Here is a 54,945-nt window from a genome sequence, read left to right on the forward strand (position 1 = left end):
TGAATTCTTTGACGCCCTACCAATCCGCCAGTTCATAAGAGACGGCGATGGCTGGCGCGAGCGTCTGATTGGCTGCGAGGACGAGTCGCTGACCTTTGGACTTGGGCAAACCGCTTCACAGCCTGCCCTCCAATACAGGATGGACGACACGAACGACGGCGACCTTGTCGAACTGTGCTCAGCTTCGACGCCGATCATGGCGACCGTTTCACAAAGAATACGCGACCATGGTGGTGCCGCTCTGATAGTCGATTATGGCGACTGGCGATCTTTGGGGGATACCTTTCAGGCGGTGCATTCGCACAAGGCAACTGATCCTCTGGCCGCCCCCGGAGCATCCGACCTGACAGCGCATGTGGATTTCGAATCCCTTGCCTCTGCCGCCAGGGCGGCGGGCATCTCCCATACGCGTCTTTCGACACAGGGCGTGTTTCTGGAACGATTGGGAATCACCGCCCGGGCGCAATCTCTGGCGAGCTCAGTTGTGGGGGACGAGCTGGAATTGCTTGTCAGTGCACATCGGCGGTTGACGCACCCGGATGAAATGGGAAACCTGTTCAAGGTGCTTGGGCTTTACCCTGCACATGCCGCGCCACCACCCGGACTGGAGCCATGACACTGGAAATTCTGACCTCGGACCTGCTGTCCCCCGTTTCACATGGCTTTTTCAGCCGTCGCGGCGGCGCCTCCTCGGGCATATTTTCAGGGCTCAATTGTGGCCTGGGATCGTCGGACCAGCGCGAGGCAGTCATGCTGAATCGCAGTCGCGTGGCAAGTGCGATGGAAGTAGATCCCGAGGCGCTTATTGGCGTTCATCAGGTTCATTCTCCGAATGTGGTTACTGTGACCGGCCCGATTTCCGGCGAACGGCCAAAAGCCGATGCGATGGTCACCGCGACCCCGAATCTGGCGCTGACCATTCTCACGGCGGATTGCCAGCCGGTCCTGTTTTCCGATCCTGACGCTAAAGTGATCGGCGCCGCCCATGCTGGGTGGCGTGGCGCTTTGGAAGGCGTTCTGGAAGCGACATTGGACGCCATGGAATCACTTGGGGCGAGCCGTTCCAATACAGTTGCCGTCATCGGTCCGACCATTTCGCAGCGCGCCTACGAGGTCGGCCCAGAGTTTTTGGACATTTTCGAGGCAGAGTCACCGGAAAATACCCGGTTTTTCGCCAATGGAAACGGGGACCGCCTGCATTTCGATTTGCCGTCCTACGGCCTGCACCGGCTACGCGCTGCAGGGATCGGAGAAGCCGAATGGACCAGATATTGCACCTATTCTGACGCTGATCGGTTCTTTTCGTATCGCCGCACGACCCATGCAGGAGAAGCCGATTACGGAAGGCTTATTTCTGCTATTCGCATATGAATTGCGGTCGAATTAAGGCAGTTTCGCCCCGATTTTGACGCATTTATTTAGTCTATCTCTCTAAGAATCGAACGGAATTTACCGCGGTGTCTCAGATGGTTACCTGAAGCCTCAGGCCACCAGACGCCGGCATAATTGGGAAAGAGGTACGCCACACCTGCATATTTGTCCTCAATTCTTCTCGGATCAGCCTTATCGGCGCCTCAAATGAGCATGAAGGTCAGGAGAATTGTTGAGGGGGACATCGGTCCCGGCAGTGCAGGTAAAGATAATGAAAACAAAATCTCGCTTTCTCAGTGCCGTCATCGCGGCAACGAAAGATCAAAAGCTTGAAATGCCCTGGAAGCGTGTTTCGAGCGAGTCAGTCAGAATTGCGCGCCGCTTGGCCGCAAGAAGCTGAACGAAAGTCCTGAAAGACCAAGCTGCCCGGTCTTTTGGAAAGACCCACGCTGGAACATGGCCTCGGTCCCGCGTGGAATATCCGCAACAACTGTTGCGACAAAATTCGGGGTCGTGTGTGCGCAGACATTTTGGCTGCGTTTGTTGTGAGTTTGTCTGGGGGGTCAATGTTTTGACCAATAGTAAGCGGATACGGCTTCGCCTTGTGGCGACAAATTATGTATGCGCTCGTGGTAATACATTCATTTCAAGACAAAAAATCAAAATGCCGAACCAGGTAGATCAGAGGGGATGATCGGGAATCGGCATAAATTAGAGGGGACGGAATACATATGACTATTCCACATTCGCTGGCTCGAGCAGCAAAAAACGCGGTCGAGACATCTGTACTGCTGCGCGATGTACAAACGCCAGCCAGCCCGCAACGGGCCCAACTCAGACGCTACGAAGTCAGTTCACTTCTAAAGAACGGTGAGGTGTCTCAGGTGCGCCACATCGCGCCTGCCCTGCCCTTGTTCGAGGACGCCTTCTGTGCATTTTCCCGCGGCTCGCTTGTCGAGACCGATATCGGCCCGATGGCCATCGAGGATCTGATGCCTGGTGACAAGGTGATCACCTTGGACGGTGCGGCAGAAACGGTTCTTTGGAAGGGGTCAGTTACGCTGCTACCTGGCAAAGCCGACGCCCGTGGTCGGACGCATCCGCTGACGCGAATCATGGCCGATACTTTTGGCATGCAAAAACCGATGTCTGGTGTAATTGCCGGCCCGTCGGCCCGTCTGCTGGCCTCGCCCGCGCATCTGCACCATCTCAGCGGTGGTGATCCGATGCTGACACCGGTGCAGGAGTTTCAGGATGGAATGAGCGTAGTCGAAACTATCCCACCAACACCGGTGGAACTGTTTCATATATGCCTGCGCCGGCATTCGGTTATTCGCATCGACGGATTGCAATTCGAAACCTATCATCCGGGGACAAATGCCATCCGGATGCTCAGCCAATCGTTGCGATCCATCTATCTGAATCTGTTCTCACACATCAGTTCTCTGAACGATTTCGGTCCGCTGTTGCTTCCGCGCGCCGGAGATGGTGAGATTGACGCTATCACTGCATGAATCCTGGGGGGGCTATTATGCAATTGTTACTGAGTTGGGTGTTTTCGTTAACCATCGCGGCGTTTTTACCGCCGTGCAACGCAACACCAAAAAACGTCGCTGCTACGCCGACCGGCTCAGCCGTTCTTCCAATACGTCGAACGGCACGCCTGGGGCGTCTTTTGCGCCGCGGATAACCAACGAAGTCTTGACGCTGGCCACGTTCGGCGTGGTCAGCAACTCTCCTGTCAAAAACTGCTGAAAGCTGCTGAGGTCCGGCGCGACACACTTTAGAATGAAATCGACCTCACCGTTCAGCATGTGACATTCCCGAACCAACGGCCATTCACGGCAGCGGTCTTCGAAGGCCCGCAATTCCGTCTCGGCCTGGCTTTCGAGACCAACCATGGCAAACACCTGAACCTCAAATCCCAGTTCCCGTGCGTTCACTTCGGCGTGATAGCCGCGGATCAGGCCCGCTTCTTCCAGTGTCCGCACGCGCCGCAAACAGGGCGGAGCCGAAATTCCCACGCGTTTTGCGAGCTCAACATTGGTCATCCGACCGTCTGCCTGCAATTCCGCCAATATCTTGCGGTCAATTTCATCCAGCCGTGTCGCGACCATGGAATGCTCCTGAATTTTCGGTTCTTATAGCAGCGCACGGATGATGCGCAATAATCTTTCGCGATTAAGCAATATTCTTTATTCTCAATGCTCTTTTTCAGTGCATCCCCGTGGGTGCATGACGGCCCTGCATGGGAAAAGGGGTTTAAGCCCGTTTCACTGACCGCTATATCCAAACGCTGAGGATCGCAGGTCCGCAGAGGCAGTTTCATTGGGGGTACCATGGCCGAGACACGACACACCAAGGTTCTGATTATCGGATCGGGGCCTGCCGGTTACACCGCGGGCGTTTACGCAAGCCGGGCAATGCTGCAGCCGATTCTGGTACAGGGTATCGAACCCGGTGGTCAGTTGACCACAACGACCGAAGTCGAAAACTATCCCGGATTCACCGAAGTTCAGGGCCCGGACCTGATGATCAAGATGCAGGAACACGCTGCCGCCATGGGCTGCGAAGTCATTGGCGATATCGTCAGTGATCTGGACCTCAGCAAGCGCCCTTTCACTGCCAAGGGCGACAACGGAACGACTTACACCGCCGACTCGGTCATTCTGGCGACCGGAGCCCGCGCGAAATGGCTGGGGCTTCCTTCGGAAGACAAGTTCAAGGGATTTGGCGTTTCCGCCTGCGCGACCTGCGATGGTTTTTTCTATCGCGGGCAGGAAATCGTAGTAATCGGCGGCGGCAATACTGCGGTCGAAGAAGCCCTGTTCCTGACCAACTTCGCCAGCAAAGTCACGCTGATCCATCGCCGCGACGAGCTGCGCGCTGAAAAAATCCTGCAGGATCGTCTGTTCAAGAATGAAAAGATCGAACCGCTGTGGTTTCACGAGCTTGACGAAGTGATCGGCACGGATGCCCCGCTTGGCGTTGAAGGCGTTCGCGTAAAGAACGTGAAAACCGGTGAAATCACCGAAATCCCGTGTAAGGGCGTTTTCGTTGCCATTGGTCATGCACCGGCCAACGAACTCGTCAAGGATACGCTGGAAACCCACATGGGTGGCTATGTGGTGACCAAACCGGGCACCACTGAAACTTCGGTCCCGGGCGTCTTTGCTGCTGGTGATCTGACGGATCACGTATATCGTCAGGCCGTGACATCTGCGGGCATGGGATGCATGGCGGCGCTGGATGCCGAACGCTTTCTGGCGGAACACGACGCCTGAGGCATTAATTCCCTATCTCTAAGGAAAGGGCTGGTCCTTACTGCGGATCGGCCCTTTCATTTTGCCTCTCGTAACTGTGCCTTGACCCGGGCTTGCGCGCGGCACAGACTTTGCCTGCCGTTAAAAAGAAACCGGAGAAGATTTTGGCAAGTGCCCTCTGGCGAGGCAGCTGGACCACACGGCTCAGGATCGCGACCGGCCTGATCCTGCTTCTCTATGCGTTTTTTCACTTTATCAATATCGGCCTCGGCCTGATTGACCCCGTCTGGATGAACGCGATGCAGGGCGCCCGCCAGTGGGTGACGCGCAGCGTGCCGGGCACCGTGATCCTGTATGCCTCACTGTTGATCCATGCCGGACTTGCCCTGACCTCGATCGCACAAAGGCGCACCCTGCGTATGCCTTTCAGCGCCGCATTGCAGATGGTTCTGGGCCTGCTGATCCCGCTGCAACTGCTCTCTCATCTTGTTCAGACTCGGTATGCGCACGAGGTTTTCGGTGTAAACGACGCGATGAGCTACATCATGGTTCTGATGTGGCCGAACAACTCGATCTGGTATCAAAGCATCCTGTTGTTGCTGGTCTGGATACATGGCTGTATCGGCCTGCATTTCTGGCTGCGTCTGACGCGATGGTGGCGCACCGCGATCCCCTATCTGATCGGCGTTGCGGTACTGGTCCCCGGATTTGCCTATGTCGGATTGATCACCGAGGGCCGGCGAATGATGGCGGACTTTGCCGACCCGGATCTGCGCGCTCAATATGTCGAGTACTTTAACTGGCCCACCAATCAGGAATTCACAGCACTTTTTGCCGTGAAAGACTGGGGTCACACGGTATTCTGGGCAGCACTTGCCCTGACGGCGGCGGTGTTCCTTGGGCGAAAGATCTGGCGCAAGCGGCATTCAGTCAGGGTGCGGTATGTCGACGGCCCCGAGATCCTGTCGGAACCAGGGATGACCTTGCTTGAGATGTCGCAGGCCAACGGCATCCCCCATACCGCCCTTTGTGGCGGCAAGGGGCGCTGCACAACCTGCCGCGTTGTTGTGGAGCAAGGTGCGGATTTATTGCATCCACCAACCGACATCGAAGCGCGCAGCCTTGCAGCCGTCAATGCACCGCCGGGGACGCGTCTGGCCTGCCAGATCCGGCCGGCGCATCCGTCGACTGTCTTTCGCGTGTTTAAACCCGACGGCGGCCGTACGCGTGCCCATGCCAGTCAGGGGCAGGAACGGATGCTGGCAATTCTGTTTCTGGACATGCGGGGTTTTACGGCGCGAACGGCAGGCCAGTTGCCCTATGATGTCGTGTTTCTTTTGAACCGGTTTTTCGACGCAATCGTACCTGCGATCACAAACGATGGCGGCGTGGTCGACAAATACCTGGGCGACGGGCTGCTTGCCGTCTTCGAAACCCGCGACACCGCCAGTTCGGCGAAAGCCGGGCTAAAAGCGGCTTCGGATGTCAGCCGGGCCTTGGAGAATTTCAACAAGCAGCTTGCCGGTGAAAACAGCCCCGAAATCAAAATCGGCATGGGGCTGCATCTGGGTGATCTGGTACTTGGGGAAATTGGTGCGCAAGGCCACGCCTCGCACACGATCATCGGGGACGCGGTCAATGTCGCAAGCCGACTGGAGGGTGAAACCAAAGGCCTGAGCGTCGAGCTGCTTGTATCCGACGCGGTGCTTGCGGCAGCGGGGATCGATACCACCCGGCTGCCTTTGACAGAGTTCCAGTTACGTGGGGTTGCAGAGCCGATCGCAGCGCTGCCTGTCCAGCGGGCATCTCAGCTCACAGATCAGTTGACAGCATCGGAAAATGTGTCCGAAAACCCTCCCGCAAACTGAATTTTTCGAATTCATTTTCGCGTCAAATGCGCATCCTTGGAACATCCTTCTGTTCTGTGCAAAATCCGCGCATTCCGTTCTTTGTTTTCGCAGCCGTCTGGACTTCTGCTGAATGACAGTGCAAATGGCGCGAAATGCCACTGAAACAGCAGCAATTCAACCGATCTGACAAGAGTATTCCAATGACGATGTTAAGTAATCTGGCCCCGATCCCCGAACTTTATGTGTCCTATGACTCGGCCCAGAAACTGAAAGTCGAAGCCGCAGACCTGACAAGCTGGGACCTGACACCGCGCCAGATCTGTGATCTGGAACTGTTGATGAATGGCGGCTTCAACCCGCTCAAGGGGTTCCTGTCCGAAGAGGACTATAACGGCGTCGTCGAAAACATGCGCCTTGCAGACGGTACCCTCTGGCCCATGCCGATCACGCTGGATGTGGGCGAAGAGTTCGCCGAGAAGATCGAACTGGGGCAGGACATCGCCCTGCGCGATCAGGAAGGCGTGATCCTGGCGACCATGACCGTCACCGACCGCTGGACCCCGAACAAGGCCAACGAGGCGGAAAAGGTTTTTGGTGCTGACGATGACGCGCACCCGGCCGTCAACTATCTGCATAACGAGGCGGGCAAGATCTATCTGGGTGGCCCTGTCACCGGTATCCAGCCGCCGATCCACTATGATTTCAAGGCCCGCCGCGATACGCCGAACGAGTTGCGCGCCTACTTCCGCAAGGTTGGCTGGCGTCGTGTTGTAGCGTTCCAGACCCGCAACCCGCTGCACCGGGCGCATCAGGAACTGACATTCCGTGCCGCCAAGGAAGCACAGGCCAACCTGCTGATCCACCCGGTTGTCGGTCTGACCAAGCCAGGTGATGTGGACCATTTCACCCGCGTGCGCTGCTATGAAGCCGTTCTGGACAAATATCCGGCTTCAACCACCTCGATGTCGCTGCTGAACCTGGCGATGCGTATGGCTGGCCCGCGTGAAGCTGTCTGGCACGGTCTGATCCGCAAAAACCACGGCTGCACCCACTTTATTGTTGGCCGCGACCATGCAGGCCCCGGCAAGAACTCGGCCGGTGAGGATTTTTACGGACCTTACGATGCGCAGGATCTGTTCCGTGAATATCAGGACGAGATCGGCCTTGAGATGGTTGATTTCAAACACATGGTCTATGTGCAGGAACGAGCCCAGTACGAGCCCAATGACGAGATCGCGGACAAGGAAAACGTCACGATCCTGAACATCAGCGGAACCGAACTGCGCCGCCGTCTTCGCGAAGGGCTGGAGATTCCGGAATGGTTCTCGTTCCCCGAGGTTGTTCAGGAGTTGCGCAACCGGTTCCCGCCGCGTTCGCATCAGGGCTTTACGGTGTTCTTCACTGGCTTCTCGGGTTCTGGAAAATCCACTATTGCCAATGCTTTGATGGTCAAACTGATGGAGATGGGCGACCGTCCCGTGACGCTGCTGGACGGCGATATCGTGCGGAAAAACCTGTCGAGCGAACTGGGCTTTTCGAAAGAGCACCGCGACCTGAACATCCGTCGTATCGGCTATGTCGCGTCCGAGATCACCAAGAATGGCGGTATCGCCATCTGTGCCCCCATCGCGCCCTATGCCACAACCCGCCGCGCCGTGCGGGAAGATATCGAAGCCTTTGGTGCCTTCTGCGAGGTGCACGTCTCGACCTCGATCGAGGAATGCGAACGCCGCGATCGCAAGGGTCTTTACAAGCTGGCGCGTGAAGGGAAGATTCAGGAATTCACTGGAATTTCCGACCCTTACGATGTTCCTGAAAACCCGGAATTGCGTGTCGAGACCGAGAATGTCGATGTCGACAACTGCGCCCATCAGGTTCTGCTGAAACTGGAGAGCATGGGTCTGATCGCGGGTTCGTAAAGCAACCCGACCAAATTTTGATAGGCGGCCTCCGATATTTCGGGGGCCGTTTTTTTTGGGCCGTTCCCGGTGGCATTGACAAACCCTCGTGAGATTGCTGCAAATCGGCAACTCTCATCTGATCCGGTCGTTGAATGAATCACGCGTTACCCACGGTTGCCAGCTTTTGGTTTGGGTCTGACCTATCGTGGCTAGAGGCGCTGTGCATTCAGTCGTTTCTGGATCGGGGGCACCGTTTTGTTCTGTTTGTACCAAAAAAAATCGCCAACATTCCGATTTGTACAACTGTCAAACCTGCCTCGGACGTCCTCTGGCCAGCACCGTTTGACATCGAAGACAACGACCGGCTGAAGGTCGCTGTGTTCTCGGACATCTTTCGGCTGCACCTGTTTGAGAAAACCGATTTCATCTGGGTTGATCTGGATGCCTATTGCGTTCGTCCCTTCGATTTTGAAACACCTTATGTCTTCGCCCATTCCGGAGTGGGCGGATTTCCGAATGGCGTGGTGCGGCTGCCAAAGGATTCAGAGACGCTGAAGCTGATGTTGGAGTTCGTCACCGACCCTAACCCAACGCAGCCCTGGCGGGGTGATCGCTTGCGGCGGATCAACCGGCGCCGGGTGTCGAACGGGGAATCCTGGGGGATCGAAACCCTGCCATGGGGATGTTCCGGGCCAAAAGCGTTCGGCCACTTCCTGCGCCAGACCGGCGAAGACAGACACGCGATGCCTGCCGATGCGTTCTATCCGCTGCTGCCGGACCACCTTTGGAAGCTGCACGCCCCCGAGATCGAAACGGCCGATATCGAACGCGAGGGTGTCTATTCGGTTCACATCTACGGGCATCAGAAAAAATATCTGGCCCGCGCCGCGCAGGGTCTTCCGAAACCGGGCAGCTATCTGGCAAGGCTTTGCGATCGGCACGGTATCGATCCGACAGAAAATCCGATACCTCTGCTGGACTGGATGAAGTCGGGGCAACCGACAGGATAGCCAGCCAGCTCGGAAATCGAGCCGGGTTTCAGCCCTTTTGCGGCGCCCCGGTCGTGACCGAATAGTCGCGGGGAATGCCTTTGGTCACCGCGAACCAGCCGGAATTTCTGGTCCGGGTCTGGTGGGCATCGAATGCAGCCTGATTTTCAAAGATTTCGGCCACGATGAAACGCCCGGGATGGTCGTCGGATTCGGTCACATCGAAGGACATGCAGCCCGGTTCCGCCCGCGTCAGATCAATATGTGCGGGCAAGGCGGCCCTGACCGCCTCCAGTCTGTCGGCCGGAACATCCAGATATCCGTTCAGAAAAACCCGGGGCTCGTCATCTGCAGTCATCTGTTTGTCTTTCCCTGAAACTTGGCCGCCATAATCAAAGTTGATCCCTGAGGGCCCGCGCTGCACGGCCTTCGAAATCTCCAAACGTGTCCGCGACGGGTTGAATAGCCTGAAGCGCAGGTAATCGTTGTTCAAAGTCGCTTTCGGAAACGGACGCTATCGCATCCCGGATGTCGGTCTCGGACTCACAGAGGATCATGCCGGACGTGTCCATGAAATCCGCGATGTTCGGGCAACCCCAATAGATCGGCACCGTCGCACACAAAATGGCGTCGACCAGCTTTTCCGAGAAATAGTTCTTTTCGCGCACATTTTCGATCACGGCCGAATAGCGATAGGGGGCCAGACCATCGGATTTCTGGTCGAACGGCATGTAACCGCGCCCCATGATATCAACGTCCTGCTCCGTCTCGCGCACCCAGTCGATCACCGAGTGACGCAGTTGATGCCCGATCAGATCGCGCTTGGCCGAGGCGACCAGCGAACAGGATTTCACCTTGTTCAGCGGCAGGTCCCGCCATTCGGGTACCAGCGTCGCCCCATAAGGCAGGAAAACCGCGTTCGGCAGGCTTTTCAGCAGAACATCGTGAAAGGTGAACACCCGAAAAAACCGTCGCCACGAATAACGCAGCAGACGGTCGTGTTTGGCGTGAATGGCCGAAGGCTCGCCCATCATCAGCGAAATCTGCGCCCGTGTCCCCCTGCGCAGGCGGAAATGCGCCTTGGTGTTGGGATACATGATCAAGTGGTCGGTACGTTCCAGATCGCCTACGGTTTTGCCGGTCAGGCGATCCGGGCAGCCGAGGGGCCAGGAAAGCTCGGACAGTGGCAGTTCGGCCAGTTTCGGGCCAAGTCGGTGACCATAGGGCAGAATCGCAATGGCGGGTTCTGTCATTGCGGCGTTCCATCCGGCAGATCGACCTGCCCGCGCATCAGGACAAAGCCTTTGCCCGCGACCTTGATGCCGGTCATCGCGTCAGGCGTGCCGACACGCGTGACGGTGGCCTGCCCCGGGCGGCCCATGTCATGGCCCTGCTCGGCAATGAAACAGTCCTTACCCATCAGCCCATACTTCCACAGATAGGCAGCCATTGCACCGGTGGCTGAGCCGGTGAAAGGGTCCTCGGGCAGGCTGGGCGGCGCCAAAAGAAGGCGCGAGAACGTGTCACCTGCATCCGTTGCACCCTGAAGCGTCACAAGAAATGGTTCCATCATGTCGGTGCCGGAATATCCCTGACTTTCGGCGAGACGGCGTAGGGCATCCACATTCAGTTTTGCCTGCCTCAGTGTCGCGTGATCACGCAGGATGGTGACGCAGAACGGCAGTCCCGTTGATACAATCTGCGGAGGAGAAATGATTGCGTCGGCATCAAGACCTACGCAATCGGCCACCAGATCGGCGGGGACAACCGCCCTGAATTCAGGGGCTATCTGCGTCATCTCGATCTCTTCGCCATCCAGTCGGATCGAGACAATCCCTGCCCCGGTTTCCAGCGTCAGCGTATCGCCCGTGACCATACCGCGCGACCGCATGGCCGCGACGGTGGCGATAGTGGGGTGACCTGCAAAGGGAATCTCTCGACTGGCAAGGTAGTATCGCACGCGGATATCGGCCACGTCTGATGGTCCGGTGAAGGTGCATTCAGCCAGCGAGGTTTCGCGGACATAGGCGGTGCAGGTCTTTTCGGACAGGCCGGCGCCGTCATAGACAACAGCACACCCGTTGCCACCAAAGGGGCGGTCACTGAAGGCATCCACCCAATCGAATTCGAACCAGCTCATGCGCCCTCTCCCGGTTATGGCGGTCTGTACGGCAGGCATGTTTCGCCGGTCACACGGCAAATGTCACGTATTTTCAGAGAGTGCGTGGCCGTTCAGTGAACAGCCACAGGCGACAGGTCGTGTTCGCGGGCCAGAACAAAGGCCAGCTTGCGGTCGGCGACAAGGGCCAGTTGCTGGCCGTTTGCATCATGGACGGCGTAAAGCTGTTCAAGATCGCCGGCCTGATCGCGCACTTCCTGCGGCAGGTCCGAAACCTCGACCGCCTTTACATAGACGATGCGATCACCTTCGGTATTGATTTCATATGGCGTATTCATGGCTTACCCCTTTCTTATGTTGATCGTCTGCACCACGGTTTCCGGAACGGCCCGAGTCAGATCGACATGCAGCAGACCGTTTTCCATCACGGCCTCGCCCACCTCGACGCCATCGGCCAGCACGAACATGCGCTGGAACTGGCGTGCGGCGATGCCACGGTGCAGGAACACGCGCCCCTCGCTGTCGTCGCGTTGACGGCCCCGGATCACCAACTGGCGATCCTCGATGGTGATTGACAGATCTTCCTCGGCAAATCCGGCCACGGCGAGCGTGATCCGATAGGAAAAATCCGAGGTCTGCTCGATATTATAGGGCGGGTAACCTTCGTTCCCGGCCTTGGCCGAGCGTTCCAGAAGGCGTTCCAGCTGCTCGAACCCCAACAGATGCGGGTAGGAGCCAAGAGTAAGTTTCGACACTTTATCCTCGTCCTTTTTTGTCAAAGCGACGTGTTGGTGCGGCCCCGTAGCGGCAACCGCGCAATGTAGAATATGGGAAGAAAACAGGATGTCCACAAGGTCTAGGCGGATTCACCCGGACACACTATTCTGTGTGTCAATAAACAAGGGAAATACTGAGTCGCCAATGAACGCGCCTACCGATCTTTCAATGAAAACCGATGAAGTTCTGCGGGTTGAACTGGAGGTGTTCCGCCGTCAGCACCGCGATCTTGACGAAGCCATCGAGGCGCTGCAAGCCACCGGTACGGCGGACCAGCTGACAATCAAGCGGTTGAAAAAGCAGAAGCTTCGTCTGAAAGACATCATCCGCATGATCGAGGATCGCCTGACCCCGGACATAATCGCCTGAAACTACCTGTTTTCGGGCGGAATATCCCGGATGCGCGCGACATGCGCGTCGATGTCATCACGCGTGAACTTTGAGTGACGGCGTTTGTCGCTTGCCGGTTGATTGACCAGCCCAAGGTTCAGTTCCGGCCGCCAAGACCGTTTCGGGCGGATCGGACGCGGTGCAAATCCGCCACCGCAGGTGGGGCAGACATTGTGCAACTGATTCTCGACGCAATCAGCGCAATAGGTACATTCGTAGCTGCAAATGCGTGCATCCGGTGCATCGGGTGGCAGGTCACGATCACACAGTTCGCAGTTGGGGCGCAGTTCCAGCATCATCTCATTCCCTGTTTGGGTCAAAGAGTTCCCGAGTTTTCGTCCCGATGCAACATGTTGCCAATTGCGCCAATGTTGCTTTTGGCTATAGTGCGCGCTCTTTCCGCAGGCGGGGACAGCGCGTATGGGCGATATCAGGGTTGGGATCATCATGGGCAGTCAGTCGGACTGGCCGACCATGAAGGAAGCGGCGAACATTCTCGACGAACTGGACGTGGCGTATGAAAAGCGTATCGTTTCGGCGCACAGAACGCCTGACCGGTTGTGGGACTATGGCAAGACAGCCGCCGGGCGCGGTCTGCAGGTGATCATTGCCGGGGCCGGAGGTGCTGCGCATCTGCCGGGCATGATGGCGTCGAAAACCCGCGTGCCGGTGATTGGCGTTCCGATTCAGACGCGGGCGCTGTCGGGTGTCGACTCGCTGTATTCCATCGTGCAGATGCCCAAGGGCTTTCCGGTTGCGACCATGGCCATCGGATCGGCCGGTGGGGCCAATGCGGGCCTGATGGCGGCTGGCATTCTAGCATTGCAGAACGAAGCACTGGCGGAACGTCTGGATGCGTGGCGCGAGGCCTTGTCGGCCTCGATCCCGGAGGAGCCCGAAGGATGAGCCGGATCGGCTTTATCGGGACCGGGCATATCGCGGCCCCGATCGCGCGGTTTCTGGCCGCCAAGGGGCACGTGATTTCAGTCACCGAACGCAATATTCGCGTATCGGCAGAGCTGAAAGAAGAGCTGAACGTCACCATTGCGGCCCCGCAGGCTGTCATCGACGCGTCCGAGATCGTGTTCTTGTGCCTGCGCCCGCATTTGGCAGCCGAGGTTCTGACACCGCTGACCTTTCGTGCGGATCATCGGATCGTTTCCGTCATGGCAGCAGTGTCGGCGGATCAACTGGCCGATTTGTGCGCACCCGCTTCGGATTTCGTTCAGACAATACCGCTGGGGTTCTTACGTGTGGGTGGTTGCCCACTGGCAGCATTCGGCGACGATCGCCTGCTGGCGGAACTGTTCGAGCCGGAAAACCCGGTGGTGAAAGTCGCTGACGAGGCCGCGCTGAACGCGCATTTTGCAATTTGCGCAATGGTTCCGGGCATGCTGGACCTGATGGCAACTGGTGCTGGCTGGCTGGCGGAACAAACCGGCGATACAGACGCGGCAGAGTTCTACACGGCGCAGTTGTTGTCCGGGTTCCTTGCGACAATGGACAAGGGCAAGGCTGGTGCGCTGGCATCGGAACGCGATGCGCTGGCCACGGACGGTACGCTGAGCCTGCAAATGACGGATGCACTGAAAACAGGTCGTGCACATGAAGCGCTGCGTGCGGCGCTGACGGCCATTGGTCAACGGTTGGAGAACGGACGATGACGGACATGCTCGCCCCCGGAGCGGTGATCGGAATTCTTGGTGGCGGCCAGTTGGGCCGGATGCTGTCTGTTGCGGCGTCACGGCTGGGTTTTATCACCCATATCTATGAGCCGGGCGCCAACCCGCCCGCTGGTCAGGTCGCGGATCGCGTGACCACAGCCGCCTATGACGATGCGGCGGCGCTGAAGGCCTTTGCCGACTCGGTCGATGTCATCACCTATGAGTTCGAAAACATCCCGACCGAGGCGCTGGATCTGCTGGAGGCGCACCGCCCGATCCACCCTGGGCGCGAGGCGTTGCGGGTCAGTCAGGACCGGCTGACCGAAAAGACGTTTCTGCAGGGGCTGGGGCTGAACACGGCCCCCTTTGCCGATATCACCGATCTGGACAGCCTGAACGCGGCGATTGCCGATATTGGCACGCCGGCCATTCTGAAAACCCGCCGCTTTGGTTATGACGGCAAGGGGCAGGCACGACTGCACTCTGCCGAAGATGCCGGGGCTGCGCTGGCCGACATGGCCGGGGCGCCTGCCATTCTGGAAGGGTTTGTGAATTTCACCCATGAGGTGTCGATCATTGCCGCGCGCGGACTGGACGGTCAGGTCGCCTGTTTTGATCCCGGTGAGAACGTGCATCGCGATGGTATCCTGCATACAACGACTATACCGGCCCGTTTGTCACAGTCGCAAAAGACGGATGCGGTGCTGCTGGCGGCCAATATCCTAAATGCGCTGGATTATGTCGGTGTCATGGGGGTTGAGCTGTTCGTGACGCCGCAGGGACTGATCGTGAATGAAATTGCGCCACGTGTGCATAATTCGGGCCACTGGACCCAGAACGGATGCGCCGTGGATCAGTTTGAACAGCATATCCGCGCGGTGGCGGGCTGGCCGCTTGGGGATGGTCAGCGTAATGCGGACGTGGTGATGGAAAACCTGATCGGCGATGACGTGGACCGGGTGCCGGAACTGGCGCAGGAGCGCGATGTGGCCATCCATCTTTATGGCAAGGCCGACGTAAAACCGGGCCGCAAGATGGGGCATTTCAACCGCATCATCCGCTGAGGGAGTACGCGCGTATCGCGCGAAGCCTACGCCCGGTGTAATTTTGGCCAGATGAAGACGCGGCGTGCGTCTAACCCAGAAAGCGCGCCGCGATGTCGCCAGACATATGGCTGACCCGGCCACCGGCCAGCGTGGCGGCGACCCGATGCGTTTCCGCGTCGAGAATCACGATGTCGGCGCGTTTACCCAGCGCCAGCGTGCCGCGATCATTCAGCCCCAGAACCCTTGCGGGACCTGAGGATACCAGCGCCCATGCGCCTGCCAGATTCAGCAGGCCGGTTCTGGCGATCATCAGCGCGGCCCGGCGCGGGCTGGGATAGTGATAATCCGAGGCCAGCGCGTCACACAGCCCCATGGTGATCAGGTCCAAGGCGCTGGCGTTACCTTTGTGTGAGCCGCCCCGCACCACATTTGGCGAGCCCAGAATAATCTGATCTCCGGCGGCGCGGGCAGCTTCGGCTGCGTCGAGCGTCTCGGGGAATTCCGCGATGGCCACGCCGCGATCCCGCCATCCAGCGCGAGTCGCCGCCGTCGCATCATCGTGGCTGCCCATGCGCACGCCTTGCCGTGACAGTTCTGCGCAGAGCGCGTCAAGCGCCGCTGGAACCTCGTCCCTGCGGGCGTGCATGGTTTGCAGCATGTCCAGATGCGCCTCGGGGCTGCGCCCGGCCTTGAGCGCCTGCCCGGTCAGGCGCGGAGGCGTCCGGCCCTGTGACAGCCGATCATGCGGCAGGTGATCGTTGAACACGACATATGGCACCTGCCAGTCGGCAATGCGGTCAGGAAGGCTGGTGTAATCCCCGAGCATGTGAGTTTCAAAGCGCAATTGCGGGATCAGGTCCGTCACTACAGTGGCTTTGACCGAAGCGATCGCGGCAAATACCTGCGCAGCAAATTCCGGGCCGCGCACGCCGCCCTCCCAACTGTGAAACTGCGCCATGACGGCGGTGGTGATGCCGTTTGCGGCCAGTTCAGCCTCAGTCGCGATGACGCCTTCGTCCATCTGTTTCATCGCACCGCGACGTGGGGCGAGGTGGCGTTCGAACCCGTCGCCATGCAGGTCGATAATACCGGGGAGGATGAGGTACCCGGACAGATCGATCTGGCGCCCTGCCCGGTCTTGCTGAACCATGCCTTCCGCCAGGCTCAGCTCGCCGCGTGTTATCGTGTTATCCGGCAGCAGGATGTCCGCGCCGGTCAGGGTCAGTTCCAGTGCGCTCATCTTGTGGGCTCCGACTCTGGCTCGGTGCAGTCCCGCCCGATGCAGATCTCGTCGATGACGTCCATTACGCCGTCAAGCCAGGTGATCTCGGGGTCGAAACGGCCGAATTCGATGAAATGCAATGCCTGCGCCATAACCCGGGGGTTGTTCATCATGAAGGTATGCGTCACCGGCAGGACGATGTGGTCGGACATACCGTCAACCTTGGTTGTTTCCACCGAAACCTTGCCGTCATCTGGTCCGTCAATCATCGAAGAAAACACTGGATTTAATGAATTTTCACCCGCGATCACGCCCAGTTCGAAATTGACCGGAGGCAGTTGACCTGGAAACCCATCGGGGCCAGTCGCAAGCGAGAGGCCCGCTGGTCCGTGCAACAGGCCGAACACTTCCCAATCGCCCAGTTCATCCACCAACTGACTGCCCTGATTGGGCGGGCCAAGCATGACGACACGGCCCAGATTGTCCGGCTGGTGATCCTGCAGCCAATAGCGGACCAGAATGCCGCCCATCGAATGCGACACGATGTGCGTTGGCTGATCGCCGCATTCGGCAAAAGCAGCGGGCAGGGTTTGCCGCGCAAGGTCAGGTATCGGCAGGTCGGTCGAGGCATAGCCGGGCCGCACCACCTTGTAATCATGTGCAAGGAACAGCTGCTCCATGATCGAAAACGAGGCTTCGGTACGTGCAAGACCGTGCAACAGCACAACGCAATCGGCGCGCGCCAGCCCCGGGAGCAGGCATAATATGAAGACAAGAAACCTCATATAGGCCAGATAAGGCCAAACGGGATCGGGTGAAACCCCTAAGCCCGCTTCACTTTCAGTACCGCCAGGGCAATTCCCCCAAGCACCAGAAGCGTGCCGACGGCCAGACGCAGGCTGGCAGCTTCGCCCAGCAAGACGATGCCTGCCGCAATGGCGATGACCGGAACACTCAGCTGAACGGTGGCTGCCACCGCTGGCGCCAGTTGCGGCAGAACGCGATACCACAGCGCATATCCAAGCCCCGAGGTCACGCCACCGGACAAAGCGGCCAGAACGATACCCGCAGGCGTCATGGCCCATTCAGTGCCGACCAGCGCAAAGACCAGCGCAGTCACCGGCAGGGCGACCACAAAATTCGCGCCGGTTCCGGATAGCGCGTCCGGCTCGCTCCGTCCCGTCAGCGTATAGGCGCCCCAGCCGATGCCCGCCGCCACCATTAGCGCAGCCCCAGCGGGGTCTACCTGAACCTGTCCCGCAGGCCAGAGGATATAGGCCAGCCCGGCGAACGCTGTCGATGCGCCGATCACCTGCCGCATCTGTGGCGGTGCGCCGGTCACCGACGTGGCGGCAAACATGGTGATCTGCACGACGCCGAACAGGATCAGCGCACCCAGCCCCGCATCCAGTGTCAGATAGGCCATCGAAAACCCGACCATATAGAGCGACAGCGCCCCCGCGCCGACCAATCGCCTCGGGTTCAGCAAGGGCAGCCGCCTGCCCCGCAGCGTAACCAGCACCGCCAGCGTCAGCGCCCCCGCCAGAACGCGCACAACGGCGAACGTACCCGGGTCGCTGGCGCCGCTGTCAATGGCCAGCCGGTTCAGGATCGAGTTTGCCGCAAAGGCGATCATGGTCAGGGATGTCAGCAGAAACAGTTTCATACCAGACGCATAGCGGTTTCGCCGCGTCTTGGACACTCACATTCCCGCTTACTCGCCCTCAAAGGCCGCGGGATAGATCAGCGTTTCTTGCGGAATGTCGTCCCCCGGCGCGGCAAGCATGGTGTATTCCACCGGGTAAGGCGTCGTCAGTTGCGCTGCACGCGCACGGGAAAAGCCGCATTTTTCGTAAAACTCCGGCTGCCCCAGCACAACTATCACTGGAACCTCCGACAACTCCGGTATTTGCGCCGCACCGACAAGCTCACTCACCAATCGCCGTCCGACCTGCCAATGCGTTTTTGATTGCCCTGATGGTGCTAAAGCCCCCCGCTGAAACTCGGGCAACACTGCCACTGGCGCAAGGCATAGCCACCCTGCGGGTGCAAGCATCCGTGACAACGCGGCGTAACCCGCTATCCGCCCCTGCCAAGGCTTTACGATCTCAGACACCATGTCTCCATCTCGGCGTAGCCGGTGAACAAGCTCTACTTCACCCTCACCTTCAAAGGCCGCCCGCAGCAGCGCATCCACTTCGGCTTCTTCGCCGGGGCGCATATCCCGGCTGACATCAGGTCCGATTGCCATTCTTCCTCTTGCTCCCATTATCCCCGCCTGAGGCCTGCCCGTATCACGAGCCTATCAAATGAAAAGGGGCCGCCCGAAGGCGACCCCGATCCATTAGCACAAAGCTCCCCCTTTTGGCAGCTTGGCCTTGCAGCCAAGCGCCTGTTGGGGTCGGCAGAATTTCCTGACGGAAATTCGCCGTTCTTACATCATGCCGCCCATGCCGCCCATGTCGGGCATGCCGCCTGCGGCAGGTGCGTCTTTCTGCGGCTTGTCTGCAACCATCGCTTCGGTGGTGATCAGCAGACCAGCGACCGACGATGCGTCTTCCAGAGCGGTACGCACAACCTTGGCAGGGTCGATCACACCGAATGCGAACATGTCGCCATATTCTTCGGTCTGAGCGTTGAAGCCGAACGCTGCGTCCGAGGATTCGCGAACCTTGCCGGCAACAACCGCACCGTCAACGCCTGCGTTTTCGGCGATCTGGCGCAGCGGCGCTTCGATGGCCTTGCGAACGATGTTGATACCTGCGTCCTGATCGGCGTTCTCGCCTTTCAGTTCGTTCAGAGCTTTGCCGGACTGAACCAGTGCGACACCGCCACCAACGACAACGCCTTCCTGAACAGCAGCGCGGGTTGCGTTCAGAGCATCGTCCACACGGTCCTTACGCTCTTTCACTTCCACTTCGGTCATGCCGCCAACGCGGATCACGGCAACACCGCCTGCCAGTTTGGCAACGCGTTCCTGCAGCTTTTCACGGTCGTAGTCGCTCGAGGTTTCTTCGATCTGGGTACGGATCTGAGCAACGCGTGCTTCGATCTCGGCCTTCTCGCCTGCGCCGTCAACAACGGTGGTCTCGTCTTTGGTGATCGAGACTTTCTTGGCGGTGCCCAGCATGTCCATGGTGACATTCTCAAGCTTCATGCCCAGATCTTCGCTGATGACCTGACCACCGGTCAGGATTGCGATGTCCTGCAGCATGGCCTTGCGGCGGTCGCCGAAGCCCGGTGCTTTGACAGCAGCAATTTTCAGGCCGCCGCGCAGTTTGTTGACAACCAGGGTTGCCAGCGCTTCGCCTTCGACATCCTCGGCGATGATCAGCAGCGGCTTCTGCGACTGGATCACCGACTCGAGCAGCGGAACCATCGGCTGCAGCGAGGACAGTTTCTTTTCGTGCAGCAGGATCATCACGTCGTCGAGCTCGGTGATCATCTTGTCTGCGTTGGTGACGAAGTAGGGCGACAGGTAGCCACGGTCGAACTGCATACCTTCGACAACATCGGTCTCGGTTTCCAGACCTTTGTTTTCTTCGACGGTGATGACGCCTTCGTTGCCAACCTTCTGCATCGCGTCTGCGATCTGCTGGCCGATTTCGGCTTCGCCGTTGGCAGAGATGGTGCCGACCTGAGCAACTTCTGCCGAGTCTTTCACTTCACGCGAAGCATTCTTGATGCCTTCGACAACCTTGGCGGTCGCCAGATCGATGCCGCGCTTCAGGTCCATCGGGTTCAGGCCCGCTGCAACCTGCTTGAGACCTTCGCGAACGATGGCCTGTGCCAGAACGGTTGCGGTGGTGGTGCCGTCGCCTGCTTCGTCATTGGTGCGGCTGGCGACTTCTTTCACCATCTGCGCGCCCATGTTTTCGAACTTGTCTTCCAGTTCGATTTCCTTGGCAACCGAAACACCGTCTTTGGTGATGCGCGGTGCGCCGAAGGATTTGTCCAGAACCACGTTGCGGCCTTTGGGGCCCAGGGTCACTTTCACGGCGTCTGCCAGAGTGTTTACACCGGCCAGCATACGGTTGCGGGCATCGGTTTCGAACTTGACGTCCTTAGCAGCCATGTTCTTTCTCCTTGAGAAAAATGTTTGTAATTAAAGCGGTATGAGATCAGCGGCAGCGCGTGGCTTACGCGATGATCCCCATGATGTCGCTTTCTTTCATCATCAGCAGCTCTTCGCCGTCGACCTGGACCTCGGTGCCGGACCATTTGCCGAACAGGATCTTGTCGCCAGCTTTTACAGCCATCGCGATCAGCTCGCCGCTGTCCTTGCGTGCGCCTTCGCCGGTTGCGACGACTTCACCTTCGCTGGGCTTTTCTTTTGCACTGTCGGGGATGATCAGTCCGCCTGCGGTTTTCTCGTCGCTTTCGGTACGGCGAACCAGCACGCGGTCATGAAGCGGTTTCAATGCCATCTTTGCAGCTCCTTGGGCTCAAAGTTTGTTTATCCTCCCCCCGCTGGTCAGCGGGGCGTTAGCACTCATAGACGGAGAGTGATAACGACGCATAGCTAGGCAGTTGGAAACAGCGAGTCAACAAGGCGTGATGAAATTTTTTGCAGATCGAATTGCGCCGCAGCGGAACTGTTTACTCGCCCCAATGAAGGAATAGGATGCCGTGAGTTCAAGCCCCGTTCGCGGGATTTCGAAGAGGAGGCGCAGATGCAGATAAAAGCCAACGGGATTTCTATGGAAGTAGAAGACCACGGACCATCGAACGGGACGCCTCTGATCCTGATCCGGGGACAGGGCAGTCAGTTGGTGCACTGGCCCGATGAACTGGTTCAGGGCTTTGTGGATGAAGGTTACCGAACAATCGTTTTCGACAACCGTGACGTAGGGCTGTCGCAGCGCTGTCCAGCCCGGGAGGCACCGGGCAACGCCGATGCTGTGCTGAAGATGATTGGTTCAGGCGGCGACCTGCCGCGCCCCTATGGCATCGAGGATATGGAAGCCGATGTAATCGGTCTGATGGACGCGATGGGCCTTGAGGCCGCGCATTTCTTTGGGATTTCCATGGGCGGCGCAATTCTGCAGCAGCTGTGCATCGACCACCCGGGTCGCATTTTGTCCGCCACCATCGTCATGACCGCGTGCCGCCCGTTCGTTGACCGCACCTCGGGCGACCGCGCGGCAATGCTGGCGCTGGCCGAGAGCCTGCTGGTACGGCCCCGCAGTCTGGAAGAATATCAGGATGCGCAGGTTGAGGAACATGCGAACTGGGGAAGTCCCGGTTACCCGATGCCAGAGGTAGATATTCGGGCGATGGCCGCCAAGGCCTATGCGCGCGGTGTGGATGACGAAGGCATGAACCGGCAGGTACTGGCCATAGCAGGCGCCCCCGACCGGCGCCCTGCCCTGCGTCAGGTTTCACTGCCCTGTCTGGTTGTGCACGGAACGGACGACACGCTGATCCCGCTGGAACTGGGACAAGAGATCGCCGCACATATTCCCGAAAGCGAGTTTCAGGCTATCAAGGGGATGGGGCACATCATCACGCCCGACCTGTCGCCCGTCATCGTCGGGATGGTGCAGGAGTTCATTCAGCGGCGCGCCTGAAACGAGAGGTCAGCCAGCCTCTTCCCAGCTGTAGGCCCAATGCTTCAACCCGTCGCTGCCTGTCGGGGACAAGGCATAGACGCCCTTTTCGACCTTGTCGAACCAGCCGTAATGATTGTCCCGCATCATTCGTGTGGCCCCTGCAACCCCGGTTGCCTTGGCCACGACGGCCCCTTTGGCCGATCCATTCTCGGCCAGATAGGCCGCGCATTTCAATACGTCCTGACGGTAGGCCGTGACGATGCCATGCCGTGTCGCCCCGCCTGAATTCGGATCGCCCTGCAGGCGGTCGAACTCACGCAACAGCTTGGCCGTTCGCACCGCAGATTTACGCGGAGCATAGGGGCCGGGGTCACAATGAACCTCGGCCCTTCCATCAGGGCGGACCGTAATCAGGCCCAGCCCCAGACGGCGACAAAGACCCAGGTTATCACGCAGCGCCCGCCGCGCTGATTTCCCACGGGGTTTACACACACCGATATAGACCTGATCGGTCATCCTGAGGCGGGCGATGGCCTGATGAAACAGGGCCAGCGAAAACCTGAGCTTCAGCTCGACAATAACCGGCGGTTCGTCGCCCCGAACGGCCACGACATCCGCCGCGCCGACCTCTCCCTTGACGTCATAGCCCTGTCTTTCCAGCAATTGCTTGACGGGGGCGTAAAGATCCTGCTCGCGTTCCATGGTCACATGCTAGGCGCAATCCTGCGAAATGCAAAAATAACGTTTGCGATCCGGTGCGCGCTCGCGCGACGATAGGGATGAGGCTTGGCATCAGGAGGATTCTCATGTTTCGCGCTACGCTTGCCCTGGTGCTTTGTTTCTGCACGGCAACAGCGGCCTATGCGCGATGTTCGGGAAGCGACCTGCGCGACAGGTTGACGCCTGAGGCAGCGGCACGGCTGGAGCAGGAAATCTCGCGGGTGCCCTTTGCCTATGGCAACCACTGGATTGCCACCGGAAATGGCCAGCGCATTCATGTCATCGGCACACAGCACAGCGGCGATAAACGGATGCGCCGGGTCATGCGAACGCTGCGGCCCGTCATCCGGCAGGCCGACGCGGTTCTGCTTGAGGTCACGAATGCGGAACTGGACCGGCTGGATGATGTGATCCGGCAAAATCCGGCGATCCTGATGATGCCCCGGGGCAGTACCCTGCCGGAACTCATGTCCGCCGAGGACTGGAGCATGCTGCAATTGCGGATGCGCCCGGAGGGTGTGAACAAGGAGGTTCTTGCGCGTCTGCAGCCCTGGTACATCTCGATGGCACTAACGCGCACGGGATGCGGCGGACGCGGTATTGCCTCATATGCCGGTCTTGACGAACGCATCGAGCGGTTGGCGATCCGCAACGGCGTGGCCGTGGGATCGCTTGAGCGTGTGGGGGACGGGATGCGCGCGCTGTCCGACCAGCCGGTGAAGGACCAGTTGCGCCTGCTGGAACTGGATATGAAAAGCGGCCTGAACTATGACGATCAGGTCGTAACGCTGGAAAACGCCTATTTCGAAGAGAGGTTGGCCGAGGCGATGCTGATCCAGAAATGGACGCTGTACCGCGATATCAAGATCGCCCGCCCCGAGGTCAGCCGCCTGCTGCGTCAGTATGACCGGCAGATACTGGATCAGAGAAATCGGGCCTGGGTTCCGGTTATTCTGCGGACCAAGGGACAAGTGCTTGTGGTTGCGGTGGGTGCAGGGCATCTTGCGGGTGAATCGGGCATTCTGAACCTGTTGAAACAACAGGGATATGAGCTGACCCGCGCTGAATTCTGATTTGCCGGGATCGACCTTATGCGACTTTTGATCTGCCTGTTTTTCTGTCTGTTTCCGCTTGGCGCCTTTGCCGCCTGCGAAGGCCGGGATCTGCGCCACGACCTGTCGCCGGATATGCGCAGCGACCTTGATGCCGCACTGAGTGACATTCTGTTTCCTGAGGGCAATCATTGGATCGCCACCAAGGACAACACCACCCTGCACCTGATCGGCACGCTGCACACCAATGACGAGCGCATGGGCGCAGCGGTCGAGCGTCTGGCTCCTGCCCTGACGCAGGCCGATGCGTTTTTCTTTGAGATCACCCAAAAGGATATGAAAGAATTCGAGCGCGATCTGGCAAATGATTTCAGCCCGGTTCTGATTACGTCTGGCCCGACACTGGTCGACCTGATCGACGAGGAAGACTGGACTGAGTTGTCCAAGATACTGGCCGAGCGCGGTTTTCCAAGCTGGATGGCCGCCAAGATGCGACCCTGGTTCCTAAGCATGATGCTGGGCATCCCGCCCTGCCTGATGCAAAGCCCCGAAGCGGATCGCGGCATGGACAAGCGCTTGTCGGAACTTGCCGATGCGCACAACATCCCCCAACACTCGCTGGAGCGGGTCGAGGATCTGATCGCCATGTTCGACAGCCACCCGATCGAGGAACAGGCCCAGTCCATCGTGCGGCTGGCCGGTGCGTTGCAGGCCGGTGACGATCAGATGGTGACCATGGCCAATGCGTATATGGAGGAAAAGCACGCCGAGATCATAGAACTGGCACGCCTTCAGGGGCTTGAAGCCTCTGGACTGTCGCACGAGGAATTCGATGCCGAGTGGCGCAGTTTTGAGGAACAGATGCTGGTCGTGCGCAACGCCAACTGGATGCGCCAGATTCTGGAACTTGAGGATCAGACCGCAGTTATTGCCGTGGGCGCAGGCCACCTGAGTGCAGATCACGGATTGCTCAATCAATTGCAGCAGGCCGGGTACACATTGAGCCGCGCGGATTTCTGATCAGGGGGAAAATCAGACCTTCCGTCGCATCCGGGTTGCCGCTGGGTGACATCCGGTTTCGACCACCCTATAAGGCGCGCAAATTTCCAATCTGCAGGACGCTGACATGACAACCCAAGTATTTGGACACAAATCCCCCGACACCGACTCGACCGGCTCACCTATCGTCTGGGCCTGGTACCTGAACGAGATCAAGGGTGTCGACGCCACCCCCGTCCTGCTGGGCGAGCCCAACACCGAAGCGGCCTTCATGCTGCAGCGCTGGGGTCTGGACAAACCTGCGATCATCGAAGACGTGACCGAAGGCGCGCCGGTTGTCATCGTTGACACCAACAACCCGGCAGAACTTCCGGCCAGCATCAACAGCGCCGACATTCGCGCCATCATCGACCACCACAAACTGGTGGGAGGTCTGGAAACCAAAGGCCCCATCGACATCACCGTGCGCCCGCTGGCCTGCACCGCCACCATCATGCACGACCTGATGGGCGACGATGCCGCCAAGATGCCCGAGGCCATCAAGGGTGCGGCGCTGACCTGCATCCTGTCCGACACGTTGGAATTCCGCTCGCCCACCACCACCGACCATGACCGCGCCGTTGCCGAGAAACTGGCAGCCGATCTGGGTCTGGATATCGCAGCTTACGCCGCCGACATGTTTGCGGCGAAATCGGATGTGTCCTCGTTCTCGGACGCTGAGCTGATCCGCATGGACAGCAAGGAATACGAAGTCGACGGCACCAAGTTCCGTGTATCGGTTCTGGAAACCACCGCACCGGGCATCGTTCTGGACCGCAAGGCCAGCCTGACCAACTCGATGGTGGATGTTGCCAAAGAAGACGGCGTCGATCAGGTCCTGCTGTTTGTGGTCGACATCCTGAACGAAGAAGCCACCCTGCTGGTGCCAAACGATCTGGTCAAAGGCGTTGCCGAAAAGAGCTTTGGCGCGTCAGTAAACGGCGACGCCGTAGTCCTGCCGGGCATCATGAGCCGGAAAAAACAGATCATCCCCAACCTCAAGGTCTGATTGGCCCTGAAGAACAGGAAAGGCGCCCGGAAAGGGCGCCTTTTTTCATGACATCGGCGGCATGCCCTCAAAGCATGGCATCCCGTTGGGGATCAGGTGAAAATCCTGCTTTTCCGCAACAAACAACGCGGCTTTTGCCCCGCGGAATACTGCGGGATCGTCCAGCGTCCCGATTTTGACGATGACGGGATCAAGCCCCGGTCTGTGTGTTGCCACATGCGTCCCGCAGTCCGCACAAAACTCGCGCGTGACAGGATTGTCGCGATCCGTTCGCCGATATTGTTTCGGTTTACCCGCTGTATACTGAAACCCCTCGCGCGGCATCAGCATGAACAGGTTCGGCGCCCCGCCCGATAAGTGCTGGCACGCCCGGCAATGACATTGCCCCTTGAATATCGGCTTGCCCTCGGCCTCGTATCGAAGTGCGCCGCAGAAACATCCACCTTCCAGTTTCATCCATCTTTCTCCTGCTGTTTGGAAAACAATGGACAGGAATTGTGTATTCCGTCAGTGTCCATATTGACACTAAACAAACCAATTTTGACAAATGCACCCGATAAAAACCGTCATTCTGCAACCCGACCCCTGCCAGAAATCAAGCCTGTTCATAGCGAACGAGATGCTGGAAACAGCCAACAGGGTGTCCCGCAGACACAACAGGGACGATGTTTTTGACTTCTGCACGCTGTCACCGGCCAAATACCGGGCTGTTGGCGCAAAACCCGACCTGTTGATCCTTCCGGGGCTTGGCCTGTCAACCGAGCGGGAGTTGCGCAGGGCCATGACCTCGGCCGCCTTTGAAGAGCTGGTCGCCGTTTTGCGCGAGTTGTCCGAAACGCCGACCATCATCTCAGGGGCCTGTTCCGGCTGCTTTGCATTGGGCGCTGCCGGATTGCTGGACAAACGCGAAGTGACCACATCATGGTGGCTTGTCCCGCTGCTTCAGACCATGTTTCCGCGGGCCAAAACCAAATCAAGTCAGATCGTTCTGCGCGACGGCAATCTATTTACCGCAGGGGCCGCCTTTTCCCAGATCGATCTGATGGTGTTTCTGATCGAACATTTCGCAGGATTTGCAGTCGCTGAAGACTGCCGTCGTTTTCTTATGGCGGACAGCCGTCCAAGCCAATTGCCATACATGTCCGTGGCCACGATGATTGCTGGTGATCCGACATTACAAAAGGCGGAATTGCACCTGCGCCGCAATATCACTAGGCAAGTCAGCCTGGACGAACTGGCCGGGGCTGCGGGATTGGGAAGCAGAACATTCGCGCGCCGAATTTCGCGGGCGACCACGATGACGCCCTCAGCCTTCATTCAGACCATTCGCGTAACAGAAGCGATCCGGTTGGCACGTACCAGCGATCTGAACCAAGACGAAATTGCATGTCGCGTCGGATACTCAGACGCAACAGCGTTGCGGCGGGCAATGCGAAAACGGACGGGTCAGACATTGGAGAGTTTTCGGGAATGACGCGACCTGCATTCAGCGGTGTTCGATCAGTCTCCGCTATTTGTACTGAATATCCTCGCCGGAACGGTATCTGCGCAGACTTTTTGCGAGGCTCTGTCTCGCGCTCCGGAGTATTTTCAGCCAGATGAAGGATCCGCCTCTTCATCTGGCCTCAAATACTCCGAGGGACACGCCCGACGGGCGGAGGCAGCGCCCCTCTGGTAAAACGCTGTCACCTCTGCCATAGGCTTGGGCATCCCACCCTTTTGCCTGAAAGAGAACATTGTGACCCAGATCATCACCTCTCTGACCGAGATTTCCGACCGTTACAAAGCGCTGTTCGTCGATCTTTGGGGTTGCGTACACAATGGCGTCACCGCATTCCCCGAGGCTGTTGCAGCATTGAAGGAATACCGGGCGAAGGGTGGATTGGTCGTACTTGTCACCAACTCGCCCAAACCACGCGCCGGAGTTGCCACGCAACTGGCGCAGTTCAATGTTCCGGACGACGCCTATGACACGATTGCGACCAGTGGCGACTCGGCTCGGTCGGCGATGTTTCAAGGCGCAGTTGGTCACAAAGTATACTTCATGGGCGAATGGGAACGGGACGAAGGCTTTTTCGAACCCCTGAAACTTCTGCACCATCCCATTCACATCGAACGTGTTCCGCTGGATCAGGCCGAAGGCATCGTGTGCTGTGGCCCGTTTGATCCCATGGCGGACCCGGATGTGAACCGGCCCGATTTTCTGTATGCCAAGCAGATGGGCCTGAAACTGCTTTGCGCCAACCCGGATATCGTGGTGGATCGCGGCGAAGTGCGCGAATGGTGCGCTGGCGCTCTGGCCCGGCTTTACACCGAGATGGGCGGCGAGAGCCTGTATTTCGGGAAACCGCACCCGCCGATTTACGATCTGGCACGCCGTAGACTGACGGCTTTGGGCGTTGATATTCCGGATTCTGAAATTCTAGTCATCGGCGACGGCCCGCATACCGACATCGCGGGCGGGATGGGCGAAGGGCTTGATTCCCTGTTCATCACCGGTGGTCTGGCTGCATCCGAGACAAAAACATCATACCAGCCGGACCCGGACGCGCTAAGCTTTTATATTGAAAAGGAAAAGGTCAATCCGACCTACTCGATCGGAAGATTACGATAACAATTTTGGGGCTTGATTTTCTGCGCGTGCAAAGTAATAAAGTTGCCAACCTGTGACCGGAAATAATCTATTGTTACTCGGTCGACATCAAGTGAGGGCAACATGTTGGACAATCTGCCGCGCGGAACGATCTGTATCGAAGACATCGAAATGGGCATGTCCCGTTACCTGCGCAAAGTGGTGACGGACGAAGACATCGAAATGTTTGCCCAAGTGTCGACTGACCGGAATCCGGTGCATCTGGATGATGACTATGCCCGTGATACCATCTTCGAGGGCCGCATCGCCCATGGCATGCTGACCGCCGGCCTGATTTCGGCGGTGATCGGAGAGCAGTTGCCGGGTCACGGCACGGTCTATATGGGGCAGTCGCTGAAGTTTCTGGCGCCTGTGCGTCCCGGTGACATGGTGTATGCCGAGGTCAAGGTGATCGACATCGATTTCGCCAAGCGCCGGGTCAAGCTGGATTGTCATTGTTCGGTTGATGGCAAGAAGGTTCTGGTCGGCGAAGCGATGGTTCTGGCACCGTCGCGCAAGTTCGACTGATCCCTGCCTGATCACACCCTGCAAGGCGCCCTTTGGGCGCCTTTTTTTTGTCAGCACCGTCATGCCCTGCGCGTCGGACCGCGCCCTTTGAGAACGCCGGATTCGAGTATGATCTCGGACACCAGGTGCTCGCGCCGGTAGGCCATGACGTGCACACCTGACACGCCTGCGATTTCCCTGATCTGCTGGATCAGTTCAATGCAGATCTTCTTACCTTCGTCAGATGGTTTTTCGGCCTTTTCCATCCGCTCGATGATCTGGTCCGGGATATGGATGCCGGGAACGTTGCTGCGCATCCACCGGGCCGCGCGGGCCGAGGCGACAGGGCCGACACCGGCGATGATGTAGACCTGTTTGTCGAGGCCTTCATCCCGCACCCGCGTCATGAATTTCTCGAACAACGGAATGTCGTAGATGTAATTGGTCTGGATGTATTCAGCACCGGCCTCGACCTTCTTGGCCAGACGGTTTGGGCGCCAGTCATATGGGGGGATGCAGGGGTTTTCCGCCGCACCCAGAAACAGTTGCGGGGGGCGCGTGATTTTACGACCCGACAGGAAAGTTCCCTGATCCCGCATGGTTCGGATGGTGCGCAGCAGGGTCAGCGAATCGAAATCGAATACAGGTTTTGCGCCCGGCTGATCCCCGACCCCGACGCCGTCACCGGTCAGGCACAATACGTTGCTGACCCCCAATGCGGCGGCCCCTAGCACATCGCCCTGAATGGCAATCCGGTTCCGGTCGCGGCAGGAGATCTGGTATACCGGCGAATAGCCCGCGCGCGTCAGCAAGGCGCAGATCCCGATTGAGGACATATGGCAATTCGCGCCGGACGCATCAGTGGCGTTGATTGCATCTGCAACCTCGCCGAGCGGTTGCGCGGCCTGAAACACGTCCTCGGGGTCGGCGCTGTCGGGGGGATTGAGTTCCGCTGTCACCGCAAACCGGCCCGAGCGCAGCACGCGTTCAAGACGACTGTGGGACACGAAACCATCCGGTACGGGGACATAGCCGGTCGGTTCGATTTCACTGTGGTGCGAGCTGTTCATTTCCGAAGCTCCCGGTTGACCGCGTTGGGTGGTTCTGCGGCCAGTGGGGCAGCGGATGGTTCGTTCTTGCGGGCCTCGGGGAATGCCTGCGCCAATGTCTGTCGGGCCGCATTTCGCGCTTCGCGGTTTCGGGCGGCAATCTCGCGGCTGACGCGAAGCCACGAGGATGAGCCCTTTAGTGTATGTTCGACCGGTGGCAGGACCTCTTTGATTTTCGCGCCACCTTCGCGCATTCGGCTGGCCCCGTCCCAGGCCAGGGACCAGACGCATTTCATCTCAGGCTTTACTTCACAGAACCCGCCGGGGCGCACGCCGCCGCAGGGTCCGTTGCGCAATTGTTTGGGGCAGTTCATCGGGCAGGACATGCCGGTCGAGCTGAGCACACATTGACCGCACATCTTGCAGTCGAACAGCAGTGTTTTGACGCCTTTCTCGACCAGTGCAATCGGGCGTTCGACGCGGTTGTAACCAATTTTCGCAAACAGAGGGTCCAGCGCCACCATGCCACCTTCGACACGCTTGTAAATCCACTCGAATGCACGGGCATGGCGGATCGCGAACAGTCGCAGTCGATACATGGCACTGACCCTTCTGGCTTTTTCGCCGATGGCCGGCCCGAAGCTTGACCAGGGTAATCATGGCCTGATCTGGCCGGGCTACCAGTCTACACCCCCGATTATTTGGATCAAGCGATGGTTGGTCCGGAAACAACACCTGCAATTGGTCCGATATTCCGAAGGTGTTGGGGTACAAAATTCGATCTGCGCTTGAACATATGCCGCTGTCCCGCTACGCAAACGCTCATGCGCATCATCCGTGATTTCAAGTATGTCGAGCCAGAAGATCGCGGCGCCAGCGTTGCGATCGGCAATTTTGACGGTGTTCATATCGGGCACCAGTCGGTCATCGAACTGGCGCGAAACGCGGCACCAATGGCGCCGCTGGGCGTCATGACGTTCGAGCCGCATCCGCGCGAGTTTTTTTCGCCCGACACACCGTCGTTCCGCCTTATGCGTGGCAACGCGCGCGCGCACCGGCTGGAAAAGCTGGGCGTCGAAAAGTTGTATGAGCTGCAGTTCAATGCGGCACTGGCCGGGCTGATGCCCGAGGAGTTTGCCCGCAATGTCATCTGTGACGGCCTGGGACTGTCCCATGTCGTCGTCGGGGCCGATTTCTGTTTTGGTAAAGGTCGCAGCGGCAATGCAGATGACATGGTGCGTTTCGGACAGGAGATGGGGTTTGGTGTGACCGTTGCACCGCTGATGGAGCGATCGGAAAACGTTGTATCCTCGACCGCGATCCGTACCGCGCTGAGCGATGGCCGCCCGCGTGATGCGGCCGCGATGCTGGGGCACTGGCACCGCATTGAAGGTGAGGTGATCGGCGGCGAGCAGCGAGGGCGCGAGTTGGGCTTTCCCACGGCGAACATGTCCATCGAGGGGCTGCACCAGCCGAAATTCGGGGTTTACGCGGTTCTGGTCGATGTGCTGGATGGCCCGAACCAGGGCAGCTATCGCGGGGCCGCGTCGGTCGGTACGCGACCCATGTTCAAGGGCGAACAACCCAATATCGAAACTTTCCTGTTCGATTTCTCAGGCGATCTGTACGGGGCCACCTTATCGGTAGGACTGGTCGAGTATCTGCGACCTGAGATGACCTTTGACGGTCTGGATGCCCTCATTGCGCAGATGGATGACGATTGCGCCAAAGCCCGCGAAATTCTGGCAGCAGAATGACCAAGGATCCGATCGACCGCGCGGGGTTGCCCTCGCGTTTCTGGGAGCGCAAACCATTGCGCAAGCTGAACGACCGTGAATGGGAAGCGTTGTGCGACGGTTGCGGCAAATGCTGCCTGAACAAGCTGGAAGACGAGGATACCGGGCGGGTTGAGCTGACCTGTGTCGCCTGCCGTTTGCTGGACGATGAAAGCTGCCGCTGCACGCAGTATGACATCCGCCATCAATTTGTGCCCGAGTGCATCGTACTGAAACCCGACAATATCGACAGCCACGCCTATTGGATGCCCAAAACCTGCGCCTACAGGCTGCTTTGTGAGGGCAAGCCCCTTTACGACTGGCATCCGTTGATATCAGGTACGCCGGACAGCGTTCACAAGGCCGGCGTTTCGGTACAGGGGCGCACCGTGTCTGAGTTTGAGACACCCGAAGAAGACTGGGAAGACTATATAATCGAGGAGCCTATCTGATGTATTTCGCCTCTGACAATTCCGGGCCTGTTCATCCAGAAGTTCTGGCCGCGCTGACCGAGGCCAATCAGGGCTATCAGATGGCCTATGGCGCGGACACGCTGATGAACGAAGTGCGCGATCAGATTCGCGGTATCTTCGAGGCCCCCGGTGCTGCGGTCTATTTGGTGGCGACCGGAACGGCGGCGAATTCGCTGGCGCTGGCAACGCTGACAAAGCCGTGGGAAACCGTGTTCTGCTCGCCCGTGTCCCATATTCACGAGGATGAATGCAACGCGCCTGAATTCTATAGCGGAGCAAAGCTGACGCTGGTGCCGGGTGATGACAAGATGACCGCCGAAGCCTTGCGCAAGTCGATCCTGGCAGAAGAAACCCGCGGGGTGCATGGACCGCAACGCGGGCCGGTGTCGATCACGCAGGTGACCGAGCGCGGGTCTGTCTATTCTCTGGAAGAGTTGCAGAGCCTGTGCGGTGTCGCCAAGGAATACGGCCTGCCGGTGCATCTGGACGGCGCACGCTTTGCCAATGCGCTGGTGGCGCTGAATTGTTCGCCTGCTGAAATGACGTGGAAGGCCGGTGTAGATGCGGTCAGTTTCGGTGGCACCAAAAATGGCCTGATGGGCGTTGAGGCAGTGGTGTTTTTTGACGAAAGCAAAGCTTGGGAGTTCGAGCTGCGCCGCAAGCGCGGAGCGCATCTGTTTTCGAAACACCGCTACTTGTCGGCGCAGATGGCTGCCTATCTGAAAGACGATCTGTGGCTGAAATCAGCGCGTCAGGCCAACGCGAATTGCGCAAGACTGGCGGATGGTCTGCGCGCGGCGGGGGCTTCGTTCCTGCACGAGCCGCAGGCCAACATGATCTTTGCCAGCTTCCCCCGCAGCACGCACCGGCGCCTGCATGACGCAGGCGCTGCCTATCATTTTTGGGGAGCGGAACTGGAAGGCGCGGATGAGGACGAGCCATTGGCCTGCCGTCTGGTCTGTGACTGGTCCATCAGCGAAGAGATGATCGACCAGTTCCTTTCTCTGCTGGGGTGATCAGCCCTGCGCCCAAAGAGCGCGCACCTGTGCGGCTGTCTGAACAGGGTGAGAAATGGGCAGCATGTGCCCTGCCCCATCTATCACGGCACCAGTCGCATTGGGCAGACGCCGGGTCAGCCCGTCGTTGATCGCGACCATGACCGGGTGAGAAAGCGATCCGCGCAACAGCCGGATCGGCATATTGGCCCTGTCCAGCATACCCGGTTTCAGCAGACCTGCCCGATCCGCAAACAGGGCATCGTCGACGGTTGGCACAACGTGAATGCCCCGGATCATCGCGGCGCGGGTGCTTTCCGGCAGGTCCGGCCAGCGCGGGCTGTCATCCGTGCTCCACATGCGGTTGAACAGGCGGGCGGCAAGCGCTTCGTCACCACGCGAAATCGCATCCATATAGGGTTGCGCATCCTGTGCGTGCTGTTCGATCAGATGCGGCGCATCCTGAACGGCAACTGCGAAGAACACAGGCTCGATCAACGTGGCGCTTCGGACCAGTTCGGGATGTTCCACCGCCAGCCGCAGGGCCACCGTTGCTCCAAATGAATGGCCGATCACGTCCATGGGTTCAGTCAGGTGGGTCAGGGAAATCTGTGTGATCCGGTCCTGAAAATCACCCTGCCGATCCCAGTCGGGGCTGCGGCCATGCGACAGCATGTCGGGGGCAACAAATGTGGCCTCCTCGTGCAATTCACCTGCCAGCCCTTTCCAGGCCCCCGAGTGGGCGATCGTACAATGAAGGGCAAGGACCTTTCGCGGCCCCTGCCCCAGCGTCCGAACAAATGCCGCTTGCGGCAACTGAAGTAATTCGCTCACCCCTTGAGATCCGCCAAATGCCGGTCCAGATCGTCCAAGCGATCCTGCCCCCAGAACCGTTGCCCATCGGGCGTAATGTAGAACGGAGCGCCAAAGACACCGCGATCCACCGCCTCTTCCAGATTGGCGGCATAGGTTTCGGCGCCCAACAGCAGGCCGCTGTCGGCCAGATTGGGATCAAACCCGGCCTGTTCCAGACAGTCGCGGATCACGTCGTCCTGCGCGATATCCTTTTCCTCGGCCCAGCAGGCACGCAGGATCGAATGACAGAGTTTGCCGACATCGCCGCTGCCGTCCTGTATCGCGGCTATGATGGCGTATGACGAAGGTGCCGCATTGGTTGGCCAGTGCGCCGGTTGCAGGTTGAGCTTCATCCCGAGGTTTTTCGCCTGACGCACCAATTCCTGTGCGCGGTATTCGATGCGCGAGATGTGCCGGTCCTTGGGGGGCGTCCCACCGGTGCGGCCGAACAGGGCAATGATATCCACCGGCTTATAGGCAATGGAAGCGCCATGTTTGGCGGCAACTTCCTCAAGCCGTGTTCCTGCCAGATAGGAATAAGGCGAGAGTGTCGCAAAATAGTAGTCAATGTCGGCCATGTTCACTTTCTCCGCTGCATTATCTTTGCGGGACGGTAAGGCCATGCTAAGCGGTGTCAACATCACGAATCTGTCACATTGCCATTGCTGCCCGGGGATCTCAGCCGATGCCGACACCAAACGAACCCAAGCTTATCGCTGGGAACGCAAATCTTCCTCTTGCCGAATCCATTGCCCGCCGCATGAGCCTGTATCGCGGCGTTGACCAGGGACTGGTCGATGCGCGGGTCGAACGGTTCAACGACGGCGAGATTTTTGTCGAAGTGTTCGAAAACGTGCGCGGCGAGGATATGTTCATCATCCAGCCGACCTCGAACCCGGCCAATGACAACCTGATGGAGCTGCTGATCATCGCCGACGCGCTGCGCCGGTCGTCCGCGGATCGGATCACCGCCGTGATCCCCTATTTCGGTTATGCCCGGCAGGACCGCCGTACCAAGGCCCGCACACCGATCAGCGCCAAGATGGTGGCAAACATGCTGACCGGCGCCGGGATCGAACGGGTTCTGACAATGGACCTGCATGCCGCGCAAATTCAGGGGTTCTTCGACATTCCGGTGGACAACCTCTATGCCTCACCGATCTTTGCGCTGGACGTGAAAAACCAGTTCAAGGATCAGCTTGACGAGATCATGGTGGTTTCGCCCGACGTCGGCGGTGTTGCCCGCGCGCGCGAGCTGGCAAAGCGGATCGGTGCACCACTGTCGATCGTGGACAAGCGCCGTGAAAAGGCCGGTGAAGTCGCCGAGATGACCGTGATCGGGGATGTGAAGGACAAGATCTGCCTGATCGTGGACGACATCTGTGACACCGCAGGCACGCTGTGCAAGGCGGCGCAGGTGCTGATGGACAATGGTGCCAAGGAAGTTCACTCGTACATCACCCACGGCGTCATGAGCGGCCCGGCGGTCGAGCGTGTGACGAATTCGGTCATGAAATCGCTGGTCCTGACCGACACCATCCAGCCGACCAAGGAAATTCAGAAGGCCGCCAATATCCGCACGGTTCCGACGGCACCGATCTTTACGCAGGCGATCCTGAACATCTGGAACGGCACCAGCGTGTCGTCCCTGTTCGAGGACAAGACCCTGACACCGATCTACGAGTCTCTGTATCACATGGATTGACGGGCAACGCGCCAATCGCAGCAATAACCCTGTAATGGGGAACCGCTGCACAAGTTTGAAACAAACTACCCCGGAGTGTTCAAAACGCTCCGGGGTTTTTGCTGGGCCACCCGGATATCTATCCCTGTGTTGCGCCTTGTTGCAGCGCTTTCAGAAACTCGTGAAAATACACCTGCTGGCCGGCGGCATCGATATGTATTTCATCGAGAAACACAGCATCCTGACTTTGCAGAGCTGTCCGCATATCGACGTATTCGGCACCGGTCGCAGCAACCGTCTCCATCAGTAGGCGTCGCTTGTCCAAGTCAGGGCCCGACAACTCCCCCACTGTCGGGTGGAGCATAACCACAACGCGGTCGACATTGCCCAAAGCCTCGTCGAGAAGGGCAGTGAGAGCTTTGAGACCGCGTTCACCGGAGTTCTCGACATTGCGACATCCTCGGCCATTGGGTTCAAGCTGCAAATACCTGGACCCGTGATGTGCGATCGCGTCGGTCAGAGCCGAGATCGGTTTGTTTGTGTGGAAGTCTCGGCCAAGCGTGGTGCAATAACGGGGGAAATCGTCCAGATCGTGCGTGCTGAACACAAAGAACACGGTTTCTGCATCAAACCAGCCAAATTCGCGGAAATACTTCCGAAGGTTTTCCGGTCCCCACGAGACCGCAGAAACATTTCCGACCCAGATGGCAGGCAGCGCAGCGTCCAGAGCTTCTGTTGCCAGATCCGACTGGTCAAGAAACGCTGTTCCATGGATCACACTGTCACCCGCGACGAGAACGCGCCCCGTGCCCGCATCCGGTAAAGAGCGCGACCGCATCGAATGCTCGTTGTAGAAAACGCGGTTGCCAAAGCGGCGGTACTCTCCGGGCACATTCACGTATTCGATGGACGCGTCCACGCGTGACAGCGGCGGGTCTCCGAAGCCCAGTCCCCATCTGGCCATTGCTTCAAGCGCAATCAGGAGAACTCCGAAACCCACAAGAATCCGCAACACCCGAAAGTCTCCGCCTGTACGCTGAACAGGAAGTGTAATCGGATTTTGGTAGCCGGAAAACTGTTCGGTTCGTCAAACCTGCGTATTAAGAGATGTTCCAATCATCCTCATGCGCCACTTCCCCAATCGCCGTCCAGGCAACTCGGATACGGGCGACGCGGGTGTCGGACCATGTGCGAAACACGGCGTCGAACCCTTCGGGGGTAATATTCTCAGCCTGTACCTCGGCGCGCAGAGCCGATGTAGAGTCTACATCCCACAAGGACACTCCAACCTGAACCAACGGTGGAGACCGGAACGAGTCGCTGAAGCGGATGGTTGAACGGCGTTCGCGCAGGCCTTCTCCGGTCCACATATCTCCGCCGTCGGCAAAGTCGGAGAACAGCACTACCTCGCCTTGGTCGATGCCAATAGGATGGGTTCGAAACGTCTTCATTTTGTCGTCTTTGTCTTTGAATTCCCGTACCTTACTGCGGTGTTTCGACAAAATCACGACAAAAAAACGGCCCTGACAAGCAGGGCCGTTTCATCAATCTAAATGTAGTGAACCTTACAGGCTCATATGCGTTCCAAGGGCTTCCATGTCGGCCAGCAGCTTGGCGGCGTCGTCGACGATGGTCTGATCGTCGCCATTCCTGGCCGCTTCATGCGACTCGCGCGCCTCGGCGATCATCTCGTCCAGTTGCGCACGGTTCACTTCTGAAACCGGAATGGCCTTTTCGGCCAGAACCGACAGGCTGTCGCCGTTGATCTGAGCAAACCCGCCGGTGACCAGGTATTCACTGGACCCTTCGGGCGCTTCGACCTTCAGGATGCCCGGGCGCATGGTGGTGATGGTGGGGGCATGATCGGGCATTGCCGTCATGTCCCCGTCCGCGCCGGGAATCTGGACCGCGCTCGCCTGAAGCGAAGCCAGGCTTCGCTCGGGGCTTACGAGGTCGAATTGCATCGTGTTTGCCATCAGGGATACTCCTTAGGCGGCTTCTGCGGCCATCTTCTCGGCTTTGGCGACCACATCGTCGATACCGCCAACCATCAGGAAGGCCGCTTCGGGCAGGTGATCGTATTCGCCGGCCACAACCGCTTTGAACGACGAGATGGTGACATCCAGAGCAACCTGAACGCCCGGCGAACCGGTGAAGACTTCGGCCACGTCGAACGGCTGCGACAGGAAGCGTTCGATCTTACGGGCACGAGCCACGGTCAGTTTGTCCTCTTCCGACAGTTCGTCCATGCCGAGGATGGCGATGATGTCCTGCAGCGACTTGTAGCGCTGAAGGATCTGCTGAACGTCGGTCGCAACCTGATAGTGCTCTTCGCCGACGATGGCCGGATCAAGCAGACGCGAGGTCGAGTCGAGCGGGTCCACGGCGGGGTAGATACCCTTTTCCGAGATCGCACGGTTAAGAACGGTGGTCGCGTCAAGGTGCGCAAACGAGGTTGCCGGCGCAGGGTCGGTAAGGTCGTCCGCAGGCACGTAGATCGCCTGCACCGAGGTGATCGAGCCCGACTTGGTCGAGGTGATGCGTTCCTGCAGGGCGCCCATGTCGGTGGCCAGCGTCGGCTGGTAGCCCACCGCCGAAGGAATACGACCCAGCAGAGCCGAAACCTCGGAACCCGCCTGCGTGAAGCGGAAGATGTTGTCGACGAAGAACAGAACGTCGGTACCGGACTGGTCGCGGAACTGCTCGGCCAGGGTCAGACCGGTCAGAGCAACACGCGCACGCGCACCCGGAGGTTCGTTCATCTGACCGTAAACCAGGGCCACTTGGCTCTCCGACAGGTTGTCCGGCTTGATAACGTTCGATTCGATCATCTCGTGGTACAGGTCGTTCCCTTCACGGGTCCGCTCACCAACACCCGCGAACACCGAGAAGCCCGAGTGCACTTTTGCGATGTTGTTGATCAGTTCCATGATCAGAACGGTTTTACCAACGCCGGCGCCGCCGAACAGGCCGATCTTACCGCCTTTGGCGTAGGGGGCCAGCAGGTCCACAACCTTGATGCCGGTAACCAGAACTTCCGACTCGGTCGACTGTTCCGCGAAGGTCGGCGCAGGCTGGTGGATGGCACGGGATTCGGTTGCTTCAACCGGGCCCTTTTCGTCGATGGGGTCGCCAACGACGTTCAGGATGCGGCCCAGAGTGGCGTTACCAACCGGCACCGAGATCGGTGCGCCCATGTCGGTGACTGCGGCACCGCGGACCAGACCTTCGGTCGCGTCCATCGCGATGGTGCGGACGGTGTTTTCACCCAGGTGCTGGGCAACTTCCAGTACCAGACGCTTGCCGTTGTTTTCGGTTTCCAGCGCGTTCAGAATTTCAGGCAGCTGATCGTCGAAGTGCACGTCGACGACGGCCCCGATGATCTGTGTGACTTTGCCTTTTGCATTCGCCATATTGTTGTCTCCGGTTTTCTTACAGCGCTTCGGCGCCGGAAATAATTTCAATCAGCTCGTTGGTGATCACGGCCTGACGCGAACGGTTGAACTGAATCGTCAGCTTGTCGATCATCTCACCCGCGTTGCGTGTCGCGTTGTCCATCGCGGACATCCGTGCTCCCTGTTCAGACGCTCCGTTTTCGAGCAGAGCCGAGAAGATTGCGGTCGCAACCCCCTTGGGCAGCAGGTCGGCCAGAATGGCCTCTTCGCTGGGCTCGTAATCGAAGATGGCACCGCTGTCGTCATCCTCGGTTTCCTCGAACGAGGCAGGGATGACCTGCTGTGCTGTCGGGATCTGGGTCACAACGTTGACGAACTTCGAGTAGAAGATCGTGGCAACGTCAAACTCACCCCCGTCAAAGCGGGACAGGATGTCCTTGGCGATGTCCTGCGCGTTGGTGTAACCCAGACGCTTGACCTCGCTCAGGTCGACATGTCCAACGAACAGATCGCCAAAATCACGCTTGAGCGCGTCGCGGCCTTTCTTGCCGACAGTCAGAACCTTGACCGTCTTGCCTTTGGCGCGCAGCTCGTCCGCCTTTTGGCGGGCCAGCTTGGCGATGTTCGAGTTGAAGCCGCCACACAGGCCGCGTTCAGCTGTCATGACAACCAGCAGATGTACATCATCGCTGCCCGTACCACGGAGCAGCTTGGGGGCGCTGTCGCTGCCCCCGACCGACGCCGCCAGCCCAGCCATCACGGCATTGAACCGCTCGGCATAGGGACGCGAGGCTTCGGCAGATTCCTGGGCGCGGCGCAGTTTTGCAGCCGCGACCATCTGCATGGCCTTGGTGATCTTGCGGGTCGATTTGACCGACTCGATCCTGTTTTTAAGGTCCTTAAGATTTGGCATATGCCCGCCTCTCCCTTAAGCGAAGGTTGCGGCGTATTCTTCAATCGCAGCCTTGATCTTGTCGGAAGCGTCGCCCTTGATCTTGGGGTCTTCGTCCGTGATCCACTGAAGCAGGTCCGCGTGCTTGCCACGCAGGTGCGCCAGCAGGCCAGCCTCGTAACGGCCAACGTCAGCCACGTCGATCTTGTCCAGGTATCCGTTGGTACCGGCGAAGATGACGCAGACGATTTCCGCGTTGGTCAGCGGCGAGTACTGCGGCTGTTTCATCAGTTCGGTCAGACGTGCACCACGGTTCAGCAGCTGCTGGGTCGCGGCGTCGAGGTCGGAACCGAACTGCGCAAACGCAGCCATTTCGCGGTACTGAGCCAGTTCCAGTTTAACCGGACCGGCAACCGACTTCATCGAGTTGGTCTGAGCCGAGGAGCCCACACGCGAAACCGACAGACCGGTGTTCACGGCGGGACGGATGCCCTGGTAGAACAGTTCGGTTTCAAGGAAGATCTGACCGTCGGTGATCGAGATCACGTTGGTCGGAATAAACGCCGAAACGTCACCACCCTGAGTTTCGATAACCGGCAGAGCGGTCAGCGAACCAGCACCGAAGTCTTCGTTCAGCTTGGCCGAACGCTCCAGCAGGCGGGAGTGGAGGTAGAAAACGTCACCAGGATAGGCTTCACGTCCGGGCGGACGGCGAAGCAGCAGCGACATCTGACGATAGGACACAGCCTGTTTCGACAGGTCATCATAGATGATCAGCGCGTGGCGGCCGTTGTCACGGAAGTATTCGGCCATCGCGGTCGCGGCGTAGGGCGCCAGGAACTGCATCGGAGCCGGGTCGGACGCGGTTGCGGCCACAACGATCGAGTAGTCGATCGCGCCGGACTCTTCCAGTTTCTTCACCAGCTGCGCAACGGTCGAACGCTTTTGACCGATCGCAACGTACACGCAGTACAGTTTCTTCGACTCGTCGTCGCCTGCTGCGTCGTTGTAAACTTTCTGGTTCAGGATCGCGTCCAGAGCAACGGCGGTTTTACCAGTCTGACGGTCACCAATGATCAGCTCACGCTGGCCACGGCCAATCGGGATCATCGCGTCAACCGATTTCAGGCCGGTTGCCATCGGCTCGTGTACCGATTTACGCGGGATGATGCCGGGGGCTTTGACGTCTGCAACGCCACGCTTGGAGGCATTGATCGGGCCCTTGCCGTCCAGCGGGTTGCCCAGACCGTCAACAACGCGGCCCAGCAGTTCGTCACCGATTGGAACGTCCACGATCGAGTTGGTGCGCTTAACAGTGTCACCCTCTTTGATGTCACGGTCGGAACCGAAGATAACGACACCGACGTTGTCGCTTTCCAGGTTCAGCGCCATACCCATGATGCCGCCGGGGAATTCGACCATTTCACCCGCTTGCACGTTGTCCAGGCCGTATACACGGGCAATCCCGTCACCGACGCTCAGCACGCGGCCGATCTCGGCCACTTCGGCTTCCTGACCAAAATTCTTGATCTGGTCCTTCAGGATTGCAGAAATCTCTGCAGCTTGGATTCCCATTTATCCGACCTCTTTCATTGCATTCTGTAGGGAGTTCAGCTTCGAACGGATCGAACTGTCGATCATTTTCGAGCCCACTTTAACGACAAGACCGCCGATGAGGCTTTCATCAACGGTCGCATTGATTGTCACGGTCTTGCCCACACGCTCGGACAGCGTCTTGGACAGTTTATCTAGTTGGGTCTTGGTCAGCGCCTTGGCCGAAGCAACATCGGCGGTCACTTCACCACGCTCGTCGGCCAGCATGTCGCGCAGAACCTGCACCAGCTGCGGCACGACGAACAGACGACGCTTTTGCGCCATCAGGCCCAGCGTGTTGCGCAGGATCGCGTGCAGACCCATCTTGTCAGCGACTGCTGTAATTGCGCCTTCTTGCTCTGCCCGGGAAACCAGAGGCGAGGCGATCAGGTCGCGCAGTTCGGCACTTTCGCCCAGTGCTGCTGCCAGATCGTTGATTCCGGTTTCCAGACCTGCAAGGTCATTATTCTCTTTAGCGATCTCGAAGATCGCGGTGGCATAGCGCTCGGCAATGCCTGTGGAAATCGAAGCTGGTTCGGACACGTCCACCCTTCCGATATTTGAGGCCCCGATTTTGAGTAGCGGCCGCTACTTTGGGGCGTGAGGAAACCCCGCCTATAAAGGCAGGGGATCAAAATCACCGGGGATGTAGCAGAGCCTATCCAACCTAGCAATATAATATAGCGGTAATGCACTTATCCCCAAATTGTTTTATTTCAATCACTTACACAAGGTGCGACCCTTTTTACCGGCCTGCGCACTTGAAAAATGTTACTGACTTGCAGGTTTTTGCGATTCCTGTGGCCAATATCACGCAATTTCGCCCCAGACTGGAAAGGATGATAAGTCCAAATCTGCGGCAAAAATCACGCGGGTTTCAGCAAGCCATCCAACGCTTTGATCGGCCGCCTTTCGACATCCTTCGTCACGTTACCTTTCGGCGGATGCACCCGTTTTCCGGCCTCGACCATCAGCACGCCGCCCGCCATGATAGTCGGAAGCCGCTGCCCGGTTTTCTCGATCAGACTGCCGGATTTGAGCCAGAACCGGCGAAAAGACGGGGGAAGATACAAGGCCGAGCAATGTTTTTCGGGCAGAAAATGGTGCGCCTTCAACTGCGTTTCCAACTGTGATGCCGTATAGGGTCGACCGTAGCCGAACGGCGTTTTGTCTGTCCGCGACCACAGCCCTGCTCGATTGGGGACGACAAAGATTGCCCGCCCGCCTGGACCCAGAACGCGCCAGCATTCATCCAGCAGTTGGCTGGGCCGCTCCGAGGTTTCCAGCCCGTGCATTACCACCAGCTTGTCTACATGCCCGGTTTCGATAGGCCACATCGTCTCTTCCGTCAGGACCGATACGTTGGGCATCCCCGCAGGCCAGGGCATCACCCCCTGCGGACCGGGCATCAGGCCAATCACACGGCGCGCCTCGGACAGGTAGGGGCGCAAAAGAGGCACCGCAAAGCCGAATCCAGCAACCGTCTGCCCCTTGGCCTCGGGCCATATATCCACCAGCCGCCCGCGGATCGCCGCCTGCGCAGCACGGCCCAGCGTGCTGCGATAGTAGAAATTCCTCAGATCCTGCACATCGAGATGCATTGCGGACACCTGCTCAATCGGCTTAGCTGGGCGCAGTCTAGCAACGAAAGGGCAAAAGGCCATGCCTCTTGAGATCGTCACCATCCCATGTCTCAGCGATAACTACGCTTTTCTCGCCCATGATGCCAAAACCGGCGAGACGGCATTGGTCGATGCGCCCGAGCCCGGCCCCATTCTGGCCGAACTTGATGCGCGCGGCTGGCGCCTGAGCCATGTGCTGCTGACGCACCATCATTGGGATCATGTCGACGGGCTGGCTGGTATTCTGGAAAAACAACCAGCAAAAGTCGTCGGCGCGACCGCGGATGCGCACCGGCTGCCCCCGCTGGATTTGCAGGTTGCCGAAGGCGATACTTTTACCGTTGGGGGCGAAACGGTCGAGGTAATCGACGTGTCAGGGCATACGATCGGACACATCGCGTTCTATATTCCGGAGAGCAGCGTCGTGTTCACGGCAGACAGTCTGATGGCACTCGGTTGCGGCCGGCTGTTCGAGGGCACCGGCCCCCAGATGTGGGCATCGCTGAGTAAACTGGCGGCCCTGCCAGACGAGACACTGGTTTGCTCGGGACACGAATACACGCAGTCGAACGGCAAATTTGCGGAAACAATCGAACCGGAGAACCCGGAATTGCAGAAGCGGATCGCGCAGATCGCCCGTGCGCGCGCCGCCGGAGAGCCCACGGTGCCGTCACTTTTGTCACTGGAAAAAGCGACAAACCCGTTTTTGCGGGCTACAGAGCCCGGAATTCAGGCGAATCTGGGCATGAGCGGCGCTGATCCGGCTGCCGTTTTCACCGAAATCCGCGCCCGAAAAGACCGGTTTTAGGCCCTGTCAAGCCTTCCTCACGGCCACGGTCACAGGAAATGTGACTGTCAAGAGCAAGAAAACCCTTGAAGCCGGGGCCTGATCAACCAAACTCTAATAGTATGAGGACATGGTTGGGCTGGGGGTCTGACCGCATCTCGGTTACCCCCCTTCCGACCCAAGACAGAGGAGCACCCGCGTGCCTTCATTCTCGAGCACACTGGAACAAGCCATTCACGCGGCCCTTGCGGCTGCGAACGAACGGCGGCACGAATTCGCAACGCTGGAGCATCTGCTGCTGGCGCTTTTGGAAGAACCGGACGCGGTCCGCGTCATGAAGGCGTGCAGCGTCAATCTGGACGAATTGCGCAGCACACTGATCGAATTCATCGACGAGGACCTGTCAAATCTGGTCACCGATATCGACGGGTCCGAGGCAGTGCCGACAGCCGCCTTCCAGCGCGTCATTCAGCGTGCGGCCATTCATGTGCAAAGTTCAGGCCGCACAGAGGTGACCGGGGCGAATGTTCTGGTTGCAATCTTTGCGGAACGTGAAAGCAACGCTGCCTATTTCCTGCAGGAACAGGACATGACGCGGTACGACGCCGTGAACTTTATCGCGCATGGTGTCGCCAAGGATTCGGCCTATGGCGAAAGCCGCCCCGTAACCGGTGCCGATCAGGACGACGAAGAGGTGCAGGCCACAGCCAGCGAATCCGAACAGAAGGAAAGCGCGCTTGGCAAATATTGCGTGGACCTGAACGCCAAGTCCCGCGCCGGTGACGTCGATCCGCTGATCGGTCGTGCGGACGAGGTGGAACGCTGTATTCAGGTGTTGTGCCGCCGTCGCAAAAACAACCCGCTGCTGGTGGGCGATCCGGGCGTTGGCAAAACGGCCATCGCCGAAGGTCTTGCCTATAAGATCGTGCAGGGCGAGGCGCCCGATGTTCTGTCAGAAACCACCATCTATGCGCTGGACATGGGCGCGCTGCTGGCCGGAACGCGTTATCGCGGCGACTTTGAAGAACGGCTCAAGGCCGTGGTGACCGAATTGGAAGAGCATCCCGATGCTGTCCTCTTCATCGACGAGATTCACACGGTGATTGGCGCCGGAGCAACATCGGGCGGTGCGATGGACGCATCGAACCTGCTGAAACCTGCCCTGCAGGGCGGCAAGCTGCGTACAATGGGTTCCACCACCTACAAGGAATTCCGCCAGCACTTTGAAAAGGACCGCGCGCTGAGCCGCCGGTTCCAGAAGATCGACGTGAATGAACCTTCGGTCGAGGACAGCGTGAAAATCCTGCGCGGTCTGAAACCCTATTTCGAAAAGCATCACGAGATCAAGTATACGGCGGACGCGATCAAGACCGCGGTGGAACTGTCAGCGCGGTACATCAATGACCGCAAGCTGCCCGACAAGGCCATCGACGTGATTGACGAGGCCGGTGCGGCACAGCATCTGGTCGCGGAAAGCAAGCGCCGCAAGACCATCGGCGTGAAAGAGATCGAGGCCGTCGTCGCCAAGATCGCCCGAATTCCGCCCAAGAACGTCACCAAGGACGATGCCGAAGTTCTGAAAGATCTTGAGGCTTCACTGAAACGGGTGGTGTTCGGTCAAGATGTGGCCATCGAGGCCCTGTCGAGCGCCATCAAACTGGCACGCGCCGGTCTGCGTGAGCCCGAAAAACCCATCGGCAACTATCTGTTTGCCGGTCCGACCGGCGTGGGTAAAACCGAAGTGGCCAAGCAACTGGCCGATGCGCTGGGTGTGGAACTGCTGCGTTTCGACATGTCGGAATACATGGAGAAACATGCTGTCAGCCGCCTGATCGGCGCGCCTCCGGGCTATGTCGGGTTTGATCAGGGCGGCCTGTTGACCGACGGTGTGGACCAGCATCCGCATTGCGTGTTGCTGCTGGACGAGATCGAAAAGGCACATCCGGATGTGTTCAACATCCTGTTGCAGGTGATGGACCATGGTGAGTTGACCGATCACAATGGCCGCACCGTGAACTTCCGCAACGTTGTGCTGATCATGACCTCGAACGCTGGTGCGGCAGAGCAGGCGAAATCCGCCATCGGCTTTGGCCGCGACCGTCGCGAGGGCGAGGATACCGCTGCCATCGAGCGCATGTTCACGCCGGAATTCCGCAACCGTCTGGACGCGGTGATTTCTTTTGCGCCATTGCCGAAAGAGGTCATCCTGCAGGTTGTCGAAAAATTCGTACTGCAGCTTGAGGCGCAATTGCTGGATCGCGGTGTAACCATCGACCTGACGCCCAAAGCGGCCGAATGGCTGGCCGACAAGGGATATGACGACAAGATGGGCGCCCGCCCGCTGGGTCGTGTAATTCAGGAAAACATCAAGAAGCCTCTGGCCGAGGAACTGCTGTTCGGCAAGCTGGCCAAAGGTGGGGTGGTCCGCGTTTCGGTCAAGGACGGCGATCTGGACCTGGAAATCCTCGGCCCCGACCAACGCCGCATTCCGGGCGACAGGCCGCCATTGCTGACGGCGGACTGATCGGATTACCAAAAACAGACAAGAGCGCCCGCCTTTATCAGGCGGGCGTTTTTCTGAGCGAATACAGAAAGGGCGCAATCCATGCGTAAGATTGGAGCGTTGGTTTTCCCGGGTTTCGAATTGCTCGATGTATTTGGCCCGATGGAAATGTTCGGCCTTCTGACTGATGATTTCAGCCTTGAACTGGTCTCGGAAACTCCGGGGCCCGTCGAAAGCAACCAAAAGCTATCAGCCTTTGCAGGCACATCCATTGACGACGGACGCAGGTACGACATCCTGTTCGTCCCCGGAGGCGCGGGGACACGTCGGGAGGTCGGGAATACACGTTTGCTGGATTGGATCGCGCGAGTTTCCGACAATGCCGATTTTACCCTGAGTGTCTGCACCGGCAGCGCCCTGCTGGCCAAGGCCGGTGTGTTGAACAACAGGCGGGCCACGACAAACAAAGCTGCGTTCTCGTGGGTATGCGAGCAAGGCCCCGAAGTTGAGTGGGTCCCTCAGGCGCGTTGGGTCGAGGACGGGGCGTTCCTGACCTCATCTGGTGTATCGGCAGGCATGGATATGGCGCTGGGGGCCATTGCGATCATGCATGGCCAAGAGGTCGCCGAAAAGGTGTCCGTATGGTGCGAATATTCATGGCACAAGGACAAGACCCATGATCCGTTCGCGGAAATCCACGGGCTGGTTTGACCAACTGCGTGCATGTTCGTCCTATTTCTCGGTCAGCTTCAACTCGATCCGCCGGTTTTGCGCGCGTGCTTCCGGTGTGTTGTCAGTGTTGACGGGTTGGAATTCTCCGAACCCGTTGGCCGCCAGCCTGTTGGGTGGAATGCCCAGTGCGTCGACCATATAACGGACAACGGACAAGGCGCGGCCCTGACTGAGTTCCCAGTTATCCCGGTAACGGCCCCCGCCTGAAACCGGAATGTTGTCCGTGTGGCCATCAACCCGGATCACCCAGTTGATCCCGGCGGGTATCTCGACCGCGACGCTGCGCAGGATGTTGGCGACCTTGGCGACCTCCAGTCGGCCCTCAGGCGAAAGAACGGCAGAACCAGGGTCAAACAGTACCTCTGATGAGAAAACGAACCGGTCGCCTTCGATGCGCACACCTTCCTGTTCACCCAGAACCTCGCGCAGGCGGCCAAAGAATTCGGACCTGTAACGCTGCAGATCTTCTGCCTGAGCCGCCAGTTCCTGATTTTGGCCTGCCAACTCAATGGCCTCGGCCTCCAGCCTCTTCCGCTCAGCTTCTTCCAGCAGGCGGCGCTTGCGCTCCTCAGATGCCGCACGCGCCAGAGCCGAATTCAGGTTCTGCCCAAGGGTCTGGATCTGAACTTCGGCGGCCTCATTGCGGGCCTCGTAGTCATCAAGCAGAGCCTGCAACGATCCCAATTGACCCCGCAAAGCGGCAATCTGTTGATTAAGCAGCGCGGTTTCACGTTGGGCCTTGGCCGATATCTCTTTTTCTTGCGCAATCGTTTCGCGGGCGATGGACAGCAGGGCCTCACGTTCCTCGGCCAGAGTTTTCTGACCCGCGGCCTGGGTTTCCGCCTCGGTTTGTGCGGCCAATGCGGCGCTTAGCTGCGCTTTCAGCTCCTCGGTGTTGAGCTCGCCGAATTGCCGTTCCAGTTCTGCCTTCGCGGCCTGCGCGGCGGCCAGCAAGGTCAGGGTCTCTTCGGCCTCCTTGCGCTGCGCCTCAAGTGCAAGGGTCATGGCGGTCAGCTCCGCATCGGCGTTCTGCAACCTGTTGCGCAAGGCCTCGGCGGCAGCAGCCTCGGTCAGTTTTGCGGCCTCTTCTTCGCTTAGTTGCTGTTCCAGTTCGGTTATCTGCGCAGCGCGGGTTTCCCCGCTTTGCTCCAGATCGGCCACCATCGCCTCTAACGCTTCGCGCCGGGCGGCGGCCAGACGGGCGGCTTCGGCCTGTGCGTCGATCTCGTCCCGGCTTTGGGCAAGGGCGAGGTTCAGCGCCTCCTGTTCGGATAAAAGCTGGTCGCGTTGGGTTTCAAGGGAGGCAATATTCCCCAGCGCGCGTTCCTGATCGGCCAGCAGTGCCGCCACCTGAGCCTCAAAACCGGTGATGCGGGTGCGGGCCTGATCCAGCGCAGCAGCCTGCTGATCCCGTTCCGAGGTAAGCGCCGCGATCACCGACTGCGCCTGCGCCAGATCGTCCTCGGCCTGCGTCAGGGTCGTGCTCAGCGCCCCAAGGCGCGCTTGCAGGCGGCTGCTTTCGCGTTGTTCCAGCCCCAGCGCGTCGGCCAGCGCAGCGACCTCGTCCGACAGGGCGGTCAGTTCGTCCTCTTGGCCCGAAATCGTTTCGCGCAGCACAAACTGGACCACCATGAAGATGGTCAGGACAAAAGTCAGCACCATCAGAAGCCCTGTCATCGCATCAACGAATCCGGGCCAGACCGAGCCCTGAAAACGTTGACCTGTGCGCCGGGACAGGGCCATCCGTTACTCTCCTTCCGGTGCGGTCCGGACCGCGCCCCGAGGCAGCGACAGCGCCTTGACCAACAGCTCAATATCTTTGCGCAATTCGATCATGCTTTCCTGACGGCCCGCGGAAATCTCTTCGAGAATGCGCAGCAGCTGCACATCCATAGACCGCAACCTCATCCGGCTTTCGGCATCAATTCCGCCGTCGCCCGCGCCATGCTCACGCATGTGATCCAGCAGGGCATCCTGGCCCAGAGCCACACGATCCAAGGCGGCCGTGACGCCTTCGGTATCCGATTGACGAAGATTCATCTGCCCAATTGTTTCAATCAGCTCGCTCAGTCTGGCTGAGACTTCCGCCTTATCCGCGTCGTTGTTGGCGAACATGATCTGCAGCGCATCCATCTGTTCCGACATGGCATCCAGCACCGGGGTCAGAACCGCGAGTTCCGCACCGCCTTCGTCACCAGAGGAAAAACCGACGCGGGTGATGGTGGACAGCCATTCCTCAAGCTCGCGGTAAAAACGGTTCTGGCCATGCCCGGCAAACAGTTCCAGCAAGCCCACGATCAAAGATCCGGCAAGACCCAATAGAGACGATCCGAACGCGACGCCCATGCCCTGCAGTTGCGCCTCAAGCCCGGTCATCAGCCGGTTGAATACGGCCAGACCTTCTTCGCCTTCCTGCGGATTCAGGCTGCGGATTGTGTCGACGATTGCGGGTACGGTGGTGGCAAGGCCAAAGAACGTGCCCAGAAGCCCGAGATAGATCAGAACGTTGGTGATATAGCGCGTAATCTCACGTTCTTCCTCGACACGTTCGGCCACCGAATCGAGGATTGACCGCGTTGAATGAGAGCTGATCTGCATCCGCGCGCCGCGCGCCCTCAGAAGCGAGGCCAACGGGGCCAGCAATTGAGGCGGTCTGGTATCATCACGTTCCACCCCACCGACAAAGGCCTCGATCCAGCGGACCGACCCGATAAGCTGTGTCACCTGATAGAAACAGGCCAGCACACCGATGACAAAGACCAGCAGGATGAAACCGTTCAGATAAGGGTTCGCCTGAAACACCGGCAGCACGTAGGGAAGCGCGACGAATACCCCCAGACCCGAAAGCCCGATTGCGATCAGCATCATTACGATTTGCCTGATCGGTTGCGAGAAATGCGGTCTCGCGTCCTGGTGTGCCTGCGCCATGCGCCCGGTTCCTGGTTTTGCCTGCTCTTGGGCCAAACCTATCGAAATTACACCGGTGACGCCAAGGGTTTATGCGGTCAGGTTCCGCACGCGTTCTGACAGCCACTCCAGATCCGGGTCGCGCAATCCGATTTCAGACAGATGCTCGGCCGTATTATAAAGGTATTCGGTATTGGGTCCCCTGCCGCCAACCGCCGTCGCAATAATGCCCGCCTGTTCTTCCAGGGGCATGCCGCCGCAATATTGAACGTGGTGCGGGTCGATCACATAAGTGACCGCATTCACCACCTCGCCGCTTTCCAGATGCACGTCCAGCATGCGTTCCAGATAGGCCGAAGAGATCAGCTCACGCTCGCGCAGTTCGTCCAGCGTTCGTTCCTCATGCCCGGCTTCGACAGACAAGGCCAGTCCCTTGCAATGAGTGCCGTCCTGCTCGTCCAGCGCCAGCACAAGGCCCGGATGTTCTTCGGTGCCTCGGTGGTGGATCGAACTCATGCAGAAGGATCGGGCATATCCATGCAGGGTTGCACGTTCGCTGCGCGCCACCGGAAAGCCGGGGTTCCACAGCAGCGATCCATAACCGAATACCCACATCGTCATTGCACTGGTCCTTGCCCGTTTGCGCCTATAAACATCAATTCCGAGGCAGGAAAAAGGGCCATTCATCATGAGCCGTCTTTTACGAGTTATCGTTTTTATCGCCATCGCATGGAGCGCCTATTGGTTCGTTGCCGGATATGGCCTGCGCACGGCACTGACAAACTGGTTCGACAGACAGCAGGAACAGGGATGGCAAGCCGATTTTTCCGAAGTTGCAACAGCGGGTTATCCAACCCATCATGTAACACGGCTGGACTACCCGGCACTTGCGGATCCGGTGAACGGCACCGCTTGGAGCGCGGACTGGATCGAGTTTGAAAGCCCATCAATCTGGCCCGGCCGACAGGTTCTGCGATTTGCAGACACGCCGCAGCTGTTGTCCTATTTCGATCAAACCGCCACCGTCGAGGCCAGCGACATGCAGGCAGAGTTGCAGTTGCAGCCGGGTATCGCACTGGTTCTGGAGAAGATGGCGCTGACGTCGGGCGCGTGGACAATCACGGACCAGGCCGAGCTGTTGGCGGGCGGCAGCAACCTGAACCTGATAATGACGCAGACCGATATGCCGGAAACCTACGTGATCTCGGCGACGATTGATGCGTTTACACCCGGTGATGACCTGCGCCGCCTGATGCAATCCGCCACCTCGCTACCGCAGGAATTCGAGACGCTTGAACTCGACATGACCGTGGAGTTTGACAAGCCGTGGGATCGATCCGGGCTGGAGGAACGCCGCCCCCAACCCGTGACTATTGATCTGAGGTTGGCCGAGATGAAGTGGGGCGAATTGCGTCTGTTTGCCACCGGTGATCTGGAAGTGGATGCGCAAGGCATTCCGACCGGTGAGATTGCGATCAAAGCGGAAAACTGGCGGGACATGATTTCGATGGCGAACGCCGCCGGTGCATTGCCTGATCAGGCGGTCGATCCGGTCACGCGGGCATTGTCCCTGCTGGCCGGGCTTGGCGGTAACCCCAATGCGCTGGACCTGCAGTTGAATTTCCGCGACGGGTTCGTGGCGCTGGGGCCCCTGCCCCTTGGCCCTGCCCCGCGCCTTATACTGCGTTGAGCTTAGCGGCAATAAGGCCCACCACGATGGCGCGCGGTGTCCAGATGGAAGTGATCCCTGTGATAACCATCTGAATTCGGGCCCAGAACCGTTCCGAACGGGCCGCAGGCACCGCGCCACACCTTTTGCAGCAGCTTGCGGGACGGGTTACGTTTCCAGCCTTCCTGAACCGTCAGCACCTCGCCATCCATCATCTTGAAGGCCGAAATGTCGATGGCGCGACCTTTGCCGTGTTCCGATATCCGGGCGCCCTTGCGGTTGTTCCGTGTGCGGCAGGCGTAATGCGCGGCCACTTTCAGCTCAACCACGGGACCGCGCCGGCGAAAGGTGGGTTTGACGGTGCGCTCGACCCATTTGTTCAGCGCCTCGGCCGTGCCGCAATCCATCATGGACGGGCGGCTGAGCAGGACACCGGACACGGATTTGACTTCGACCGCATCCTTGATTCCGCAGGCCTTGATGCGCCCGGGGACGTTGCCGACTTTTTCACCCTGAATTTCCACATTCCCGCAAACCGAAGATTTGCGCAGCCGCCGCTTTTTGAAGAACACTTCCTGTTCCAGAGACTCGGGGCGCAAATACGGGTGCAGGGAAACATCCGGCCCCAGAAACGGCAGGTCAGCCGGGCGGGCGGCGGCCAGAATTGCCTGAGGCGATTGCGGGCGCAGGCTGGGGCGCAACCGCGAAGCCTGTGCAACAACGGCAACGGCATCCACTGCAACCGCGCTTGCGGCGGCAACCAGCGCAGCGTCCGGCTGCGTTCGCGCAACGGGAAACAATGAGGTCTCGGGAGGTGCGGCAGAGCTTGCCGTCATGCAAACCGTTGCCAAACCGATCAGCGCACTTCCCCAGACCTTTTTCATGTCTTGGCTTTCCCCCGGCCAAAATCCGGCGCATCCGTGTCCTGCCCGGCATCGATGATCCCGCGGCGGATGGCCCTTGTGCGGCTGAAATACTCGAACAACAGCTCGCCGTCACCCGTTCTTATTGCGCGTTGCAGGGCGAACAGTTCTTCGGTGAAGCGGCCCAGAATTTCCAGGGTTGCGTCCTTGTTGGTCAGAAAAACGTCGCGCCACATGGTGGGATCGGATGCAGCGATGCGGGTGAAATCACGGAAACCCGCGGCGGAATACTTGATCACCTCACTATCGGTCACCCGGCGCAGATCATCCGCGACGCCAACCATGGTATAGGCGATCAGGTGCGGCGCGTGTGAGGTAACGGCCAGAACAAGATCGTGGCGTTCGACCTCCATTTCCTCAACATTGGCTCCCATGCCCTCCCACAGCGCGCGCAGGTTGGCGACCGCTTGGGTGTCAGAGCCCTCGACCGGCACAAGCAGACACCAGCGATTGTCGAACAATTCGGCAAAACCGGATTCGGGGCCGGAATGTTCGGTGCCCGCCAGCGGGTGCGCGGGAACGAAATGAACCCCGGCAGGAATATGAGGCTGCACCGCATCGACAACGTGACTTTTGACCGAGCCCACGTCCGTAACCGTCGCGCCGGGTTTCAACGCTGTTGAAATGTCGGCCGCAACGGCCCCCATCGCCCCAACCGGCACACAAAGCACCACAAGATCGGCCCCTTCGACCGCTTCGCGAGCGGTGTCGCAAACACGGTCGCACAATCCGATACGTCGGGCGGTTTCGCGTGTGGCCTCGGATCGGGCATAACCCGTAACCTCGCCTGCCAGACCGGCGCGTTTGATTGCCCAGAACATCGACGATGCGATCAGGCCCAGCCCGATCAGCGCCACACGATCATAAATCTGGCTCATGCGGCGCCCCCTTTGAACGCGGTAATGGCCGCCACGATCCGGCGGCAGGCTTCTTCGTCGCCAACGGTGATACGCAGCGCGTTCGGCAGGTTGTAGCCCGCAACGCGGCGCACGATCAAACCCTTAGATTGCAGGTAGTTGTCACAAGCCTCGGCCTCGGCCTGATCGGCAAAGCGGGCAAGGATGAAGTTCGTGCAGGACGGATCCGAAGGCACGCCAATCGTGGCAAGACTTTCCGAAAGCCACACCCGCAATCTGGCGTTTTCAGATCGGCAGAATTCAACGTATTCGACATCGCGCACTGCCGCTTCGGCGGCGTCCAACGCGGTAGAGGACAGGTTGAAGGGCTGGCGGACCCGATTCAGTACGTCAATGATATCCTTTTGCGCATAGCCCCAACCGACCCGCATGCCACCAAGCCCGTAGATCTTGGAAAACGTGCGCGTCATGATGACGTTTTCAAATTCATCAACAACTGATGCACCGCCATCAAAGCCATCGACAAATTCGGCATAGGCGCCATCCAGAACCATCAGGCAATGCGATGGCAACGCACCCGCCAGACGCTCCAGTTCCGCTGTGGAAATCATCGTCGAGGTCGGGTTGCCCGGGTTTGTCACAAACACGATTCGAGTTTGACCGGTAACTGCTGCGAGGATTGCATCGACATCGACCTTGCGGTCACGCTCGGCCACCATGACAGGCGTTGCCCCTGCCATGCGGGCGATGATCGGATACATGGAAAACCCGTGCTCGGTATAGATCACCTCATCCCCCGGCCCTGCATAAGCCTGCGCCACGAATTGCAGAACCTCGTCGCTGCCGACACCGCAGACGATCCTGTCGGGATCCAGCCCGTGGCGTTCGCCGATCGCCGCGCGCAGGCTGTAGTGATCGGTGCCAGGGTAACGATGTAGATTGGCGGCACTTTCGCGCACGGCATCAATCGCGCGCGGGCTGGGGCCAAAGGGGTTTTCGTTCGAACTCAGCTTGATGACATTGGCCACGCCTTCCACATGGGACTTGCCGCCCTGATAAAGGGCGATGTCCATGATGCCGGGCTGTGGGGTAATCTTGTTCATGAAGGGGCTCCTTGGATGAGCCCCTATTA

Annotated in this window: 59 protein-coding genes (1 of these 59 running past the window's edge); 26 read left to right on the forward strand and 33 right to left on the reverse strand. The window is 58.9% G+C overall.

Annotation, left to right across the window (positions count from 1 at the left end):
• The 3 genes from ACR0D6_RS03570 to ACR0D6_RS03580 form a co-directional block, all read left to right on the forward strand.
• Positions 1-616, forward strand: the 3' portion of a protein-coding gene (locus tag ACR0D6_RS03570) for a class I SAM-dependent methyltransferase (protein WP_480764480.1). It extends 452 nt beyond the left edge of the window; only the last 616 of its 1,068 coding nucleotides appear in the window; its start codon lies off the left edge, out of view; it ends in the stop codon at positions 614-616.
• Positions 613-1,371 (forward strand): peptidoglycan editing factor PgeF, encoded by a 759-nt coding sequence (gene pgeF / locus ACR0D6_RS03575; protein ID WP_480764481.1) that lies wholly within the window; start codon positions 613-615, stop codon positions 1,369-1,371. The genes ACR0D6_RS03570 and pgeF overlap by 4 nt, the downstream gene beginning before the upstream one ends.
• Before the next feature lie 731 nt (positions 1,372-2,102).
• Positions 2,103-2,885: a Hint domain-containing protein gene (locus ACR0D6_RS03580; RefSeq protein ID WP_170650976.1), complete on the forward strand. Its 783-nt coding sequence runs from the start codon at positions 2,103-2,105 to the stop codon at positions 2,883-2,885.
• A 102-nt stretch (positions 2,886-2,987) separates the two neighbouring features.
• Here ACR0D6_RS03580 and ACR0D6_RS03585 read toward each other — a convergent pair whose 3' ends face one another.
• Positions 2,988-3,488: an Lrp/AsnC family transcriptional regulator gene (locus ACR0D6_RS03585; protein ID WP_170650977.1), complete on the reverse strand. Its 501-nt coding sequence runs from the start codon at positions 3,486-3,488 to the stop codon at positions 2,988-2,990.
• A 222-nt stretch (positions 3,489-3,710) separates the two neighbouring features.
• On the opposite strand from ACR0D6_RS03585, the gene trxB reads away from it, so the two are divergent.
• The 4 genes from trxB to ACR0D6_RS03605 all read left to right on the forward strand — a co-directional run bounded on the left by trxB (position 3,711) and on the right by ACR0D6_RS03605 (position 9,395).
• Positions 3,711-4,655: a thioredoxin-disulfide reductase gene (trxB, locus tag ACR0D6_RS03590; RefSeq protein ID WP_170650978.1), complete on the forward strand. Its 945-nt coding sequence runs from the start codon at positions 3,711-3,713 to the stop codon at positions 4,653-4,655.
• Positions 4,656-4,798: 143 nt separating this feature from the next.
• On the forward strand, positions 4,799-6,502 hold the full coding sequence (locus tag ACR0D6_RS03595; RefSeq protein WP_480764482.1) for an adenylate/guanylate cyclase domain-containing protein: 1,704 nt from the start codon (positions 4,799-4,801) through the stop codon (positions 6,500-6,502).
• A gap of 182 nt (positions 6,503-6,684) precedes the next feature.
• Positions 6,685-8,403 carry a bifunctional sulfate adenylyltransferase/adenylylsulfate kinase gene (locus tag ACR0D6_RS03600; protein ID WP_480764483.1) on the forward strand — a complete coding sequence of 573 codons (1,719 nt, stop codon included), beginning with the start codon at positions 6,685-6,687 and terminating at the stop codon, positions 8,401-8,403.
• Positions 8,404-8,537: 134 nt separating this feature from the next.
• Complete coding sequence (locus tag ACR0D6_RS03605) at positions 8,538-9,395, forward strand: hypothetical protein (RefSeq protein ID WP_170650981.1); 858 nt, start codon at positions 8,538-8,540, stop codon at positions 9,393-9,395.
• A gap of 28 nt (positions 9,396-9,423) precedes the next feature.
• Here ACR0D6_RS03605 and ACR0D6_RS03610 read toward each other — a convergent pair whose 3' ends face one another.
• The 5 genes from ACR0D6_RS03610 to ACR0D6_RS03630 all read right to left on the reverse strand — a co-directional run bounded on the left by ACR0D6_RS03610 (position 9,424) and on the right by ACR0D6_RS03630 (position 12,248).
• Positions 9,424-9,732 (reverse strand): putative quinol monooxygenase, encoded by a 309-nt coding sequence (locus tag ACR0D6_RS03610; protein ID WP_480764484.1) that lies wholly within the window; start codon positions 9,730-9,732, stop codon positions 9,424-9,426.
• Positions 9,733-9,766: 34 nt separating this feature from the next.
• Positions 9,767-10,627, reverse strand: a complete 861-nt coding sequence (locus tag ACR0D6_RS03615; RefSeq protein ID WP_480764485.1) for a hypothetical protein — start codon at positions 10,625-10,627, stop codon at positions 9,767-9,769.
• Positions 10,624-11,514: a PhzF family phenazine biosynthesis protein gene (locus ACR0D6_RS03620; RefSeq protein ID WP_480764486.1), complete on the reverse strand. Its 891-nt coding sequence runs from the start codon at positions 11,512-11,514 to the stop codon at positions 10,624-10,626. The genes ACR0D6_RS03615 and ACR0D6_RS03620 overlap by 4 nt, the downstream gene beginning before the upstream one ends.
• A 92-nt stretch (positions 11,515-11,606) precedes the next feature.
• Positions 11,607-11,831 (reverse strand): DUF1150 family protein, encoded by a 225-nt coding sequence (locus ACR0D6_RS03625; protein ID WP_170650985.1) that lies wholly within the window; start codon positions 11,829-11,831, stop codon positions 11,607-11,609.
• Positions 11,832-11,834: 3 nt separating this feature from the next.
• Positions 11,835-12,248, reverse strand: coding sequence for an Hsp20 family protein (locus ACR0D6_RS03630; protein ID WP_170650986.1), 414 nt, complete (start codon positions 12,246-12,248; stop codon positions 11,835-11,837).
• A gap of 166 nt (positions 12,249-12,414) precedes the next feature.
• On the opposite strand from ACR0D6_RS03630, the gene ACR0D6_RS03635 reads away from it, so the two are divergent.
• Positions 12,415-12,639, forward strand: a complete 225-nt coding sequence (locus ACR0D6_RS03635) for a YdcH family protein (RefSeq protein ID WP_480727593.1) — start codon at positions 12,415-12,417, stop codon at positions 12,637-12,639.
• Between the two features lie 2 nt (positions 12,640-12,641).
• Here ACR0D6_RS03635 and ACR0D6_RS03640 read toward each other — a convergent pair whose 3' ends face one another.
• Positions 12,642-12,956 (reverse strand): DUF1272 domain-containing protein, encoded by a 315-nt coding sequence (locus ACR0D6_RS03640; RefSeq protein WP_480764487.1) that lies wholly within the window; start codon positions 12,954-12,956, stop codon positions 12,642-12,644.
• 124 nt (positions 12,957-13,080) lie between these two features.
• Between ACR0D6_RS03640 and purE the strand changes: the two genes are divergently transcribed.
• From purE to ACR0D6_RS03655, 3 genes are read left to right on the forward strand one after another with little or no spacing between them, the layout of a single operon-like run.
• Positions 13,081-13,566 (forward strand): 5-(carboxyamino)imidazole ribonucleotide mutase, encoded by a 486-nt coding sequence (purE, locus tag ACR0D6_RS03645; RefSeq protein ID WP_480764488.1) that lies wholly within the window; start codon positions 13,081-13,083, stop codon positions 13,564-13,566.
• Positions 13,563-14,324, forward strand: coding sequence for an NAD(P)-binding domain-containing protein (locus tag ACR0D6_RS03650; protein ID WP_480764489.1), 762 nt, complete (start codon positions 13,563-13,565; stop codon positions 14,322-14,324). The genes purE and ACR0D6_RS03650 overlap by 4 nt, the downstream gene beginning before the upstream one ends.
• On the forward strand, positions 14,321-15,388 hold the full coding sequence (locus ACR0D6_RS03655; protein ID WP_480764490.1) for a 5-(carboxyamino)imidazole ribonucleotide synthase: 1,068 nt from the start codon (positions 14,321-14,323) through the stop codon (positions 15,386-15,388). Before ACR0D6_RS03650 ends, ACR0D6_RS03655 begins: the two co-directional genes overlap by 4 nt.
• 70 nt (positions 15,389-15,458) lie before the next feature.
• On the opposite strand, the gene ACR0D6_RS03660 is transcribed toward ACR0D6_RS03655, so the two are convergent.
• The 6 genes from ACR0D6_RS03660 to ACR0D6_RS03685 all read right to left on the reverse strand — a co-directional run bounded on the left by ACR0D6_RS03660 (position 15,459) and on the right by ACR0D6_RS03685 (position 21,019).
• Positions 15,459-16,610, reverse strand: coding sequence for an alpha-D-ribose 1-methylphosphonate 5-triphosphate diphosphatase (locus ACR0D6_RS03660; protein ID WP_480764491.1), 1,152 nt, complete (start codon positions 16,608-16,610; stop codon positions 15,459-15,461).
• Complete coding sequence (locus tag ACR0D6_RS03665; protein ID WP_480764492.1) at positions 16,607-17,377, reverse strand: alpha/beta hydrolase; 771 nt, start codon at positions 17,375-17,377, stop codon at positions 16,607-16,609. Before ACR0D6_RS03665 ends, ACR0D6_RS03660 begins: the two co-directional genes overlap by 4 nt.
• Positions 17,378-17,415: 38 nt before the next feature.
• Positions 17,416-18,258 carry a DMT family transporter gene (locus ACR0D6_RS03670; protein WP_480764493.1) on the reverse strand — a complete coding sequence of 281 codons (843 nt, stop codon included), beginning with the start codon at positions 18,256-18,258 and terminating at the stop codon, positions 17,416-17,418.
• Between the two features lie 48 nt (positions 18,259-18,306).
• Positions 18,307-18,843: a GNAT family N-acetyltransferase gene (locus tag ACR0D6_RS03675; protein ID WP_480764494.1), complete on the reverse strand. Its 537-nt coding sequence runs from the start codon at positions 18,841-18,843 to the stop codon at positions 18,307-18,309.
• Positions 18,844-19,026: 183 nt separating this feature from the next.
• Positions 19,027-20,667, reverse strand: a complete 1,641-nt coding sequence (groL, locus tag ACR0D6_RS03680) for a chaperonin GroEL (RefSeq protein WP_170650996.1) — start codon at positions 20,665-20,667, stop codon at positions 19,027-19,029.
• Positions 20,668-20,731: 64 nt separating this feature from the next.
• On the reverse strand, positions 20,732-21,019 hold the full coding sequence (locus ACR0D6_RS03685) for a co-chaperone GroES (RefSeq protein ID WP_170650997.1): 288 nt from the start codon (positions 21,017-21,019) through the stop codon (positions 20,732-20,734).
• Positions 21,020-21,265: 246 nt separating this feature from the next.
• Between ACR0D6_RS03685 and ACR0D6_RS03690 the strand changes: the two genes are divergently transcribed.
• On the forward strand, positions 21,266-22,162 hold the full coding sequence (locus tag ACR0D6_RS03690; RefSeq protein ID WP_480764495.1) for an alpha/beta fold hydrolase: 897 nt from the start codon (positions 21,266-21,268) through the stop codon (positions 22,160-22,162).
• A gap of 9 nt (positions 22,163-22,171) precedes the next feature.
• On the opposite strand, the gene ACR0D6_RS03695 is transcribed toward ACR0D6_RS03690, so the two are convergent.
• Entirely contained in the window at positions 22,172-22,846 is a 675-nt protein-coding gene (locus ACR0D6_RS03695; protein WP_480764496.1) for a DUF2161 domain-containing phosphodiesterase, read from the reverse strand.
• 104 nt (positions 22,847-22,950) lie between these two features.
• On the opposite strand from ACR0D6_RS03695, the gene ACR0D6_RS03700 reads away from it, so the two are divergent.
• From ACR0D6_RS03700 to ACR0D6_RS03710, 3 genes are all read left to right on the forward strand, one after another.
• Entirely contained in the window at positions 22,951-23,937 is a 987-nt protein-coding gene (locus ACR0D6_RS03700; RefSeq protein ID WP_480764497.1) for a TraB/GumN family protein, read from the forward strand.
• Positions 23,938-23,955: 18 nt separating this feature from the next.
• Complete coding sequence (locus ACR0D6_RS03705; RefSeq protein WP_480764498.1) at positions 23,956-24,936, forward strand: TraB/GumN family protein; 981 nt, start codon at positions 23,956-23,958, stop codon at positions 24,934-24,936.
• A 106-nt stretch (positions 24,937-25,042) separates the two neighbouring features.
• Positions 25,043-25,963 carry a manganese-dependent inorganic pyrophosphatase gene (locus ACR0D6_RS03710; protein WP_480764499.1) on the forward strand — a complete coding sequence of 307 codons (921 nt, stop codon included), beginning with the start codon at positions 25,043-25,045 and terminating at the stop codon, positions 25,961-25,963.
• 45 nt (positions 25,964-26,008) lie between these two features.
• On the opposite strand, the gene ACR0D6_RS03715 is transcribed toward ACR0D6_RS03710, so the two are convergent.
• Positions 26,009-26,419, reverse strand: coding sequence for a GFA family protein (locus ACR0D6_RS03715; RefSeq protein ID WP_480764500.1), 411 nt, complete (start codon positions 26,417-26,419; stop codon positions 26,009-26,011).
• 91 nt (positions 26,420-26,510) lie between these two features.
• Between ACR0D6_RS03715 and ACR0D6_RS03720 the strand changes: the two genes are divergently transcribed.
• The 3 genes from ACR0D6_RS03720 (at position 26,511) to ACR0D6_RS03730 (ending at position 29,123) form a co-directional block, all read left to right on the forward strand.
• Complete coding sequence (locus ACR0D6_RS03720; protein WP_480764501.1) at positions 26,511-27,437, forward strand: GlxA family transcriptional regulator; 927 nt, start codon at positions 26,511-26,513, stop codon at positions 27,435-27,437.
• A 264-nt stretch (positions 27,438-27,701) separates the two neighbouring features.
• Complete coding sequence (locus ACR0D6_RS03725; protein WP_480764502.1) at positions 27,702-28,577, forward strand: TIGR01459 family HAD-type hydrolase; 876 nt, start codon at positions 27,702-27,704, stop codon at positions 28,575-28,577.
• Positions 28,578-28,679: 102 nt separating this feature from the next.
• Positions 28,680-29,123: a MaoC family dehydratase gene (locus tag ACR0D6_RS03730; protein ID WP_170651005.1), complete on the forward strand. Its 444-nt coding sequence runs from the start codon at positions 28,680-28,682 to the stop codon at positions 29,121-29,123.
• Between the two features lie 59 nt (positions 29,124-29,182).
• Here the strand turns inward: ACR0D6_RS03730 and ACR0D6_RS03735 are convergent, their stop codons facing one another.
• On the reverse strand, positions 29,183-30,172 hold the full coding sequence (locus ACR0D6_RS03735; RefSeq protein ID WP_480764503.1) for a methylenetetrahydrofolate reductase: 990 nt from the start codon (positions 30,170-30,172) through the stop codon (positions 29,183-29,185).
• Positions 30,169-30,750 carry a methylenetetrahydrofolate reductase C-terminal domain-containing protein gene (locus ACR0D6_RS03740; RefSeq protein WP_480764504.1) on the reverse strand — a complete coding sequence of 194 codons (582 nt, stop codon included), beginning with the start codon at positions 30,748-30,750 and terminating at the stop codon, positions 30,169-30,171. The genes ACR0D6_RS03735 and ACR0D6_RS03740 overlap by 4 nt, the downstream gene beginning before the upstream one ends.
• Before the next feature lie 225 nt (positions 30,751-30,975).
• Here ACR0D6_RS03740 and ACR0D6_RS03745 point away from each other — a divergent pair, with 225 nt between their 5' ends.
• Genes ACR0D6_RS03745 through ACR0D6_RS03755 form a run of 3 tightly spaced genes read left to right on the forward strand, consistent with a single transcriptional unit; the run spans position 30,976 to position 33,415 of the window.
• Entirely contained in the window at positions 30,976-31,908 is a 933-nt protein-coding gene (locus ACR0D6_RS03745) for a bifunctional riboflavin kinase/FAD synthetase (protein ID WP_480764505.1), read from the forward strand.
• The gene (locus tag ACR0D6_RS03750) at positions 31,905-32,378 is read left to right on the forward strand and encodes a YcgN family cysteine cluster protein (RefSeq protein WP_480764506.1); all 474 of its coding nucleotides are present in this window, start codon (positions 31,905-31,907) and stop codon (positions 32,376-32,378) included. The genes ACR0D6_RS03745 and ACR0D6_RS03750 overlap by 4 nt, the downstream gene beginning before the upstream one ends.
• Positions 32,378-33,415, forward strand: a complete 1,038-nt coding sequence (locus ACR0D6_RS03755; protein ID WP_480764507.1) for a threonine aldolase family protein — start codon at positions 32,378-32,380, stop codon at positions 33,413-33,415. The genes ACR0D6_RS03750 and ACR0D6_RS03755 overlap by 1 nt, the downstream gene beginning before the upstream one ends.
• On the opposite strand, the gene ACR0D6_RS03760 is transcribed toward ACR0D6_RS03755, so the two are convergent.
• Both ACR0D6_RS03760 and ACR0D6_RS03765 read right to left on the reverse strand, forming a co-directional pair.
• A complete protein-coding gene (locus ACR0D6_RS03760) occupies positions 33,416-34,228 on the reverse strand; it encodes an alpha/beta fold hydrolase (protein ID WP_480764508.1) in 813 nt (270 codons plus the stop codon). It abuts the gene before it with no gap.
• Positions 34,225-34,827, reverse strand: coding sequence for a DsbA family protein (locus tag ACR0D6_RS03765; RefSeq protein WP_480448640.1), 603 nt, complete (start codon positions 34,825-34,827; stop codon positions 34,225-34,227). Before ACR0D6_RS03765 ends, ACR0D6_RS03760 begins: the two co-directional genes overlap by 4 nt.
• 107 nt (positions 34,828-34,934) lie before the next feature.
• On the opposite strand from ACR0D6_RS03765, the gene ACR0D6_RS03770 reads away from it, so the two are divergent.
• Positions 34,935-35,954: a ribose-phosphate pyrophosphokinase gene (locus ACR0D6_RS03770; RefSeq protein WP_480448639.1), complete on the forward strand. Its 1,020-nt coding sequence runs from the start codon at positions 34,935-34,937 to the stop codon at positions 35,952-35,954.
• Between the two features lie 118 nt (positions 35,955-36,072).
• Here ACR0D6_RS03770 and ACR0D6_RS03775 read toward each other — a convergent pair whose 3' ends face one another.
• The 8 genes from ACR0D6_RS03775 to ACR0D6_RS03810 all read right to left on the reverse strand — a co-directional run bounded on the left by ACR0D6_RS03775 (position 36,073) and on the right by ACR0D6_RS03810 (position 43,414).
• A complete protein-coding gene (locus tag ACR0D6_RS03775; RefSeq protein ID WP_480764509.1) occupies positions 36,073-36,948 on the reverse strand; it encodes a hypothetical protein in 876 nt (291 codons plus the stop codon).
• 85 nt (positions 36,949-37,033) lie between these two features.
• Positions 37,034-37,384: an H-type lectin domain-containing protein gene (locus tag ACR0D6_RS03780; RefSeq protein WP_170651014.1), complete on the reverse strand. Its 351-nt coding sequence runs from the start codon at positions 37,382-37,384 to the stop codon at positions 37,034-37,036.
• A 114-nt stretch (positions 37,385-37,498) separates the two neighbouring features.
• A complete protein-coding gene (locus ACR0D6_RS03785; protein ID WP_480764510.1) occupies positions 37,499-37,909 on the reverse strand; it encodes a F0F1 ATP synthase subunit epsilon in 411 nt (136 codons plus the stop codon).
• A gap of 12 nt (positions 37,910-37,921) precedes the next feature.
• Positions 37,922-39,346, reverse strand: coding sequence for a F0F1 ATP synthase subunit beta (gene atpD, locus ACR0D6_RS03790; protein ID WP_170651016.1), 1,425 nt, complete (start codon positions 39,344-39,346; stop codon positions 37,922-37,924).
• A 19-nt stretch (positions 39,347-39,365) separates the two neighbouring features.
• Positions 39,366-40,241 carry a F0F1 ATP synthase subunit gamma gene (locus ACR0D6_RS03795; RefSeq protein WP_480764511.1) on the reverse strand — a complete coding sequence of 292 codons (876 nt, stop codon included), beginning with the start codon at positions 40,239-40,241 and terminating at the stop codon, positions 39,366-39,368.
• Positions 40,242-40,256: 15 nt separating this feature from the next.
• The gene (atpA, locus tag ACR0D6_RS03800; protein WP_170651018.1) at positions 40,257-41,795 is read right to left on the reverse strand and encodes a F0F1 ATP synthase subunit alpha; all 1,539 of its coding nucleotides are present in this window, start codon (positions 41,793-41,795) and stop codon (positions 40,257-40,259) included.
• Complete coding sequence (locus tag ACR0D6_RS03805) at positions 41,796-42,356, reverse strand: F0F1 ATP synthase subunit delta (protein ID WP_170651019.1); 561 nt, start codon at positions 42,354-42,356, stop codon at positions 41,796-41,798.
• Between the two features lie 323 nt (positions 42,357-42,679).
• On the reverse strand, positions 42,680-43,414 hold the full coding sequence (locus ACR0D6_RS03810; RefSeq protein ID WP_480448634.1) for a class I SAM-dependent methyltransferase: 735 nt from the start codon (positions 43,412-43,414) through the stop codon (positions 42,680-42,682).
• 61 nt (positions 43,415-43,475) lie between these two features.
• Between ACR0D6_RS03810 and gloB the strand changes: the two genes are divergently transcribed.
• The 3 genes from gloB to ACR0D6_RS03825 all read left to right on the forward strand — a co-directional run bounded on the left by gloB (position 43,476) and on the right by ACR0D6_RS03825 (position 47,436).
• The gene (gloB, locus tag ACR0D6_RS03815) at positions 43,476-44,243 is read left to right on the forward strand and encodes a hydroxyacylglutathione hydrolase (protein WP_480764512.1); all 768 of its coding nucleotides are present in this window, start codon (positions 43,476-43,478) and stop codon (positions 44,241-44,243) included.
• Between the two features lie 178 nt (positions 44,244-44,421).
• Positions 44,422-46,746: an ATP-dependent Clp protease ATP-binding subunit ClpA gene (gene clpA, locus ACR0D6_RS03820; RefSeq protein WP_170651022.1), complete on the forward strand. Its 2,325-nt coding sequence runs from the start codon at positions 44,422-44,424 to the stop codon at positions 46,744-46,746.
• 81 nt (positions 46,747-46,827) lie between these two features.
• Entirely contained in the window at positions 46,828-47,436 is a 609-nt protein-coding gene (locus ACR0D6_RS03825; RefSeq protein ID WP_480764513.1) for a DJ-1/PfpI family protein, read from the forward strand.
• Positions 47,437-47,457: 21 nt separating this feature from the next.
• On the opposite strand, the gene ACR0D6_RS03830 is transcribed toward ACR0D6_RS03825, so the two are convergent.
• From ACR0D6_RS03830 to ACR0D6_RS03840, 3 genes are all read right to left on the reverse strand, one after another.
• Positions 47,458-49,200: a peptidoglycan -binding protein gene (locus tag ACR0D6_RS03830; protein ID WP_480764514.1), complete on the reverse strand. Its 1,743-nt coding sequence runs from the start codon at positions 49,198-49,200 to the stop codon at positions 47,458-47,460.
• A 3-nt stretch (positions 49,201-49,203) separates the two neighbouring features.
• Positions 49,204-50,385, reverse strand: a complete 1,182-nt coding sequence (locus ACR0D6_RS03835) for a biopolymer transporter ExbB (RefSeq protein ID WP_170651025.1) — start codon at positions 50,383-50,385, stop codon at positions 49,204-49,206.
• Positions 50,386-50,454: 69 nt separating this feature from the next.
• On the reverse strand, positions 50,455-50,985 hold the full coding sequence (locus ACR0D6_RS03840; RefSeq protein WP_170651026.1) for a gamma-glutamylcyclotransferase: 531 nt from the start codon (positions 50,983-50,985) through the stop codon (positions 50,455-50,457).
• Positions 50,986-51,052: 67 nt separating this feature from the next.
• Here ACR0D6_RS03840 and ACR0D6_RS03845 point away from each other — a divergent pair, with 67 nt between their 5' ends.
• Positions 51,053-52,054 (forward strand): DUF2125 domain-containing protein, encoded by a 1,002-nt coding sequence (locus ACR0D6_RS03845; protein ID WP_480764515.1) that lies wholly within the window; start codon positions 51,053-51,055, stop codon positions 52,052-52,054.
• A gap of 2 nt (positions 52,055-52,056) precedes the next feature.
• Here ACR0D6_RS03845 and ACR0D6_RS03850 read toward each other — a convergent pair whose 3' ends face one another.
• Genes ACR0D6_RS03850 through hisC form a run of 3 tightly spaced genes read right to left on the reverse strand, consistent with a single transcriptional unit; the run spans position 52,057 to position 54,916 of the window.
• Positions 52,057-52,917, reverse strand: coding sequence for an extensin-like domain-containing protein (locus tag ACR0D6_RS03850; protein WP_480764516.1), 861 nt, complete (start codon positions 52,915-52,917; stop codon positions 52,057-52,059).
• Positions 52,914-53,834, reverse strand: a complete 921-nt coding sequence (locus ACR0D6_RS03855) for a prephenate/arogenate dehydrogenase family protein (RefSeq protein WP_480764517.1) — start codon at positions 53,832-53,834, stop codon at positions 52,914-52,916. Before ACR0D6_RS03855 ends, ACR0D6_RS03850 begins: the two co-directional genes overlap by 4 nt.
• Complete coding sequence (gene hisC, locus ACR0D6_RS03860; protein ID WP_170651030.1) at positions 53,831-54,916, reverse strand: histidinol-phosphate transaminase; 1,086 nt, start codon at positions 54,914-54,916, stop codon at positions 53,831-53,833. The genes ACR0D6_RS03855 and hisC overlap by 4 nt, the downstream gene beginning before the upstream one ends.
• Between the last annotated feature and the right edge of the window lie 29 nt (positions 54,917-54,945).

The organism is Ruegeria sp. BJ6 (genome assembly GCF_056537885.1).

Bases quoted from the DNA above. Each gene is read 5' to 3' on its own strand.
- pgeF (WP_480764481.1), top strand. From the start codon at position 613: ATGACACTGGAAATTCTGACCTCGGACCTGCTGTCCCCCGTTTCACAT.
- ACR0D6_RS03580 (WP_170650976.1), top strand. From the start codon at position 2,103: ATGACTATTCCACATTCGCTGGCTCGAGCAGCAAAAAACGCGGTCGAG.
- ACR0D6_RS03585 (WP_170650977.1), bottom strand. From the start codon at position 3,488: ATGGTCGCGACACGGCTGGATGAAATTGACCGCAAGATATTGGCGGAA.
- trxB (WP_170650978.1), top strand. From the start codon at position 3,711: ATGGCCGAGACACGACACACCAAGGTTCTGATTATCGGATCGGGGCCT.
- ACR0D6_RS03600 (WP_480764483.1), top strand. From the start codon at position 6,685: ATGACGATGTTAAGTAATCTGGCCCCGATCCCCGAACTTTATGTGTCC.
- ACR0D6_RS03605 (WP_170650981.1), top strand. From the start codon at position 8,538: ATGAATCACGCGTTACCCACGGTTGCCAGCTTTTGGTTTGGGTCTGAC.
- ACR0D6_RS03610 (WP_480764484.1), bottom strand. From the start codon at position 9,732: ATGACTGCAGATGACGAGCCCCGGGTTTTTCTGAACGGATATCTGGAT.
- ACR0D6_RS03615 (WP_480764485.1), bottom strand. From the start codon at position 10,627: ATGACAGAACCCGCCATTGCGATTCTGCCCTATGGTCACCGACTTGGC.
- ACR0D6_RS03620 (WP_480764486.1), bottom strand. From the start codon at position 11,514: ATGAGCTGGTTCGAATTCGATTGGGTGGATGCCTTCAGTGACCGCCCC.
- ACR0D6_RS03625 (WP_170650985.1), bottom strand. From the start codon at position 11,831: ATGAATACGCCATATGAAATCAATACCGAAGGTGATCGCATCGTCTAT.
- ACR0D6_RS03635 (WP_480727593.1), top strand. From the start codon at position 12,415: ATGAACGCGCCTACCGATCTTTCAATGAAAACCGATGAAGTTCTGCGG.
- ACR0D6_RS03640 (WP_480764487.1), bottom strand. From the start codon at position 12,956: ATGCTGGAACTGCGCCCCAACTGCGAACTGTGTGATCGTGACCTGCCA.
- purE (WP_480764488.1), top strand. From the start codon at position 13,081: ATGGGCGATATCAGGGTTGGGATCATCATGGGCAGTCAGTCGGACTGG.
- ACR0D6_RS03650 (WP_480764489.1), top strand. From the start codon at position 13,563: ATGAGCCGGATCGGCTTTATCGGGACCGGGCATATCGCGGCCCCGATC.
- ACR0D6_RS03655 (WP_480764490.1), top strand. From the start codon at position 14,321: ATGACGGACATGCTCGCCCCCGGAGCGGTGATCGGAATTCTTGGTGGC.
- ACR0D6_RS03660 (WP_480764491.1), bottom strand. From the start codon at position 16,610: ATGAGCGCACTGGAACTGACCCTGACCGGCGCGGACATCCTGCTGCCG.
- ACR0D6_RS03665 (WP_480764492.1), bottom strand. From the start codon at position 17,377: ATGAGGTTTCTTGTCTTCATATTATGCCTGCTCCCGGGGCTGGCGCGC.
- ACR0D6_RS03670 (WP_480764493.1), bottom strand. From the start codon at position 18,258: ATGAAACTGTTTCTGCTGACATCCCTGACCATGATCGCCTTTGCGGCA.
- ACR0D6_RS03675 (WP_480764494.1), bottom strand. From the start codon at position 18,843: ATGGCAATCGGACCTGATGTCAGCCGGGATATGCGCCCCGGCGAAGAA.
- groL (WP_170650996.1), bottom strand. From the start codon at position 20,667: ATGGCTGCTAAGGACGTCAAGTTCGAAACCGATGCCCGCAACCGTATG.
- ACR0D6_RS03685 (WP_170650997.1), bottom strand. From the start codon at position 21,019: ATGGCATTGAAACCGCTTCATGACCGCGTGCTGGTTCGCCGTACCGAA.
- ACR0D6_RS03690 (WP_480764495.1), top strand. From the start codon at position 21,266: ATGCAGATAAAAGCCAACGGGATTTCTATGGAAGTAGAAGACCACGGA.
- ACR0D6_RS03695 (WP_480764496.1), bottom strand. From the start codon at position 22,846: ATGGAACGCGAGCAGGATCTTTACGCCCCCGTCAAGCAATTGCTGGAA.
- ACR0D6_RS03700 (WP_480764497.1), top strand. From the start codon at position 22,951: ATGTTTCGCGCTACGCTTGCCCTGGTGCTTTGTTTCTGCACGGCAACA.
- ACR0D6_RS03705 (WP_480764498.1), top strand. From the start codon at position 23,956: ATGCGACTTTTGATCTGCCTGTTTTTCTGTCTGTTTCCGCTTGGCGCC.
- ACR0D6_RS03710 (WP_480764499.1), top strand. From the start codon at position 25,043: ATGACAACCCAAGTATTTGGACACAAATCCCCCGACACCGACTCGACC.
- ACR0D6_RS03715 (WP_480764500.1), bottom strand. From the start codon at position 26,419: ATGAAACTGGAAGGTGGATGTTTCTGCGGCGCACTTCGATACGAGGCC.
- ACR0D6_RS03720 (WP_480764501.1), top strand. From the start codon at position 26,511: ATGCACCCGATAAAAACCGTCATTCTGCAACCCGACCCCTGCCAGAAA.
- ACR0D6_RS03730 (WP_170651005.1), top strand. From the start codon at position 28,680: ATGTTGGACAATCTGCCGCGCGGAACGATCTGTATCGAAGACATCGAA.
- ACR0D6_RS03735 (WP_480764503.1), bottom strand. From the start codon at position 30,172: ATGAACAGCTCGCACCACAGTGAAATCGAACCGACCGGCTATGTCCCC.
- ACR0D6_RS03740 (WP_480764504.1), bottom strand. From the start codon at position 30,750: ATGTATCGACTGCGACTGTTCGCGATCCGCCATGCCCGTGCATTCGAG.
- ACR0D6_RS03745 (WP_480764505.1), top strand. From the start codon at position 30,976: ATGCGCATCATCCGTGATTTCAAGTATGTCGAGCCAGAAGATCGCGGC.
- ACR0D6_RS03750 (WP_480764506.1), top strand. From the start codon at position 31,905: ATGACCAAGGATCCGATCGACCGCGCGGGGTTGCCCTCGCGTTTCTGG.
- ACR0D6_RS03755 (WP_480764507.1), top strand. From the start codon at position 32,378: ATGTATTTCGCCTCTGACAATTCCGGGCCTGTTCATCCAGAAGTTCTG.
- ACR0D6_RS03765 (WP_480448640.1), bottom strand. From the start codon at position 34,827: ATGGCCGACATTGACTACTATTTTGCGACACTCTCGCCTTATTCCTAT.
- ACR0D6_RS03770 (WP_480448639.1), top strand. From the start codon at position 34,935: ATGCCGACACCAAACGAACCCAAGCTTATCGCTGGGAACGCAAATCTT.
- ACR0D6_RS03780 (WP_170651014.1), bottom strand. From the start codon at position 37,384: ATGAAGACGTTTCGAACCCATCCTATTGGCATCGACCAAGGCGAGGTA.
- ACR0D6_RS03785 (WP_480764510.1), bottom strand. From the start codon at position 37,909: ATGGCAAACACGATGCAATTCGACCTCGTAAGCCCCGAGCGAAGCCTG.
- atpD (WP_170651016.1), bottom strand. From the start codon at position 39,346: ATGGCGAATGCAAAAGGCAAAGTCACACAGATCATCGGGGCCGTCGTC.
- ACR0D6_RS03795 (WP_480764511.1), bottom strand. From the start codon at position 40,241: ATGCCAAATCTTAAGGACCTTAAAAACAGGATCGAGTCGGTCAAATCG.
- atpA (WP_170651018.1), bottom strand. From the start codon at position 41,795: ATGGGAATCCAAGCTGCAGAGATTTCTGCAATCCTGAAGGACCAGATC.
- ACR0D6_RS03810 (WP_480448634.1), bottom strand. From the start codon at position 43,414: ATGCATCTCGATGTGCAGGATCTGAGGAATTTCTACTATCGCAGCACG.
- gloB (WP_480764512.1), top strand. From the start codon at position 43,476: ATGCCTCTTGAGATCGTCACCATCCCATGTCTCAGCGATAACTACGCT.
- ACR0D6_RS03825 (WP_480764513.1), top strand. From the start codon at position 46,828: ATGCGTAAGATTGGAGCGTTGGTTTTCCCGGGTTTCGAATTGCTCGAT.
- ACR0D6_RS03830 (WP_480764514.1), bottom strand. From the start codon at position 49,200: ATGGCCCTGTCCCGGCGCACAGGTCAACGTTTTCAGGGCTCGGTCTGG.
- ACR0D6_RS03835 (WP_170651025.1), bottom strand. From the start codon at position 50,385: ATGGCGCAGGCACACCAGGACGCGAGACCGCATTTCTCGCAACCGATC.
- ACR0D6_RS03840 (WP_170651026.1), bottom strand. From the start codon at position 50,985: ATGACGATGTGGGTATTCGGTTATGGATCGCTGCTGTGGAACCCCGGC.
- ACR0D6_RS03845 (WP_480764515.1), top strand. From the start codon at position 51,053: ATGAGCCGTCTTTTACGAGTTATCGTTTTTATCGCCATCGCATGGAGC.
- ACR0D6_RS03850 (WP_480764516.1), bottom strand. From the start codon at position 52,917: ATGAAAAAGGTCTGGGGAAGTGCGCTGATCGGTTTGGCAACGGTTTGC.
- ACR0D6_RS03855 (WP_480764517.1), bottom strand. From the start codon at position 53,834: ATGAGCCAGATTTATGATCGTGTGGCGCTGATCGGGCTGGGCCTGATC.
- hisC (WP_170651030.1), bottom strand. From the start codon at position 54,916: ATGAACAAGATTACCCCACAGCCCGGCATCATGGACATCGCCCTTTAT.